We start from the raw sequence: 56169 nt of genomic DNA on the forward strand, positions 1-56169 counted from the left end.
CAGCAACTGCGAGCACCACCACCAAGCATCCCCATCAAGCACCACGGCGAGCACCATCGGCGAGCACCATCAGCGAGCACTGCCGGACAGGCCCTAGCCGATGAATTCCGGGCGACCTTTGCCCCACCGAAGACGAATATTCCGTACGATGATTAGGTATGTAAGCCCTGAAAGCGATAATGCCCAAGACCCATTATTATAAAATAGAAGCCTCCGGCCGCAAGGGTCGGAGGCTTTGGCGAGGCTGCAATCGCGCGTCGATTTAAAATTAGAATACGTTGGCGAGACGCGCTTGGTTTTTCGCCTCGTAAGCGGAGATCTCGTCCGCGTGCTTCAGCGTCAAGCCGATGTCGTCCAGTCCTTGCAGCAGGAATTGACGGCGATGCTCGTCGAGCTCGAAGGCGATCGACAGACCGTCCGAATCGGACAGCACCTTGTTCTCCAGATCGACGGTCAGCTGATAGCCTTCCTTTGCGTCCGTGCGTTGGAACAGGTCTTCGACTTGCTCCTCGCTCAGCTTGATCGGCAGAATGCCGTTCTTGAAGCAGTTGTTGTAGAAGATGTCCGCGAACGAAGGCGCGATGACGACGCGGAAGCCGTAGTCGAGAATCGCCCAAGGCGCGTGCTCGCGGGAGGAGCCGCAGCCGAAGTTGGCGCGCGAGATCAGGACCGAAGCGCCTTGATAGCGCGGCTTGTTCAGGTTGAATTCGGGAATGACGTTCCCTTGCTCGTCGAACCGCCATTCAAAGAACAAGAATTGGCCGAAGCCGCTCCGTTCGATGCGCTTGAGGAATTGCTTCGGAATAATCGCGTCGGTATCGACGTTGACGCGGTCGACCGGCGCCACGAGACCCGTCAGTTTGGTAAATGGTTGCATCGTATCCGTTCTCCCTTCTTATGCCGTCACTTCGGACTTGAATTCCCAGTTGCGGACGTCGGTGAACTTGCCCTTGATCGCCGCGGCCGCAGCCATCTCCGGCGATACCAGATGCGTTCGTCCGCCGCGGCCTTGACGGCCTTCGAAGTTCCGGTTGGACGTCGAGGCGCAGCGCTGTCCGGGTTGCAGGACGTCCGGGTTCATCGCGAGGCACATGGAGCAGCCCGCTTCGCGCCATTCGAATCCGGCAGCGGTGAAGATCTGGTCAAGTCCTTCCTTCTCCGCCTGGATCTTGACGCGTCCGGAGCCCGGCACGACGATAGCCGTGACGTTCGCGCTGACGGTATGGCCCTTGGCGACAGCCGCGGCTGCGCGCAGGTCTTCGATCCGGCCGTTCGTGCAGGAACCGATGAAGACATAATCGATCGGAATCTCGGACATCGGCGTGCCCGGCTTCAGATCCATGTATTCCAGCGCTTTCTCGGCCGCTTTGCGTTCGTTCTCGGTCGGCAGCTTCTCCGGGAAAGGTACGGCGGACGTGATGCCGGTGCCCATGCCCGGGCTTGTGCCCCAGGTGACTTGCGGAACGAGCGACTCGACGTCCAGCTCGACGACCGTATCGTAGACGGCGCCTTCATCGGACTGCAGCGCCTTCCACTGCGCCACGGCGCGGTCGAAGTCGTCGCCTTGCGGCGCGTATTCGCGGCCGCGCAGGTAGCTGAAGGTCGTCTCGTCCGGCGCGATCAGGCCGGCGCGCGCGCCGCCTTCGATGGACATGTTGCAGACGGTCATGCGCTCTTCCATGGACAGGTCGCGGATCGCTTGGCCCGTGTATTCGATGACGTAGCCCGTCGCGAAGTCGGTGCCGTACTTGGCGATCAGGCCGAGGATGAGATCCTTCGCCGTGATGCCTGCCGGACGCTTGCCGACGAAGCGGACTTCCATCGTCTTCGGCTTCGCTTGCTGCAAGCATTGGGTTGCCAGCACGTGTTCGACTTCGCTCGTGCCGATGCCGAAGGCCAGGGCGCCGAACGCGCCGTGCGTGGACGTGTGGCTGTCGCCGCAGACGATCGTCTTGCCCGGATGGGTCAGGCCGAGCTCGGGACCCATGACGTGGACGACGCCTTGGTCGATCGTGTTCAGGTCGTACAGCTTGACGCCGAACTCGGCGCAGTTGGCGGTCAGCGTATCGACTTGCTGCTTGGAGATCGGGTCCGCGATATTGAAGCGGTCCTTCGTCGGGACGTTGTGGTCCATCGTCGCGAACGTCAGGTCGGGACGGCGCACCTTGCGGCCGCTCAGGCGCAAGCCTTCGAACGCTTGCGGAGACGTCACTTCGTGCACCAGGTGCAAGTCGATGTACAGAATGCTCGGCTTGCCCGTTTCCGAATGAATGACGTGATTGTTCCAAATCTTCTCGAACATCGTCTGTTTACTCATGATTTTCACCCCGTAATGAACTCTCTACCGATTCTTGACCTAAGCATACCATCTCTTCTATCATTGTTCCAAGATATAATACCTATAAGGTTAATAGTTCCTGAATATAAGGAGGGCGTCCCATGGAGTTCAGACTGTTGCAATACGTCATTCAAATCGCCGCCGAACGCAACTTTTCCCGGGCAGCCGAGAAGCTGCATATCGCGCAGCCTTCCCTCAGCCAACAGCTGTCGAAGCTGGAGAAGGAGCTCGGCGTCCTCCTCTTCAAGCGGAGCACCAACTCGGTCGAGCTGACCCATGCCGGCAGCGTCTTCGTCGGCAAAGCCCAGCAGATCGTCGACATGACCGAGCAGCTTCGCCGCGAGATGGAAGATCTCGCGGATCTGCGCAAGGGGCGGATCGTCGTGGGCAGTCTCCCGATGACCGGTTCGCATGTGCTGCCGCACGTGCTCCCCGCCTTCCGCGGCGCGTACCCCGACATCGAGATCGCGCTCGTCGAGGACACGTCCGCGCAGCTCGAGCAGCTGACGGCCAGCGGCGGCACCGACGTCAGCCTGCTCTCCCTGCCGCTGGTCGAGCCGGCGCTGGCCTACGAGCCGATCATCGAGGAAGAGATCTGCCTCGCCGTCCCGCCGGATCATCCGCTGGCCTCCGCCGCTTCCGCGCGCGACATCGCCATGGCCGAGCTGAAGGACGAATCGTTCGTCATGCTCAAAAAGGGCCAGGGCTTCCGCGCCCTCGCCCACAATATGTGCCAGGAGGCCGGCTTCAGCCCCCGCGTCGCGGTGGAGAGCGCCAACATCGAGACGGTGCAGTCGCTCGTCGCGGCCGGCATGGGCATCGCGCTCGTGCCGGAAATGGTGACCCGCAGACCGCTCCAAGGACTGGCGCCCGTTCATCTGCATCTACAAGGCCGACCGCACCGCACGCTCGTCATCGCCTACCGGAAAGGCCGATACTTGTCCAATGCGGCGGAAGCGTTCATCGCGACGTTCCGGGAGACGATGAAGCGGCTGGCGAAATGAAAGAGCGACCAGCGCCCCGGCGGCATCCGCAGCCGGGCCTGTCGTCTACCGTATCCGGCCCTGCCGTCGTCCGCATCCGCAGCGGCCCTGCCGTCGTCCGCATCTGCAGCAGTGCTTGCCGCCGTTCGCAAACCGCAGGCTGAACGCGACCCGACGCCCGCTTAGTCCAGCCATCCGTTCCCCGTCGCGATCGCGACGGCGTCGATGCGGTTCTTGGCATCCAGCTTCTGCAGAATCTCCGAGATGTAGTTGCGAACCGTCCCGCCGGACAGGTAGAGCGTGCCGGCGATCTCGTTCACGGACTTGCCGTCGGCGAGGAGCGACAGCACGGAGCGTTCCCGCTCGGAGAGCGGGTTGGTCTTCTCCCATAGCGAGACGGACAGCTCGGGACTGATCGCCCGCTTGCCGGCCATCACGGTGCGCAGCGCGGCGGCAAGCTCCTCGATCGGCGCGTCCTTCAACAGATAGCCGCTTACGCCGGCCTGCATCGCCCGCTGAAAGTACCCCGTACGCGAGAAGGTCGTCAGGATGACGATCTTGCACGGATGGCCTTCCTTGCGCAGCGTCTCCGCCACCTCCAGGCCGGTCATCCTCGGCATCTCGATATCGAGGAGGCACAGATCCGGCGTCAGCGTGCGTACCATGCGCAGCGCTTGCTCACCGTCCTCGGCTTGGCCGACGACCTCCATGTCCTCCTCCATGCCGAGCAGCATGCCGAGCGCGCCGCGCAGCATGCCTTGGTCTTCCGCGATCACGATGTTCATTCCTTTCCCTCCCTGGCTATCGCCATTTCCATGATCCGCGCTCTCGCTTGCTCCTGCTCCCCGGCTTCGCCGCGGGAGGCGACCGGCAGCGTCATCGCGATGCGGCATCCGCCTTCGGGCGGCGAATCCGCCTGCCATTGCCCGCCCAGAAACGACAGCCGCTCCCGCACGTTGCGCAAACCGTTGCCCGCCTGCAGCTTCCCGTCGCCGGATTCGGGCAGCCCTTTGCCGTTGTCGCGGACCGTCAGCACGAGCTGCGTTGCATCTTGGGACAAGGCGATTGCGCATCGGGTGGCGCCGCTGTGCCGGACGACGTTCGTGATCGTCTCCCGCAGGCTGTATGCCAGGACATGCCCTTCGAGCGGATGGACGTGCTCGGCGGCGTCGAAGCCCTCCGCTTCACAGACGATATTGGCGCTCCGCAGCAGCTGCCGCGCCCGCTCCAGCTCGTCGGTCAACCGCAGCGCCCGCATGTCCGTCACCAGCTCCCGGATCTGCTTGAGCGCCGTTCTCGCCGTCCCGTGAATCTCTTGGATCTCCATGCGCGCCCGCTCCGGCTGCCGCGTCACGAGCTTGCCCGCGATCTCGCTCTTCAGCGAGATGAGCGTCAGCGTCTGACCCAACGTATCATGCAGATCGCGGGCGATCCGCTCGCGCTCCTCCTGCTGGATCAGATGCCGGATCCGCTCGTTTGCGGTATCCAACTGCCTGCGCAGCTCGCGAGACCGTCTCATCGATCGAAAGATGAACGGGAACGCGATCATGATGGCGATCGGCGGCAGCAAGTTCGCCCACTCGTTCGGAGAGATGAGGTCGAACTCCCCGATCAGCACGGCCGCGATGGCGACCGACAGCGCCCCCATGATCGCGAGCGTTTGCCAGTACCGCGCCTGGAAGACCGCCAGGGCCACGATGTAGAAGCCTAGCGTGATCATCCCCGGGTCGCTGAGGAAGGCGAGCGTGCAGGCGATCGCCGTCATCGCCAGCGCGGCCGCGAACGACCAGGCGCGCCGCTTGAAGCCAAGGATGTAGCAGACGCCGAATATCGCCACGAGGGACAAGCCGAACGCGGCGATGTCCCAAGGCAAGCTTACGAGATAGAAGATCGGAACGCCTAGGTAGACGAGAAAGAGGTAGGGGACCCAGGTAGTTGCGTAGTGCTTGCCGATCACGTCCCCCCCCTCCCGCCCCGGCCTCATGCCCTGGCACCCTTTCTCGACAGGCGCCAGACGGCGAGCAGGATGAAGACGGCCGCGTAGCCGAGCAGGATGGCCGGCGTCTCCCACGGGATCGCCCTTCCCGCCATGATGTTCCAAGCGCCTTCGGCAAATCGGTAGGAAGGCAGGGCGTGAGCGACGTTTACGAGCCACGCCGGCATCTGTTCGGTCGGCGTCCACAATCCGCCGAGCAGCGACAGCATCATCTGCAGCACGGTCGAGAGCACCGTCACGACCTCCGGCGCGTCGAACGTGCCGAGCAGCGTGCCGAGCGCGAGGAACGGGATCATCCCGAACAGCAACCACAGCGCGCTCTCCAGCCAGAAGTGGGCGGGCATATGGATGTGCTTCACGAGGATGCCGACCGCGAACATGAGGACGATAATCCCGACGTGAATCGCCGCTTGGGCGAGAATCTTCGAGAACAGGTAGGCCGAGTTGGGCAGCGGGGTCGTGCGCAGCCACTTCGCCCATCCCTGCGTCCGCTCCTGGGAGAGCCGCGGCCCCAGCGAATTGAGGCTCGAGCCGATGATGCCGAAGGCCGTCATCGAAATGAGATAGTACGCCTTCCAATCGATGCCGCCGATCTGGACGTTGTCGCCCACGGAGGCGACGAAGACGAAGTAGAGCATGACCGGCATGACGATCCCCAGCATGAAAAACCTGCGGTTGCGCATCGTGCGCAGCAATTCGGCGCCGCTCTGCGCCTTCCACATTCTGATGTATGCGTTCATTTAAGCCGTCTCCCCTTTTCGTTCGCGGCTCCAGATCGTCTGGAGCGCCTGTTCCAAGCCGCCTGCCGAAATCTCGATATCGGAAATGTCCGCGCCGTCGCGGATAAGCGTGCGCAGCAGCCGATCCGTATCGGCCGCCGTGAGGCGCACGCGCCTCCCGTCCCAAGCCGTCTCGGCGCCGCCGATCAGCGCGCGGAGCCGCTCCGGCGTCACGTCAGGCCCCGCCGTGAAAGTCATCGTGCGGACGCGGTTCAGGCGGCGGATCTCGTCCAGCGTGCCGTCCGCCTTCAGGATGCCTTCGTCGATGACGACGACCCGGTCGGCGATCCGTTCCGCCTCGTCCATATGATGCGTCGTCAGGATCAGCGTCTTGCCCCGCGCCTTGAGCTGTTCGATCGTCTCCCAGAAGCGCTGGCGGGACTCGATGTCCATGCCGACCGTCGGCTCGTCCAGGAAGAGCAGTTCCGGATCGCCCGCCAGCGCGAGCGCGAAGGACAGCCTACGCTTTTGACCGCCGGAGAGTCCCTGCGTCATCAGCTTCGCGTGCGGCGTCAGGCCCGACCAATCGAGCAGCGTCCGAAGCGGTAGCGGCTTGTCGTAATACTTGCGCACCAGCTCGATCGTCTCCTCGACGCGCAGCCGCTCGATCACGCTGACTTCCTGCATCATCGCGCCTAGGCGGTCGCGAACCTTCGCGTCCGTCGGCTTGCCGCCCAGCACGGACAGCCGCCCCTCCGTCGGCGACGAGACGCCCAGCAGCATCGACAGCGTCGTCGTCTTGCCCGCTCCGTTGCGCCCCAGCAGCGCCATCGAAGTTCCTCGCTCCACCCGCAGACTCAGCTCCTGGACGGCGACCTTCTTGCCGAACCGCTTCGTAACCTTGTTCAAATCAATAGCCGGCGACATCTTCGTCTCACGCTCCCCTTCGTTCTTCACATCCTTATCGTACAAGATGCGGCGGGTTTGCGTCAGACATAGATATCACCGGCCGGGGATGACATTTGTCATGTTTGCGGCATGTTATTCGTAGACGGACGGTCGGCGGTCGGCGAATACCGGGATGCGGCCGCGCACTTCGTCGGTCAGCGCCAAGTCGATATCGGCGTACAGCACGTCCTCCTCTTCGCCCGCTTCCGCGATCACTTCGCCCCACGGATCGATCACCATCGAATGCCCGAAGAAATGCGTGGCGCCGCTCACGCCGCTGCGATTGCAGGCTACGACGTACATCTGATTCTCGATGGCGCGGGCCTGAAGCAGCGTCCGCCAGTGATGCAGCCGGGGATGCGGCCACTCCGCCGGAACGAACAGCACCTTGGCGCCGTCCAGCGCCAGCTTCCGCGCCAGCTCCGGGAAGCGGATATCGTAGCAGATCATGACGCCGGCGGGGATGTCCCCGAGCGCGAAGTGGCCGGGCTTGTCGCCCGCTTCCAGATGCAGATGCTCGTCCATCAGCTGGAACAGATGGATCTTGGCGTACTCCGCGATCTCCCGGCCTTCGCGATCGAAGCCGTAGACCGTATTCGTGACGGCCCCGCCGCGGTCCGTCCGGCGCTCGGCGATCGAGCCGGCGATCACGTTCACGCCGTATTCGCGGGCGATGGCCGAGATCGCCGCCCTCGTGCGCTCGCCGTCGGGATCCGCCAGCGTCCGAATCTCGGTCAGAGCGTAGCCCGTGTTCCACATCTCCGGCAGGACGACGACGTCCGGCTTCGGAGACGCGGCCGCCGCTTCGCGGAGCTTCCGCTCCGCCCGGGCGAAGTTGGCTTCGACTCGGCCGACCTCGATATCCATTTGAATAAGCGCGATGCGCAGTGTTGTCGACATAGTCGGTCGCTCCCTTGATTTCGGTTCGGTTGTGCGTTATGGTTTCCATCCTACCCCATTCCCGGCGGACCGACAAGCAGGAGCCGGAGGTATTCCGTCTTTTCCGATTGTCGCACATGGGCGGATTATGCTACATTCATCGTATGTATTTTTGAATAGGTTGGAGAGTGACCGTACATCATGACTTTTAACGTTCAACCGGCCCTGCGCATGCAGACGCTGCCGGAGCAATTTTTCGCGACGCTGGTCGCCAAAGCCAACGCCCGCGTCGCCACGGGCAGCGACGTGATCAATTTGGGCCAGGGCAATCCCGATCTGCCCACGCCCCCGCACGTCGTCGACCGCCTGAAGCGGGCGGCCGAGAATCCGCTCTACCACAAGTATCCGCCGTTCCGCGGCTTCCCCTTCTTAAAGGAAGCGGTAGCGAAGCGATACAAAGAAGACTACGGCGTCGATCTTGACCCCGCGACGGAGGTCGCCATCCTGTTCGGAGGCAAGACCGGTCTCGTCGAGATCAGCCAATGCCTGCTCAATCCCGGCGACGTCTGCCTCGTGCCGGACCCGGGCTATCCCGACTATTGGTCGGGCGTCGCGCTAGCCGGCGCGGAGATGGCCTTCATGCCGCTGTTGGCGCAAAACGGCTTCCTGCCGGATTACGGGGCGCTGCCGGAGGACGCGGTGAAGCGCGCGAAGCTGATGTTCCTCAACTATCCGAACAATCCGACGTCGGCCGTCGCCACGCGGGAATTCTATGAAGAGACGGTCCGATTCGCGGAACGGAACGGCGTCGTCGTGGCGAGCGACTTCGCCTACGGCGCGATCGGCTTCGACGGGCAGCGGCCGGTCAGCTTCCTCGAGACGCCCGGCGCCAAGGAAATCGGCGTCGAATTCTACACCTTGTCCAAGTCGTACAACATGGCCGGCTGGCGGGTCGGCTTCGCGCTCGGGAAAAAGCAGGTCGTCGAGCTGCTGAACCTGATTCAGGACCATTACTACTGCAGCCTCTTCGGCGGCATCCAGGAAGCGGCGGCCGAAGCGCTGACGGGACCGCAGGACGCGGTCGCCTCACTGGTGCACACTTACGAGCGCCGGCGCAACGCGCTGTACGACGCCTTGGCCGGCATCGGCTGGCGGGCGCCGAAGCCCCCCGGCTCGTTCTTCTGCTGGCTGCCGGTTCCCGAAGGCTATACCTCCGTCTCCTTCGCCGATCTGCTGCTGGAGAAGGCCGACATCGTCGTCGCGCCGGGCATCGGCTTCGGCGAGAGCGGCGAAGGCTACGTGCGTCTCGGGCTGCTCGCGCCGGAAGAGCGGCTGCGCGAGGCGGCCGAGCGGATCGGGAGGCTGGGGCTGTTCGGCTGAGCGTACCTCCGCCTCCCGCGCCTCCGGTTTGGACGCTCGTGCCTTTACAAGGCTTAGGACGCATGGTATTCTAAGGATAATTCGCGTCGCCCGAAGCGGCGGCGCGTTCGTGCAAACGCAACGACGGGAAACGAAGCGGAACCGGGCTTGTCCAGAGAGTAAATTCCTAGGCTGAGAGAATTTACGCAAGCCCCCGCCTCCCCCATCCCCGAGCGGCCGGCGAGGAGTCGGACAGATCCTGCTGTTATCAGGAACCAAGCGGATGCCGCGCCGGTCTCGATCGGGCGGCCTCAACGAAGGTGGTACCGCGGAAGCCAGGGCTTCCGTCCTTTGACAAGGACGGGAGTCTTTTTATTTTTCAACGTATCAAACTTACATGCCGCAACGCCACTGATGGATGAAATAACGGTAGCGGCATCGTTTTTTCAGGGCATTAAGGTTAAATTCATGGTGTAGGAATGCCTTATTTCATGGGGGCGGCTTCACATCAGCCATACTAGCGTCGGGCAAGCAATAACTTGCAAAAGTACAACTTATTTTGCCCATTTTGGCGTTTTGAAGGCAAAAACTTGTAATCGTACAACTTATTTGGGCCAATATCACCAAACGAGCAACAAGAGACGGAATAAGTGGTACTTTTGCAACTAATTATGATTTTGAAGACGTTAGTGGCGAAAAAAGTGGTACTTTTACAACTAATTATGATTTTGAAGACGTTAGCGGCGAAAAAAGTGGTACTTTTACAACTAATTATGAAGACGTTAGCGGCGAAACAAGAGGGACTTTTACAACTTATTGTGATTTGGACGGCGCAGCGGTTAAAGAGGAGTATGTCTACAACCTTTCAGTCTGTTCTGGCTGCTGCCGGCCGTTTTTTGGGGGACATGCGGCTCTTAGACGATCAGACTTGCATGCCGCAGCACGGCACCGTGGCGGGAGCGTTATTTCGGGACAGAAAGCAGAAGTTCCGCCTCTTCATTGCAGATATGTCTCCGATCAAAACGCGTCGTCGCTTGGATAGACGACAAAGCCGTTATTACTTCTCGTAAAGAAGGTGAATCGCATGAATCGTCGTATCGTCGTCAAGATCGGCAGCAGCTCGATCACGTCCGAAGAAGGCGGTCTGAACCGCGCGCATATCCGCTTCTTCGCGGATGAGCTCGCGTCCCTGCAGGCGTCCGGCCATCAGGTGCTGCTCGTCAGCTCCGGCGCCATCGCCGCCGGCTTCCGCCGGGTCGGCTATGCGGCTCGTCCGAAGCTGGTGCACGAGAAGCAAGCGTCCGCCGCCGTCGGTCAAGCCCTGCTCATGGAAGCGTATCAGGAAGCGTTCGCCGCGCACGGCATCGCCGCCGCGCAAATATTGCTGACCCGTCCCGACTTCGGCAACCGCCAGCGGGCACTGAACGCGCAGCTTACCATCGAGGAGCTGCTGAAGCTGAGGGCCGTCCCCATCATTAACGAGAACGATACGGTCGCCGTCGACGAGATCAAGTTCGGGGAGAACGACTCGCTGTCCGCCCTCGTGGCGAATCTCGTGAAGGCGTCCGGCCTCTATATCCTGACCGATATCGAAGGCTTGTTCACCGCGGACCCCCGCAAGGATGCCAGCGCCAGGAAGATCGAACGCGTCGACGTCATCTCCGAAGCGCTGTACCGGATCGCCGGCGGCGCGGGATCGGCCGTCGGGACGGGCGGCATGCGCTCGAAGATCGAGGCCGCCCGGATCGCGATGGGCGGCGGCGTCGCCACCTTCGTCGGCCGGGTGACCGAGCCCGGCGACCTCGTTGCCGCCGTGGCGGGCTCCGGCAGGGGCACCTACTTCGCGTCCTCCCTCCACTCGCTGCCCGCCAAGAAGCAGTGGATCGGCTTCCTGTCGGTGCCGCAAGGACGCGTCGCCGTCGATGCCGGCGCCGAAGCCGCGCTGCTGAACGGCGGCCGCAGCCTGCTGCCGGCGGGCGTCCTGTCCGCGGAAGGCGACTTCCATCCCGGCGACGTGATCGAAGTCGTCAGCGCGGACGGCCGGATCCTCGGCCGGGGCGTCTCCAACTACAACGCCTGGCAGATCACGGCCGTCGCCGGCCTGTCCAGCGAGGATGCGTCGCGCCGCGTCGACGTGTCCCGCGTCGAAGTCATTCACCGCGACGAGTGGGTGACCACCTACGTACCTAAGGAGGCTGAATTGTCATGAGCGAAGTGAGAACCAAAGCCGCGCAGGCCCGCGAAGCATCCCCCGCGTTAAGCCGATTGACGACGGCACAGAAGAATGAGGCCCTGCTCCGCATGGCGGACGCGCTCGTTCGCGAGCAGGACGAGATTATCGCCGCCAACGGCCTTGATCTGGCGCGCGGCCGCGCGAACGGCACGTCCGAATCGCTGCTCGACCGGCTGAAGCTGACGCCTTCGCGCGTCGAAGCGATCGCGCAAGGGCTGCGCGAAGTCGTGGAACTGCCCGATCCGGTCGGCGAAGTGCTCGAATCGTACGATCGTCCGAACGGCCTGCATATCGAGAAGCGGCGCGTGCCGATCGGCGTCATCGGCATCATCTACGAGGCGCGCCCGAACGTGACGGTCGACGCCGCCGGCCTGTGCCTGAAGACCGGCAACGCGGTCGTGCTGCGCGGCGGCTCCGCCGCGCTCGACTCGAACCGCCGCATCGTCGAGACGCTTCGCGGCGCCCTGCGTCAGACCGCGATGCCTGCCGACGCCCTTCAACTCATCGAAGACGCGGACCGCGCCTCGGTCGACGAGATGCTCAAGCTGAACGGGCTGCTCGACGTCATCATTCCGCGCGGCGGCGCGTCGCTGATCCAGAACGTCGTGAAAAACGCGACCGTGCCGGTCATTGAGACGGGCGCCGGAATTTGTCATACTTATGTGGACGAGAGCGCGGACGCCGCCATGGCCGAAGCCATCGCCGTGAACGCGAAGGTGCAGCGGCCGTCCGTGTGCAATTCGATGGAGACGCTGCTCGTGCATGAGGCGTTCGCCTCGCGCCATTTAGCCGGGCTCGCGGAGAGCTTCCGGGACAAAGGCGTCGAGCTGCGCGGCTGCGGCCGCACCCGGGACCTCGTGGCCTGGGCAAAGCTGGCGTCCGACGATGACTTCGCGACCGAATACAACGACTATATCCTGAACGTCCGGATCGTAGACGGGCTGGACGAAGCGATGGCGCACATCCGCCGCTTCGGCACGATGCACTCGGAGTGCATCGTCACGGAGGATGCGGCGAACGCAGAACGCTTCCTCCAAGAGGTCGACGCCGCCGCCGTCTACCGCAACGCCTCCACCCGTTTCACGGACGGCTTCGAATTCGGCTTCGGCGCGGAGATCGGCATCAGCACCCAGAAGCTTCACGCGCGCGGACCGATGGGTCTGCCGTCGCTGACATCCACCAAGCACCGGGTGACCGGCAACGGCCAAATCCGGCAATAGGAGCGTGATTCGCATGTCATCTACTTCAAGAAACTCTTCTGCGCTTCAGAGCGTCAATATCGTCTTCTACGGCGCGGGTTCGATGGCGGAGGCCATCCTGCGCGGCCTCGTCGAGAACGAAGTCGCCTCTCCGTCGCGGATCACCGTGATGAACCGCAGCAACGCGGAGCGCCTGCGCGAGCTGCAGGACCGCTACGGCGTCGAAGCCGCCTCTGACGACGCGGCGCGTGAAGCCTCGCTCGCGAAAGCGGACGTAATCGTGCTCGCGATGAAGCCCAAGGACGCGGCCGTCGCGCTCGCCGCCTTGAAGGCGACGCTTCGGCCCGAACAGCTGCTCGTGTCGCTCATCGCCGGCCTCTCGATCGACACGATGCAGCGGTTGACGGACCGCGCCCAGCCGATCGTCCGCACGATGCCGAACACGTCGAGCACGATCGGCCTCGGCGCGACCGGCATCAGCTATTCGGCGAGCGTGTCTCCGGGCGGCCGCCAGCTCGCCCAAGGCATGTTCGACGCGATCGGCATGACGACCGTCGTCGAGGAACACCTGCTGGAGAGCGTCACCGCGGTCTCGGGCAGCGGCCCCGCCTACATCTACTATATGATGGAGGCGATGGTATCTGCCGGCGTCGCCCAGGGCTTGACGCCGGAAGCGGCGCTCGAGCTGACCGTGCAGACGGTGCGCGGCGCCGCCGAGATGGTGCGGCAGACGGGCGAGTCTCCCGCCGATCTGCGCCGCAAGGTGACGTCCCCGAACGGCTCGACCCAAGCGGCGATCGAGACGCTCGAACGCCACGACTTTGGCGGCGCCGTCCGCAAGGCGATGGACCGCTGCGCGGCTCGCGCCGCCGAGATGGGTCAAGCGATCGCGGACGAGGCGCTCTCCCGCTAAAGAAACGACGAGAAAGAAGGTCTTCGATTCATGAGTCATCCTATGAGCACCGCAACCTACCGGTTGTATGACGATAAGGCGGACTTCCGCAAAAAAGCGGAAGGCATCGCCGTCGGCCTGACGGTCGGAAGCTGGACGGAGCTGCCCGAGGTCGCCAAGCAGAAAATGGAGAAGCACCTCGGCCAGGTCGTCTCCGTCGAAGCGCACGAACCCGAGAACGCGGCGCCCGGCGAACGGTACGCGGACATTACGATCGCCTACCCCGACGCCAACTTCAGCCGCGACATCCCCGCCCTGCTCGTTACCGTCTTCGGCAAGCTGTCGATGGACGGCCAGATCAAGCTGCTCGATCTGCAGCCTTCCGCCGCGTTCCTGCAGGCGTTTCCCGGCCCGAAGTACGGGATCGCGGGCGTCCGCGAGCGGCTTGACGTGCCGGACAGGCCCCTCTTGATGAGCATTTTCAAATCGGTGATCGGCTACGATCTGGACGGCCTCCGCGAGCAGTTCCTCCAGCAGGCGCTGGGCGGCGTCGATCTGATCAAGGACGACGAGATTCTGTTCGAGAATCCGCTCACGCCGCTGGAGCGCCGGGTCGAGACTTGCATAGGCGCGGCCCGCGAAGCCGAGCGGACGACCGGCCAGAAGCTGATCTACTTCGCGAATCTGACCGGCCCGACCTCGCAGCTGCGCGCGAACGCCCGCCGGGCGATCGACGCCGGCGCGAACGGCCTTCTGTTCAACGTGCTGGCCTACGGCTACGACGCGTTGGCGGAGCTGGCCGCGGACGCCTCCATCGACGTGCCGATCGCCGCACACCCGGCGATGGCCGGCGCCTTCTATCCGTCCGCGTTTCACGGCATCGCCGCGCCGCTGCTGCTCGGCAAGCTGATGCGCGTCGCGGGCGCCGATCTGTCGCTGTTCCCTTCCCCCTACGGCTCCGTCGTGATGCCGAAGGCCGAGAACCTGGCCGTGCAGGACGCGCTCGTGAACGGCAAGCTGCCGCAGGCCGCCTCCTTCCCGGTCCCGTCGGCGGGCATCCACCCCGGCCTCGTGCCGCTCATCCTGCACGACTTCGGGCAGGACGTCGTCGTGAACGCCGGCGGCGGCGTGCACGGGCATCCGCTCGGCGCGGCGGCCGGCGGGCGCGCCTTCCGCCAAGCGATCGACGCCGTCATTTCCGGCACGGGCCTCGAACAAGCTGCCGCCCGCCACGAAGAACTTAGAATCGCCACCGAGCGCTGGGGGATCCGACAACCATGACCGCAACCTTTGAACGCCCTCCCGTCCTGTTCTGCGACTTCGACGGGACGATTACGCTCCGCGACAACATCGTCGCCCTGATGAAGCACTTCGATCCGCCGGGCTGGGAGCCGATCGTCTCCGATATCGTCGCGCTGAAGAAGTCGGTCCGCCAAGGGGTCGGCGAGATGTTCGCCCTCCTCCCCTCCTCCATGCGGCAGGAAGTGACGGACTATATCCTGCATAACGCCGGCATCCGCGACGGATTTCCCGAGCTGCTCGCCTGGTGCAAGGAGAACGGCGTCGAGTTCTTCGTGACGAGCGGCGGCATCGACTTCTTCGTCTATCCGCTGCTGGCGCCGTTCGGCATTCCGGCCGATCATATCTTCTGCAACGGCAGCGACTTCGAGGGCGAGCGGATTCGCATCACCTGGCCCCACGCCTGCGACGATCAATGCGACAACGACTGCGGGATGTGCAAGACGGCGGTCATCCGCCGCTTCCCGAAAGACGCGTACGCGCGCATCCTGATCGGCGACAGCATCACCGACTTCGCCGGCGCCAAACTCGTCGACCTGGTCTTCTCCCGCTCGCACCTGACCGAGCGCTGCCGGGAGCTGGGCCTGCCGCACATTCCGTTCGAGACGTTCCGCGACGTCGTCCGACATTTATCGCAAGGAGACTGGAAACGATGACTACGTTACTGCTGGAAGAAAAGCAGCGGGCCTACCGCGAGCTGAGTATCGTCAAAGCGGACTTCGCCGCGCGGGGATGGTTCCCCGGCACGAGCGGCAACCTGTCGATGCGCGTCGGCGACTATTCGCCGGAAGCGTTCGCCTTCGCCGTCACTGCGAGCGGCAAGGACAAGGCCGCATCGACGCCGGAGGATTTCCTCTTGGTCGATCAGACCGGGCAGCCGATCGAGGCGACGAAGCTGAAGCCGTCCGCCGAGACGCTGATTCATTGCGAGATCTACCGCCAGACCGGCTGCGGCGCCATTTTCCACATCCATTCCGTCTTCAACAGCATCGTCTCCGAGCTGTTCTGGGAGCGGCGCGCCGTCCCGGTCGAAGGCGTCGAGCTGATCAAGGCGTTCAACATTTGGGACGAGGAGGCCGTCATCGACGTGCCGATCGTCTCCAACTTCGCCGACATCCCGAGCATCGTGCCGGAGGTGACGGAGCGTCTGGACAAGCGGATCCCGGGCATCCTGCTGCGCAAGCACGGCATTTACGCCTGGGGCCGCGACGCTTTCGAAGCGCGGAAGCACCTCGAAGCGTTCGAGTTCCTGTTCGAATACGTCTACCGCATGCAGCTCTTGAAGCGCTAATGCGCGAACCTGCCCCGATGACGCATTCGACTTTTGGGGCGGAAATGAGCCGATCTAAGCGGTACGAGGATCTTTCATCAAAAAGGGTTGAGCGGGTACCTGCACCCGCTCAACCCTTTTTCGTTTTGGTCGACTTTCCGCAAAATGCTTAGAACGTTGCGACACGCCTCTTTAACGGCTTCGTCCGCTCATTCCGAGGGTTGATAGGATAAGATGGCCACACCCTTTGTCGTAGTCTTCGCGCCCACCAGCTTCAGCCCTCTCTGATCTTGTTCCAGAAAGAGTCGTTTGCCCTTGCCCAATACGACCGGATGGACCATAAAGTGATAATCGTCGATCAGATTGTGCCCCATCAACGTGCGAATCAATTGACCGCTGCCATAGATCAAATATCGTTGATCCGTTTCCCGCTTAAGCTTGGTCACTTCTTCTATGATGTTATTCTTGATGAAACTGGCGTTCCATTGGGGCTCTTCAAGCGTCGTGGTAGCCACATATTTAGGGAGGGCATTCATCCTGTCTGCCCCCTCGTCCTTCATCTTGGGCCACGCTGCGGCAAAACCTTCGTAAGTCACTCGCCCCAGAAGAAGCGCGTCGTTCGCGTAGGACACGTCGCGTTGGAAATTGGCCATCTCATCATCCCAATAGGGGAAGTGCCAAACCCCCGGCTCTTCCATGATTCCGTCCAGAGAAAGATACATCGATACGGTGATTTTTCCCATTTTTCATTCCCTCTTTCCTCCGATGGTTTTCTTACGGCTTAAATATACCACGTAAGGAATATTCCTGTAAGGAATATTTAATCGGCGATTTGTAAAGGAGCGAAACGAGTAAAAAAACAGGGGATGCCCCTCCAGCCCCTAATTCACGGCTTTTGGGACAGCCCTTTTTTGGAGATGTCATGACGCCGATCCGGCCATATCGGACGCGACTTCAGACGACGCGATCGTACGGCTACCCCCTGCTTACACGCCGCAAGCCGCTGTCCGGCTGCCGCTCAAAGCCTTTGTACCGCGTCCCCTGATAGCTGAGGTGCCCGCGGTCTCCTTCCGCCAGCTGCCCGTACTCTCTCCCGCTCACCTTGAATTCCAGCCGATTGCCGCCCTCGAATTCAAACGTGGCATAGTACGCCGTATCCGAATGATGATGCGACATGCTGTCGTCGTGGTGATGATGGAATTTGACCTGGGTTCGCTTGCTTACGATCCGCGACGGGACGGATCGCAGCGGCTCTCCGTTGTTGCGGCTCCATTCTCCGACGCCCTTGGCGGCGCCGAACAGAATGATGCCGAGCACCACGACGAACAGAATCGGCAAGAGCACCTGCATCTCCTCGAAAATGTCCATACCGCTCTCGACTCCCATCCGGCGTCCGGTTTCGTACTAGTCGCCTATTCCTATATGTACGCGCCTATCGCCAAAACTTCACTAAAAAAGCGAAAGCCGCTCATCGTAGATGAGCGGCTTGTCCGCGCGGAGTTAGGTCCTAGGCTTCACTTTGTCAATATGGCGGAACCGCAAGGCGGACCAGGTGTCGTCGACGGCCACGTTGCTGACGATCCGGTATTCCGTCTTGCCCTCCATGAGGCGCCATAGAATATCCCGATTGATGTCGGTCTTGATCTTGCCGGATTGCTTCGGATACGCGACCCAGAAGACGGCGTCCTCGTTCAGCGTCGGGATAACCTTGGCCGTCCACTTCAGCACCTGCTCCGCGGTAGCCGCGAAGACGAGGACGAAGTCGAACTTCCCTTCGGGGGCCGTCTCTACATCGACGCCGAGGTCGAACCCTTCGGGCGCGTTCAGTACGGCCGCGCGGCCCGACTTGTAATATAATTTCTGATATAACGGCTTGGACATTCTAATGAACTCCTTCGGCTTTCGGTTGCAGCGTCTTTGCCGCGATTATACGCTTCGCGCCGTTCGCTGTCAAACCGCGGACCGCGCGCCGATCCGCCTCGCGTCAACGGCCGACGCGGAACCGCTGCGCGTGCGCCCTCGCGTCTTCTACGCTCTGAACGCGGTTGCGGCTCCATTCCAGCAGAATGCGGTCGATGTAGCGGAAATGCAGCTTGCCGGCGAACACGGACTCCTTCAGCGCGAACAACACGAGCTCCTCCGGATAGCGGTCCTGATCCAGCCAGCCGTTGATCGTCTCGATCTCCATCGGCGTGAGCGGCCGGCCGAACTCCTGCTCGAACGTCCCGAACAGCGTGACGTGAGCGCGGACAACGACCGGGCGGGACGCGTCCTTCGGCGCCGACGCGTCCGCGGGGCCGGCGCGCAGCGGCAGCTCCCCGCCGGCCAGCAGCGTCCCGATCCGGTGGAACAATCCGCTCAGATTGTAGCGCTCGGCCCGTACGCCGGAGACCGGATCGGTCACCTCGTCGATGTTCACGAGCCCCATCCGCATCAGATTCTGCAGCGTCTGTCCGATCGTCGCCGCGCCTGCGCCCAGCCGTTCCTGCAGTTGCTCCATGGTCGGAAAGTCGTTCTGCTCCAACTGACGGAACGCCAGCAGCTGAAGTAGCAGCATGCAGTCGGTATCCGTCAGCTTGAGCGCCCGGTAGGAACGCAGCAGCGCGTAGGGGACGCTGACCGCTCCGTCCAAATACGCCTCGGCCAATCCTTTGGCAACGCCGCCGAGCTCACTCATGCCGCAGCTCTCCCCCCTGGCCCCGCGCCAGCCGGTACGTATCCCTGGCGATGAGCAGCTCCTCGTTGGTCGGCACGACCAGCGCGGCCACCTTGGAGGCGTCCGTCGTGATCCGGCGGACGTCCTTCGAACGGACCGCATTGCGCCCATGGTCCAGCTCGAGGCCGAAGAAGGTCAACCCCTCGCAGACCCGCTTGCGCAGGACGTCCGAATTCTCCCCGACGCCGGCCGTGAAGAGGACGGCATCCAGTCCGTCCATCGCGGCGGCGTAAGCGCCGATGTACTTGCGGATGCGATAAGCGTACATCTCGAAGGCGAGCTTCGCCTGCTCGTTGCCCGCTTCCATCGCCTGCACCACTTCGCGCATGTCGCTGCTGATCCCGGACACGGCCATCAGGCCGCTATGCTTGTTCAACATCGAATTGACTTCGTTCAGGGTCAGGTCTTCCTTGTTCATCGTATACGGGACGATCGCCGGATCGAGATCCCCGCTGCGCGTGCCCATCATCAGCCCTTCGAGCGGCGTCAAGCCCATACTCGTATCGTAGGACCGGCCGTGCAGAATCGCGGTGCAGCTCGCGCCGTTGCCGATATGGCAGCTGACGAGCTTCAGATCGCGCAGCGGACGGCCGAGGTATTCCGCGGCCCGCTGGCTGACGTAATCGTGCGAGGTGCCGTGGAAGCCGTACCGGCGCACCTGATGCTTGCGGTACAGCACGGTCGGGATCGCGTACAGATAGGAAGTCTTCGGCATCGTCTGATGGAAGGCGGTATCGAAGACGACCGCCTGCGGCACGTCGGGCAGGTTCATCTCGACGGCCGCGATGCCCATCATATGCGCGGGATTGTGCAGCGGCGCGAGATCGAACAGCTTGCGGATCTCGAGCTTCACGTTCGCGTCGACGAGCACCGATTCGCTGAACGTCTCGCCGCCGTGAACGACCCGGTGGCCGACCGCCTGCACTTCGGAGATCGCGTTCAGCACGCCGAACTGGCGGTGCGTCAACATATCCAGCACCTTGCGGATGGCCGTCGTATGTTCGAGGATCTCGCTGACCTCGCGCACCTCCGCGCGTCCCTCCACTTCGTGGGTCAAGATGGACGACTCCATGCCGATCCGCTCGACGCGGCCGGTCGCGAGTACTTGCTCGGTATTCATCTCATACAGTTGATACTTCAGCGAGGAGCTCCCCGCGTTGATCACGAGCACGTTCATGGAAGTCGATCACCGTCCTTGTCGTACGCAAAAAATCCGTTGCCCGTCTTCACGCCGAGCTGCCCGGCGCGCACCTTCTTCTTCAGCAGGATCGACGGCCGATACTTCAATTCGCCGTATTCGCGGAACATGCGCTCCAGCGCGGCCAGCACCGAATCCAAGCCGAAGCGGTCCGCCATCTCCAGCGGACCGTATTCGAACTGGTAGCCGATCCGCATCGCGCTGTCGATGTCGCCCGCCGAAGCCACGCCCTCCTGCAGCAGATGCAGCGCTTCGTTGATCAAGAGGCAGATCAGGCGCGTCGTGACGAATCCGGGCGATTCGTACACCATGACGCCCTTCTTCGCCAGCACTTGCTCGATGAAGTCCTTCGTCCGGCCGAACGTCTCGTCCGACGTCTGCAAGCCGCGGATAATCTCCACCACGTCGATGCGAATCGCCGGGTAGACGAAGTGCATGCCGATGACCCGTTCCGGATGCGCCGTCACGCTCGCCAACTCGGTGAGGCTGAGCGTCGACGTATTGCTCGCGAGCACCCGGTCCGCCGGGATGACGGCGTCGAGCTGCCGGAAGACTTCCTTCTTGCCGTCGAGATCCTCGCTGATCGTCTCGATGACGAGATCGCACTCGGCGAGGTGCGAGAGCGACGGTTCTGTATGAATGCGGTTCAAGATTAGCTTCTTCTCCGCGGTCGTAATGGCCCAACGCTCGATCTGCCGGTCCAGGCTCGTCTCGATCTGCAGCAGCGCCTGCTGCAGCCGTTCCGCCGTATTGTCGGCCAGATGAACGTCCAATCCTTTGGCAGCCAGCATCTCCGCGATGCTCTGCCCCATCGTGCCGGCGCCTACGACGCCGATCTTCCTCAACATCCGGTCAATCCCTCCAGCCTGCCGGTCGGACGGGTCCGACCTGACATTTCCATCTTAACATACCGGTTCGCCGACATAAACCGACGAACCGGTGAAGATTACGTTAAGATGATCGCGCGGATTCGACCTCATGCATCGCGCGCCGGAGGCAGTCCAGCGCGATCGCGTTCTCCTCCGCCGTCCCGACCGAGATGCGCAGATGGCCGGGGAGCCCCCAGCCCTTTCCGCTGCGGACGATGACGCCCTGGCGCAGCAGGCTCGCGTCGACTTCGGCGGCGGACGGACCGAATTCGGCCAGGACGAAGTTGGCCTGGCTCTCCGTCGTCGGCACCCCGAGCGCGGCCAAGCCTTCGCGCAATTGGCGCCGTCCTTCCGCGTTGCAGCGGCGGGAGGCGGCCAGATGCGCCTCGTCGTTCAGCGCCGCGAGCGCGGCGGCTTGCGCGAGCGCGTTGACGTTGAAGGGCTCCTTTACTTGGAGCAGCGCTCGGACGACGGCCTCGGGGGCCGCGCAGTATCCGACGCGGATGCCGGCCAAGCCGTAGATCTTGGAGAACGTCTGCAGGATGGCGACGTTGCGGCCCTCGCGCAGCATCTCGTACCCGTCGGTGTAGTCGTCGGCGTCGGCATAGTGCGCGTAGGCCGCGTCGAATACGACGAGCACGCGCGCCGGCAGCGCGTCCAGCAGCGCCCGCAGCTGCGTCCGGGGGAGGTAGGTGCCGGTGGGGTTGTTCGGCGAACACAGGTAGACGAGCTTCGTCCGCGGATTGACGGCGTCCAGCAGGTCCGATACCGCGTAGGCGTAACCGGCCCGCAACGGGACCTGGACCGCGACGGCGTTCATGAGCAGCGCGCCGAAGTCGTATTCGCTGAACGAAGGCGCGGGGACGACGATCTCGTCGCCCGGGTCCAGATAAGCTTCCGAGAGGAGCGTGATCAATTCGTCGGCGCCGTTCGCGACGACCAGCTGCGACGGCGTCACGCCGAGCCGCCCGGCGAGCGCCTCGGTCAACGCGGCCGCCCGATGATCGGGGTAGCGGTTCAGATCGGGCAGCATCTGCCGGATCGCGGCCAGCGCCGACGGAGAGGGTCCCAGCGGATTCTCGTTGGAAGCCAGCTTAATGACGCGATCCAAGCCGTATTCCCGCTGGACCTCCCAGATCGGCTTGCCCGGCGTATAAGGCGCCATTCGGTTCAGCGTTGCGCGGGTGGGGGTATCGCCGCGTGGATTCATAGTCATCTCTCCTAATTTCAAATGATTTGATCATTTCATTTCAATAATACGTTAATGCGTTACCTAAGTAAAGTAATTTTGTAAAATCAATGCCCGGGGGACGCTCGTCCCTCCGGGCATGGCTGCGTTCATTGGAGCGTTCGCGGTTACTGCAGCTGGGTCTCCGGCGTCGGATTCAAAATGGCCGCGACCTGCTTTTTCCAGTTGTCGACGTACTTGATATTCGAGGTCCACTGGGCCATCACGACGGTCTCTCCGTCCGCCAAGCGGATGGACAGCGGATGATCCCGGCCGTTCAACTGCTGGTACGGATAGACGAGAATCTGATCCCCCGTCACGACGGCCAGCATGTCTTCGTTCGGCGACGTGAACGCGTCCTCCGCCTGCGGCACGATCTTGCGGATCTGCGACCAGGAGATCGACAGCGTGTCGTAGTTTTTGTATTCGTCAGGCAGCGGCGCGGAGAGCTCTACCAGCGCTTCGTTGTCGAACGGCGCGAAGGCGTCCGTCGCGCCCTTCCCGTCCTTCGCTTCTTCGGCCGCCGCCGTCCAGTTGCCCGTCCGCCGGATGATCGACCATTGCTCCGTATGCGCTTGAACGGATGGCGTGGCGGTATCGCCGGCCTTCAGCACGTCTTCGAGCATCACGTGGGATTCCGCGGTCGGCTCGTAGGAGACGCGCGAAGCGTCCGCGGCGAGCTGCTCGATATGCTTCACCCAGCGGAACTGCGCGTTCGGGGCGCTCACCCGGTTCTGGACGACCGAGACGTAGCGGTTGCCGACGAACGTCAGCCGCTCGACCATCCCGACGTCGGAGACGGGGATGGCTTCCGCCTGCGCCGGCGTCACCGCGCCTTTGCCGTTCGCCTGGTACGCCTTGAGCGTCTGCGACAGCGTCCCTTTGTCACCCGAGGTAACTGCCTCAATTTTCCAAAAATTTTGTTTGTACGGCATGACAATGCCGTCGCCTGAAGCCGTCACCGCGAATTGTCCGTCTTGGGGCGCAATCATCAGCGTCCGGTACGAGCTGACGACGTTGCCCTGGTCTTCGCGGTCTTCGCGCAAGCCCAGCAGCAGGACGGAACGAATCTGCGCGTTCGCGTCGGAGAACAGCTTGGCGTCCTGGGTGGTGGCCGTCTGCATGGCCGGATCTTCGGCGAACCGTTCGGCGGACGGTCCGGGAACCGTCCATTGCCAGATGCCGAACGCCAGCAGCAGGCCGAGAATCGCGGCGACCCCGGCTCCGTTCCAGCCTACGCGCGCGAAGAACGAAGGACGCCGGGTCGGGCGGTCCAGCGCGTCCTCGATCCGCTTGCGCAGACGGTCGTCGAACCCGTTTCTGCTCAAGGGACCGCGCGAAAGTTGCTGTCTGAGTTCTTTATCATTCGGTTCCATAACCATTGCGCTCCTTCATTTTCGCGATTTTGCGACGGGCGTGGAACATCCGCGACTTCACGGTTCCTTCCGTCACGCCAAGCACTTCCGCGATCTCCTTCAGCGAGAGCTGATGATGCGCGTACAAGATGAGGACTTCCCGCGACTTGACGGGGAGCTTCATGACGAGCTTCCACAGATCGTTGACGGCGTAGCGTTCGATGACGTCCTCCTCGACCGATTGGCGCTCGCCCACGTCTCCGATCCAATCGGTAAGCGTAACCTTGCGCAGAAACGCGGAACGGTGGTGGTCGATCACGGTATTTCTCGTGATGGTCAAGAGCCACGTTCGGATCGAAGCGTCGCTGCGGAAGTTGTGTAGGTTTTTGAACACCTTGATGAATACTTCCTGCGAGATATCGTCCGCCAGATCCCACTTGCGCGTCAGGCTGAAGGCGTAGTTCCACACTTCCTTGCCGTACGCGTTCATGAGCTCCGTGAGCAGCGCTTTTTTGTCTTCGGGGTCGTTCATATATTTTAAGTAATCGAAATTCGCGTCGGCATTCAAAGCAACCACCTCTTTATTGGACGAAGAGAACTAGCGATCGGTTCAAACATTTATGTTACCATACTTTTTTTAATCATCATACAGCATGTATCAGTTTTACCCAGAGCCGGATATAGAAAAAGCGCCTCCCTCCCCTCAAAGGTTCGGGAAACGCTTCGTCGGTCTTTGGCGACTCAAGCCGCCGTATGCTTCAGCTGCGCGCGCAGCTCTTCGCCGGACAACGTCTCTTCGCGGATCAGGATCTCGAGCAGTCGACGGAACGTCTCGAGGCGGCCGTCCAGAATGCCTCTCGTCCGCTCGGTCAGCGCTTCGAGGATCGCCGCGTTCTCCTTGGACCACTGCTCGGCGGTCAGCGCCTGCGGGTGGACGATGCCGAGGTTCGACATCCCGGATTCGATCAACGTGCGCACGATCTGCGTCGCTTGATCGAAGTCGCCGCGCGACCCCGTGCTGCGTCCGCCGTAGTGGATCTCTTCGGCGACCGCGCCGCCCAAGGCGATCAGAATCTGGTCTTCCAGCACCGTCTTCGTGTACAGATAGCTATCCTTCACCGGATGGTGGCGCACGTAGCCGAGCGCCTGTCCGCGCGGCGTGAGCGATACTTGCGCCACGCTCCCCGGCCGGACGGTCTCGGCGACGATCGCATGGCCGAGCTCATGAAGCGCCACGCGCTCCCGCTCCTCCTTGGAGGTCTCGCGGTCCATGCGCTCGCCCATCATGACCTTGTCGATGGCCTGCGCCAGATAGGCCTGCGTCAGCTGCTCGCTCTCGTCGCGCAGCGCGTAGATGGCCGCTTCGTTCATGACGCTCTCCAGCTGGGCGCCGGAGAATCCGAACGTCTCCTCCGCGACCTTGGCGAGCGACACGCCGGACCCCATCGGCTTGTTGCGCGCATGCAGGCGCAGGATATGCTCGCGGCCCTGCTTGTCCGGCAAGTCCACTTGGATGTGCCGGTCGAACCGTCCCGGACGCGTCAGCGCCGCGTCCAGCAGCTCCTTGCGGTTGGTCGCCGCGATGATCAGGACGCGCGGCGACTCGTCGCCTTGGATGCCGTCCATCTCGGTCAACAGCTGATTCAGCGTCTGATCGTACTCCCGGTGCTGGCCGCCGTCCCGCTTGCCGCCGATGCCGTCGATCTCGTCGATGAAGATGATCGCGCTGTCGCGCTTCAGCTTGGCGGCCTGCGTGCGGGCTTCCTTGAACAGCTCGCGGATACGCCCGGCGCCGACGCCGACGTACATCTCGACGAACTCGCTCCCGGAGGCGGCGACGAAGGCCGAGTGCGTGTGCTTGGCGGCCGCTTTGGCGAGCAGCGTCTTCCCGGTTCCGGGAGGTCCCGTCAGCAGAATGCCCTTCAGGGGGCGGATGCCCAGCTTCTGAATGCGGTCCCGCTGTACGAGGAAATCCAGCGCTTCCGTCAATTCCCGCTTCGCCTGCTCCTGGCCTCCGATATCGTCGAAGGACAGATACGCCGGCTCGCGGGCCGGCGCTTTGCGGGCGGCCGCGCCGACGGCGAGGCCGCCGCGGGAACGCGCCAGGAACAACAGTCCGCCGATCATGGCCGCGCCCAGCAGGAGCGGAACGGCCGGCATGCCGGTGAAGATAAGAAATACGAGCAGGACGGGAATGAAGCCGATCGCGATCTCCTTGCCGTATTTTCTCCAATTACGCATTCGGCCACACCCCCAATTTGGCGGGGTCGCGCGGCAGAATGACGTATTTCGCGTGATCGCCGAGATGCAGGCTGATATAGACGTTCTGTTCGTCCATCTCGCTGGATGCGGTTAAGCCGGGCGTAGCCTGCTCGAGTTTGATCATGGCGTCGCGGATGCCCGTGTATTTCCGGTGATCCATCGCCTCCGCCACGTCGAACAGCGCGCTCCGCCATACTTTCTCGAGCGCCGGGTCGTCCGAATTCCGCGCGACGAGCTGCAGTTCCTTGGAGCCGATCGCTTGCGCGCCATCCGCTTTGACTTGCCGGTAGACTTCCGCCAGATCGGCGTCCTTGTTCAGCTTGACCGTCAAGACGACTTGATCGGACTTCATGCTGGCTTGCGCGGACTCGACGCCGGGCACCTTCTGCGCGACGCGGTCCAGCGGCTGCTCGACGCCGAAGTGGCGATAGGCGAACCAGCCTCCGAACAATACGGCCGCGGACAACGCGGCCGCCGCCGTGATCGGAACGATGCGTAGTTTCATGCGTATAGCCCTCCTTCAATCGAAATGCCGATTTATGAATAACGAGAATTCGCGATCCGTCCATGTCTCGGGTACAACAATGAGTATATCATTTTTTGATAGACTTTTGTGGTACAAATGCTTGCCAAAAGTGTATACGAATTGTGTATAAATTAGTTTCAACGGCGAGATCGGCGATTGCCGATTCGAGAAATCGGGAGCGGCGCGATTCGCGCGAACGCCAAAAAAGCCGCTCGTCCCCAAGGGGAACGGGCGGCTGCGCGGGCAGTCCTCGTTCATTTGCCGGGCAAATCGTAAGTACCGAGCAAGGCGCCGTCTTTGAAGGCGTAAAAATCGATCGCTTCGCGTTCCAATTCCGCATCGTCCACGTAACGGAGCTCCCAGGCGGGCTGATTCGCGAACCAGCCGGGCAAGAGGCGCACGATCGGCTTGCCGGGATGTCCGGTTTCGAAGCGGTTCTCGATCTCCTTCCGCCCTACCCCGGCGCTTGCTTGTTCCTTGACGACGCCGCCGGATTCGCGCTCCCAGACGAACCAGGAGACGCCAGCCTGGTCTTTGCCATGCACGACCCATACGATCTCTTCCCAGACGTGCTTGTCGACCTCGTCGATCGAGGTCAACCCCGCCTCGCGCTTCGCGGTCGCCATGGCCGCATGCGAGGCGTTCCGATAGGCGGAATCCGCGTTGCGGACGTAAATCGCCAGACATACCGCGACGAACAACAGAAAGCTGGCGACCAGCAACACCCAACGCACCGGCGAGAGGAAGGGCGTCCGCCGCTGCTTCGTCCGGCTCAAGCTCATCCCCGCAGCCTCTCAAAGCAGCGCTGGGCTTCGAAGCGTATGCGCTCCGCGTCCAGCGTGAGCAGCTCGCGGCCCCGCAGCAGCTGCTTGCCGTCGACCCAGACATGGGCGACGTCGGCGCCGTTCGCCGCATAGACGAGATGGGAGACGTAGTCGGTCCGGGGGACGAAGTGCGGCTTCGCGATCGAGACGGCGGTCAGGTCGGCCTTAAGGCCCGGCCGCAGCTCGCCCGTCACGCCTTCGAGTCCGATCGCCCGGGCGCCGTACAGCGTCCCCATGCGGAGCGCTTCCGCGGCCGGAACGGCGGTCGGATCGCCGGACACGCCTTTATGGAGAAGCGCGGCGAGACGGATCTCTTCGAACAAGTCGAGGTTGTTGTTGCTTGCCGCGCTGTCGGTGCCTAGCGAGACGGTGACGCCGGCGCGCAGCAGATCCGGCGCGCGCGCCACGCCGCTCGCGAGCTTTAGATTGCTGACCGGATTGTGCGAGACCGCTACGCCGCGTTCGGCGAGCAGCGCGATCTCTTCGTCGTTCAGATGCACGGCATGGGCCACGAGCGACGGCCGGGAGAAGAAGCCGAGCGAATCCAGATGCGCCACCGGGCGCGTACCGTAATCTCGAACGTTCTGCGCGACTTCCGCAGCCGATTCGGACATATGGGTATGGAGCGGCAGTCCGAGCTCGTGCGCGGCCGCTACGATGCGTTCGATATAGTCCGGCGGGCACGTATACGGCGCGTGCGGCGACATCATGGCCCGAATCCGGCCGTCCGCCTTGCCGTGCCAATCGCGGGCGAACTGAACGGCGTCGTTCAGCTTCGCGGTCTGCACCTCCGGCGGGCATAGCCCGATTACGCCGCGGGTCAGGCTGGCGCGAAGGCCCGCCTGTTCGACGACCTCGGCTACGCGTCCCATATGGTCGTACATGTCCACGAACGTCGTCGTGCCGCTCAGAATCATCTCCGCGGCGGCGAGCGAGGTGCCCCAGTAGACGTCGTCGCCGGCGAACTTGGCTTCGGTCGGCCACATGTGGTTCTCCAGCCAATCCTGAAGCGCCAGATCGTCGGCCAATCCTCGCAGGAGCGACATCGCGGCGTGCCCGTGGGTGTTGATCAGGCCGGGCAAGAACAGCAGCCCCTTGCCATCCACGATCTCTTCCGCGGCTTCCGCTTCGTGCGCGGGCGCGGCGCCTTCGCCCATTCCGGCGATTCGGTCGCCCTCGACCGACAGCCAGCCCTCATAAGTCGGACGCTCCGACGCCAACGTGACAAATAGGCCGTTCTGAATCAACCAACGTTTCATCGCTCACTCGTTCCTTTCGTCTAACGCTTCCTCATGATTCATGTAATAGGCCAGGCTGAGCAACTCCGACGTGAAGTCCGCGTGGTGAATCCGAACGCCCTCGGGCGTTCGGATCACGGTAGGAGCGAAGTTCAGGATCGCCCGCACGCCCGCTTCCACGAACCGGTCCGCCACGTTCTGCGCCTCGGCCGCCGGCACGGTGATGATGCCGATCGAGATCTCCTTTTCCTTGACGGTCTGCGGGAGCCGGCTCATCGGCTCGACCGTCAGGTTGTTGATGACGACGCCTTCCTTGGAAGGATCGGCGTCGAAGACCGAGGTAATCTTCATATTGTCCTTCAAGTACATATTGTAGTTGCAGAGCGCCCTCCCCAGATTCCCGGTGCCGACCAGCGCCACGTGCAGCGGGCGGTCCAGCTTCAGGATCTGGCGGATCTTCTCGATGAGATAACCGACGTTGTAGCCGACCCCTTTGCGCCCGAACTCGCCGAAGTAGGCGAGGTCCTTGCGGATCTGGGCCGGATTGAGATCCAGCTTCTCGCCGAGGTCCTGCGAGGAGACGGTCTGCACGTCGCTCAGGCTAAGCTCGTTCAGGTACCGCAGATAGATCGGCAGCCGCCGAACGACCGCCTCGGATATTTTGGTTGGCTTCACGTGCCGTCTCCCCCTCCTTTCCCGCCGGCCGAAGCCGCTGCGGTCTCGTCTGCGACCGCGCCGGCATCCGGCGCGAGCCATTCCCGCACGCGCGGCACGAGGCCGGCGAGCGGGAGATGCTCCATCTTCGGTCCGGGCAGCGAATAGAGAAAATACTTGCCATAATTCGTATCGATGACGCGCGTATCGTACAGCACGACGATCCCTTTGTCGGACGCGGTCCGCACTAACCGTCCGAAGCCTTGCTTGAAGCGGATGACGGCTTGCGGGAGCGACAGCTTCATGAACGGATTTTTCTTTTCCGCCTGCAGCCGCTCGGACTTGGCTTCCACCACGGGATGATTCGGAGGCTGGAAGGGCAGCCGCACGATCGCCAGGCAGGTGAGCGCGTCTCCGGGCAGGTCGACTCCTTCCCAGAAGCTGCTCGTGCCGAGCAGCACGGATCTCGGCTGTTCCATGAACTGGCGCGTGAGCCGGCTGCGGCTCCCGCCGTCCACCCCTTGGCCGAGCACTTGAATGTCCGAAGGCTCGAGCTTCTCCTTCAGCGGCCCGTAGACCGTCTTCAGCATGCGGTGCGACGTGAACAGCACTAGCATCCGGCCGCCGGTCTCCGAAGCGACCTCCGCAATGGACTGCGTCAGCGCCTGGACGAACGCCGCATCGCCGTCCTTGCCGCGGATATTCGGAAAGTCGCGCGGAATAAGCACCAGCGCCTGCTTGCGGTAGTTGAACGGCGAAGGCAGTTGCGCGGTACGCAAACGCCCTTCCTGTTCGGCCCCGTCCAGGCCAAGCTGCTCCTTCACGTACTGGAACGACTTGTCGACCGTGAGGGTGGCCGACGTCAAGACGACGCTCGCCTTCTTGTCGAACATGCCTTCCTTCAATAGATCGCTGACGTCCGCCGGCACGTTGTACATCCAGACCGAGCGGCTGCGGAACTGCGAGTGGCCCTCCAGCCAGTAGACGTGTCCTTCGTCGCCGAGCGTGACGAACGATTGCAGCTCGGCGCGCAGGCTGGCCAGATCCTTCAGCGCGCCGTTCAGATCGGTGAGCGCGCTCTGCACGCTCAGATCGTCGTTCCGCTCCCGGATCTCGGACAGGACCTTGTCCAGCGGCCGCAGCAGATCGGACAGCCGCTGAATGACGTTGTGGCCGTCCACTTGGACGGATTCCCAGTCGGACGGGAGCGCTTCGGTCCGCAGCCGGTACGTCAAGCTTCCGGTCTCGTCCGCCGCGGCGTTCGCGGCCAGCAGCGCGTACAGCCGGTCCGTCCACTGTTCCCACGCTTCGCGCAGCTCGTGGACGCGCGGCAGCGCCTCCTCCAGCTTCTCCGCCCAGACCGGCGCCTGATCGTCGCCCAGACCGCCGACCAGGCCGATCAGCGCGGACAGCTGGCCGCTGCGGGCGTCTTTCCACAGCCGCTGAAGCGGCGCATGCAGCGCGTGATAGCCCGTCTTCTGGCCGAGGTGGCTGCTCGCCACCTCTTCCAGGTGATGCGCCTCGTCGACGATCAGACGATCGTACGCCGGCAGGAGCCGATGCTCCGCGCGCATGTCCGTGAACACCATCGCATGGTTGGTGATGACCAGGTCCGCTTTGTTCGCATCCTGACGGGCCCGGTGATAGAAGCACTTGCGGAACCACGGGCACTGCCGGTTCAAGCAGGAATCCGCGTCGCTCGCGACCGTGCTCCACTCGTCCTTGGAGCGCCCGTTCAGGTTCAGCTCCTCCGCCTCGCCCCGTTCCGTCTCCGTCAGCCAGACGGCCATCTGCGCCCGCGTAACGGCCTCCTCGCGGGTCAGCGCGGCTTCGGGAAGCTGCTGCTGCTGTTCGAACTTGCGCAGGCACATGTAGTTGCCTCTGCCTTTGAAGACCGCCGCGCGGAACGGCACCGGCAGCACTTCCTGCAGCAGCGGCAGATCCCGCTGGCGCAGCTGTTCCTGCAATTGGATCGTGTGCGTCGTCACGACGATTTTTTTCGTTTCCTTTAATCCATAATAGAGGGAGGGCAGCAGATAACCCAAGGACTTCCCGGTTCCCGTCCCCGCTTCGACGAGCAGATGCGCGTCGTGCGCGAGCGCTTCGAGCACTTCGCCGTACATGATCCGCTGGCCTTCCCGGGTCTCGTAGGAGGGCAAGAGCGTCTGCAGGCGCTCGCGGACGCCGTCCTCGAATTCCTCGAACGACATGCCGGCCAGTTCGCGCGCGGCGTTCAGCGACGCCTCTTCGCGGCCTTCGTCGTCTTCGGTCCAATCGGTCACGTTCATCGCGAACTGGCGGAAGTAATGGTAGCCTTCCGGTTCGGCGAGCGGCTGCGTCTCGCGCCAGCCGAGCACGTGCGCGAACAGCCAGCCCAGATCGTTCTGCTCGGGATCGAACAGGTTCGCCAACCGCTGCAGCGTGAGCAACGGCAGCGCGCGCAGCCGGTCCAGGCACCGCGCGAAGACGTCGGCCGTGGCGAGCGCGTCGCTGTCGGCTTGATGGGGACGATCGTGAACGATGTTGAGGCTCTGAGTCAGCGCGCCGAGCCGATAGGAAGGCAAGGAAGGATAGACGATTCTCGCCAGATCCACCGTATCGATCACTCGGCCGCCGTACGGCAAATAGCCGCTCCTGTCGAGGGCGGCTTGCAGGAACTGCGCGTCGAAGGTGGCGTTGTGCGCGACGAGGACGGCATCCTGCAGCAGCGGGACCATCTCGGCCAGCACATCTTCGATGGCGGGCGCGTCGCGCACGTCGTCGTCGCCGATGCCGGTCAGCCGCGTGATGAATTCGGGAATGGACTTGGACGGCTTCACCATAGACGCATATACGGAATCAGCGGCACCCGTCTCATCGATCAAGGCGAGTCCCGCTTGTATAATCTCATCGTGTTCGGACGACGTTCCCGTCGTCTCGAAATCGAGTACGGCGAATTTCATGCCTGACTTCCTTTCCGTATGAACGGAGCGGTTCGAGGGCGAACCGGCCGATCCCGCTCAGGTCTGCACGAGCGCGTGCAGCTCCGCGCTTCCGAATTGAAGCTGAAGCTGTCCCGTGCCCTGCAGGCAAGATTCCAGATTCCTCCGCGGATCCGCGAAGGACGGATCGGTTTCCATCGCTTTGTGAAAATAACATTGCGCTTGCTTCAGATTCGCGAACACGGCCTGGACGCAGCCGAGGGCGTTGTACGCGATAGCCTGCAGCTTCGGCTCGTCCGAGGTCGCCGCGATCAAGCGGAAATGCCGCTGCGCTTCGTCGAATTCGCCGAGATGCATGCGGCACATCGCCAGGAACAGGCGGGCCACGATGAGCTCGGCATCCCGCTTCAGCATCTCGTCGAACAGCCGGGAGGCTTCGCCGAACATGTGCAGCTTGAAATAACCTTGTCCTTTGACGAACGGCGTCCAGATCTCCTCGGCTTCCTCCAGCGCTTGCGGCGCGTCGGCAGCGGGATGCTCCCGGATTTGCCGGTAAGCGGCCATCTTGTCCTCGAATTGAAGCCATAATTCAATGATATCATCACTCAGCGTTTTTAACACGTTCCATTGCTCTTCCAGCCGTATTTTTTCTTCCGACGAAGCATGAGGGTAACGCGCGATGAGGTCGTCAAGGGCATCGTTCATGGCGGAGAAAAATGGACGGATCATGGAAGTTATCCCCCTGTCGCAGCGAGTTGGTACTGCTCATTCTGCGTTTCGGGGAGGTCTTTCATACGTTTTGCACGACGGTCGAATGAGGCTCCTCCGCCAGCATTTTGACGACGCGATTGCCATCGTCCAGGATCGCCACCTTGGGCTGATGGACGCGGGATTCCTCGTCGGTCATGTAGCCGTAAGCGATAATGATGACCTTGTCGCCCGGCTGCACGAGCCGGGCGGCGGCGCCGTTCAGGCAGACGACGCCGGAGCCGCGCGGCCCCGAGATCGCGTACGTCTCGAAGCGCGCGCCGTTATTGTTGTTGACGATCTGCACCTTCTCGTCGGGCAGAATATCGACGAGATCCATCAGGTCGCGGTCGATCGTCACGCTGCCGACGTAGTTCAGATCGGCTTCGGTGACGGTGGCGCGGTGCAGCTTCGACTTCATCATTTGTCTGAACATTTTCAGATCACCTCGGTCGGATTCAAGAGCACATTGTCGATGAGACGCGTCTGGCCGAACTTGACCGCTACCGCGGCCAGCAGGTTCATCTTGAGGTCGCGCAGCGGCGCGGCATCGGACGGTGCCTGAAGTTCCGGATAGGTCAGCACCTCGACATAATCGATCTCGGCCAGCGGCATGCGGGCGATCGCGGCCGCCATGCGGGACTTCAACTCGCCGGGCGCCGCGCCTTCCCGGATCCAAGCAGGGACTTGGCGCAGCGTCTGCGACAGGACCAGCGCCTGCTCGCGCTCCTCGGGCTTCAAGTAAACGTTGCGGGAGCTGAGTGCCAGACCGTCGGATTCGCGAACGATCGGACAGGGCACGATCTCGACGGGCTGATTCAGGTCGGAGACGATCCGGGCGACCACCGCGACCTGCTGGGCGTCCTTCAAGCCGAAGTACGCGCGGTCCGGCTGGACGATGTTGAACAGTTTGGTCACGACCACGCCCACTCCGTCGAAGTGGCCCGGGCGGCTCGCGCCGCACAGCATCTCCGTAATTCCGCTCACCGTCATCTTCGTGCTCGGGGGCGTCGGATACATCTCCTTCACCTCCGGCAGGAAGACGAGCTGCGCGCCGGCCTCGGCCGCGACGGCCAGGTCCCGCGCCTCGTCGCGGGGATAACGCTCGAAGTCTTCGTTCGGACCGAACTGCAGCGGATTGACGAAGATGCTCAGCACCGTCAAGCCGTTGTCCGCGGCGGAGCGCCGCATCAAGCTCGCATGGCCTTCATGCAGAAAACCCATCGTCGGCACGAGGCCGACCTTGGCGCCAGGGCCGGCTTGAGTACGATATTCGGACACGCGTCTGCGCAGCTCCGCGATCGTACGCACGATCGCGGGAGCGGATGTTAACGTAGCCGTCATTGGGATCCGCCTCCATATAGCGTGGTGGACATGGCTTCCTCCGCCTTTTCGTCCAGCGGGAAGCCATGGCGGGCTTCCGGGAATTGTTTGTTCTTTACTTCGTCGACATATTGGGCGATCGCGCCGCGGATCGTCTCACCGACGTCCGCATACGCTTTGACCATCCGTTTGTCCCGGATGCCGGAACCGTACCGGATCATATCATGGTAGACGAGCACTTGTCCATCGCAGCCCCTGCCGGCGCCGATGCCGATCGTCGGCACTTGAAGCGACTTCGTGACGGCGGCGGCCACGGGCTCCGTCACGAGCTCCAGGACGACGCCGAACGCGCCGGCCTGCTCTAGCGCCTTGGCGTCGGCGAGCAGCTTCTCGGCTTCCGCCGCGTCTTTGCCTTGCACCTTGTAGCCGCCGATCTGATGCACCGACTGCGGCGTCAACCCCAGATGGGCGAGGACGGGGATGCCGGCGGAGACGAGCACCGCGACCTCTTCGGCCAGCTCCGCGCCTCCTTCGAGCTTCACGGCGTGCGCGCCGCCTTCCCGCATGATGCGGGCGGCGTTGCGCAGCGTCGCTTCCTTGCCAAGGCGGTAAGTCGCGAACGGCATGTCGGTCACGACCATCGTATGGGGAGCTCCTCTAACAACCGCTTTTGTATGATAAATCATATCTTCCAGGGTGACCGGAACGGTCGTATCGTAACCCAGGACGACATTGCCAAGCGAATCGCCAACCAGGATCACGTCGACGCCCGCTTCTTCCGTCAGTTGCGCGGAAGGGTAATCGTAAGCCGTCATCATGGCAATGGGGTTGCCTTGCCGCTTCATCGCCATCAGGCGGGGCAGCGTCACCGGTTGTTTCATGTCAAATAGCGCCTCCTAATGAATCTCATTGTAGGGAATGCGGACGCAAAAAAAACCTTCATTTGCCCATGAGCAAAGAAGGTATCATTCAGCAGGAGCGCTTCACGTCCTTCTGTCTCGGTCCCTTCGGCTCAGAGCAGAATCCGCCGCGAAATATCACGGTATGCAGTTGGTAGTTCCCATTGCATGGCGAGTAAGTAATCCGCTATCATGTGGTTCATCTATCGGTGCGGTTCGTTCGATACCGCCCGAGGACTTCATTATAGCAGATCGATACGCCATCGTCTACGCATCAGCAGCCCGGGCAGAGCTGACGCACGAAAAAGATTGTGGTTCTTGCGAATTGTAAATCTTCGTTCGTTCAGGGTGCCGTGACCGGCGGAGCTCCGAGCGACCCGCTCACGATCAGGATCTTGCGGCTTCCGAACATGCAAGAAGCCCCCTTCTGGAAGCGGGGAGCTTCATCCTTCGATCATCCGTTTTCACTTAGCCGCCAATGACGGGTTTCATAATCATGAAAGCGAACAAGAGCGTCCCTAACGTACTCGCCATCCAAAACAATTTGTTGGCTCTCATCCAGAAAGCTTGCTGTTCGGGAGGCAGAGCATCGGCCTTGCGGTTTGACGGATCGTTCAACCACGTCGACAATTGCTTGGCGGCAGGAGCGACAAATCCGATAACGATGATTTGAATGAGGATGTAGAGAACAAGAGAACCGAAAATCCACAGCTGCATGAACCGACCGTAGTCACCGATGAACACGAGCGCCAGACCGGTCAAGACGGCAAGCGAACCGCCGATTTTGGGGAACAGTTCCAAGGTCTTGAACAGTCTTATGGAATGTCTTAATTCATTCGCGCTCTGACGGGGTCCCAGCAGAACATGGCTGAAAAACACCGGACCGACCCCGAGAATCGCCGATAAAATATGAACGAGTACGAGCCACTTCATGGAATCTCTTCCTTTCCGCCCGAATTTACGCTTTCACATAATTGATCCATACCGTCGTTTTCTCCATGAACGTAAAGATCATGATTTGCGCTTGCCACGATTTCGTATCGATAGTGAAATGCTGCATGCCGTCCTCTTCCGATTCCGAAGCAATGTCCAGTCCCTTATCTTTCAGAACTTGGCGATAGCGTTCGACGGTTTTGGCTACCGAATCGCCCGTTTCAAATTTGACCTGGTAATAGGGGTCGCCCCGGTTGGCGCCGTCGCCGATTTTAATCGCCGCTTTGTTCTTGGCGTCGTCCAAAATCGGAATATCATCGGGAACGGAGTCGGGCGGTTTGACCCCGTTCTGCGTGTCCTCCTCCGCGATGACAACCTGATTGGGCAAATCCACGATGTTCATGGATGTTTCCTTCGAAGATTCCGCGCTATCGGCCGCTTTCTTCGAAGGTTCCGCGCTTTTCTCCCCGGTGTTCGTCGCGGGTTGTCGCGCCGCGCTCTCCGTTGGACCGGATGCCTGGCCGCTGCCGCTCCCGCCGCACCCGGCCGCGCTTGCCGACAATAGCCCTCCTAACAGGATCAAACAAACGATTTTAATCACTCGCATGACAGAATCCCCACTCCTTCTTTAGTCCTACCTTGGGCGTTTGAAAACCATTCTCCTCCTGCTATAAGAAATGCCCCTCCTTCGGATCATTCTAAAGGAGGGGCCGCTTCAAAAAAGTTTCAGATCAGCTTCGCTTTCGCCAGCATCCGCTGAACGATGGCCGCCGTTTCGGCCCGGGTAATGTCGCTCGCCGGATTCAGTCCGGAACCGGAGCCGCCGACCAGCCCGCTCTTCACGGCCGCGGCGACCGCCTGCCGGGCCCACCCGGCGACTGCCGCGCCGTCCGAGAACCCGGATAACGCCGCGTCTGCGTCCGCGGGTCCGATGTTCGTGTCCAGCCCGGCAAGCTTCATCGCCCGCGCGATCATCGCAATCGCTTCTTGGCGGGTAATCGTCTTCGCGGCGCCGAACGTTCCGTCCTTGTATCCTTCCACGATCCCGTACTCCTGCGCTTTCGCTACCGCGCCGATATACCAGTCGCCGGCCTTCACATCCGTAAACGAGGACGTTTTCCCGTTTTCGGCCAGCCCTAGCGCCCGCACGAGAATTGCCGCGAACTCCGCGCGGGTAATGGGCGCATTCGGACGGTAATGCGTCTCGTCGACGCCGCTCACGATTTTGCGGGATGCCAAGTCATTGACCGCGGGTTTCGCCCAGTGGCCTTCGACATCCGCAAACGAGACGGAGCGCCAGATGAGCGCGTACGCGCTGTTCGTCAAGCTGTGGAACACCGCGTACGCTTTCCCGTCACGCGATTCCGTGTAGGTCGGTACATGGCGCGTCGTTCCGTCTGCCTCAAGCGCTACGGCGGTCGTGATGTTGCCTGAGGCTGCTCCCCCCGGAAGCGGAATTACGCGCTTCACGTAGGAGCCGAACTTGCCCACGTTCGCCGTTTTGCCGCCGGACGAGGCGGTCACCGTGAACTCGACCGGCGGAACGACGACGTCGAACCGATCTCTTGCCGCCGTATTTTCCAGCAGCTTCACTTCAGCCGAATCGCCCTTCGCCACGCTCACGCGCACGAGAATATCCGCCAGTTTCGCAGGATCGCCAAGCTGTTTCGCCAAGGCGTCGATGCCGACTTCCGATGCGGGCAGCGTGTAGCTTCCGCGAGGCGTTTGCAGTTCCAGCACGGCCCGTTTCTGCTCCAGCGCCTTCACGGCGTCCCCGGCCAGCACCGCCGTCACCTTGCCCGATTGCTCCGTCACGGGAATAACGATCAGCGGACGGTCTCCCGCCGGGCCAAGCGCCTCCGTCAATCGGGACGTTTCCAACGTTACCGACATGACGTTTGATCCGCCCTCTTGCGAAGAGACAATTTGGGCGATTTGGTCATACGATTTGCCGTCTACGAAGATCCGGAGCGATTTCGTCGACGGCACGCCAGTCGTGCTGCCCGGGCTGCCGCCGGTCGGAGTTGAGCCTCCGGATGATGACCGCGCCCGGGTCACCGTCACGGTGTACGTCTTCGAGGCGCCGTCCTTCGCGGTGACGACGAGCTTGATCGCGTTGCTGCCTTCGCTCAGCGGAAGCGAAGAGGACGAGGCGCCGTTCGTCAAGATGTGCGGTCCGCCGCTCTGCACGCCGGCGCTATTGTATACGCTCGCCGTCACGCTGACATTGTCGGCATCGTATACCGATGCCGTCACGGTCACCGACGATACGCCGTTCGCCACGCTCGCCGTATAGGCCGTCGTACCGGGATCGAACCGCGGGCTCAGCGCGATGTCCGAAAGAACTAAGTCTTTCAAGTCGGCGTTCCCGCTAGGCTCAGGCGTTCCGGCAATCGTAAACGCGATTCGTTCGGCAAACTCATTACCCGCATGATCGACGACCGTGAAATCTACGGTATGCGAGCCATCGCCGGTTACCGAGATAGAGCCGCTATCGCCGTTTGCCCTTTGCGCCTCGCCTTGATCCAGCCGATACTCCACATAACGGACGCCGGATTGATCATCTAATGCCTGGAATTGAATCGTGACGGGCTGCGTGTAGGTCGCGCCATAGGTGACCCCGGTTACGGTGAGGATTGGGGGTACCCGGTCCGTAGGCGTTAAGCCGACGTGCAAATCCGTTTTTGGAGGCGGGATATCAACGGAATCGCTTGTCACCGTTGCGAATCCGGGTCGGTTGACCGTTACCCGGTATGTTCCGGCCGCCACGTCCCAAGCGTAACTTCCGTCTTCCCCGCTCGTCTGCGGATTCGTAATGGGAGACATCTTGTCGTGATCGTTCATATCGACCCATTCTTCCAGCGCGGTATCGTAATACTGCAGCACGAGCGTGGCGCCCGGCAGCGGCCAATCTATCCCCTTCTCCGCGTTATAAACGATCCCGCTCGGATCGATGAGATCTATGGGGAAATTCATCGGTCCGTCCAAGCATTCCGCTTCAATTTCGACGACTAAGTGTGAACCCGCCACTCCAGCAGCGGCAGGAACGAATGTGATTGCGGATTGGAAGCGGTTATCAAGCACAATCTCATGTCCGTAGTCATCCCTTAATATGAACTTGACATTCTTGCAAGGAAGACTAACGGCTAACGTGATAGGAGCCGATCTGGCAGCTACCGGAGTGCCATTACTCGTATTTCCGCTAAGTCCCGTTAAAGTAACAGTCGGCGGGACGACAGGCGCCAATGCTTCGATTTGATAGGAATCGGTGGCGAAGGGCGCGGTTTCTCCCTCTCGATAAGCGTTCACGGTCAAACGATGGATGCCTTCTTCTGTAGGCTTCACTCTCCACGTTGTCGTGGCATTCGTTCCCGCGGCGATCTTGTCGATCACATGAACGGCGTCGTTATCGACAAGACTTAATCCGGAACCCGGAATCAGTTTAAGCGTAATATTGGCAAGCTCGCTACCCGGATTATTCAAATAAGCGGTCAAATTCGCGGGTGCGGCGGACCATTCCGGATAGAACAAACGTTGTTTGCCCATTAGCGCCAAGGTTGGTTGGAATACGGCTTCGTTTACATTGAATCCGCCGACCGGATAGGGAGTGTTGGAAGGCGCGTTAGGTTCCTGCGGCGACGGTGTGACGTAGCCGAGTTGGCCATTGTAGTTGTTTCCCCAGGTCCATAAGGTACCGTCGTCTTGAATGGCCATCGAATGATACCATCCGGTTCCAAAAGCAACGAAATTACCGCGCAGGCCAAGCTTTGTTGCCGTTAAACGGTTTCGAAACTGGTCGTCTCCGTCTCCGAGTTGGCCATTATCGTTTCTTCCCCACGCCCATACCGTCCCATCGTCTAACTGAGCGATCGAATGTTCTCCCCCCGCTGCCGCGATAGCGACGACGCTTGCAAGTTCTTGGCCGGGGCTGAGACTGTCCAGCACTTTCACCGGAGAGATGCGGGTTGTCGTGGTTCCGTCTCCGAGCTGGCCATTGCTGTTGTTTCCCCACGCCCATATCGTTCCATCGCTTTTCAGGGCTATGGTATGAATGGCTCCTAAGGCAATAGCCTCCACATCGCTCACATTCGGCACCTGTTGGGGGGTATAGTTAGGCGTATACTTGTACGCGTTCGTGTCATATCCGAGTTGGGCATATCGATTGGACCCCCACGTCCATACCGTTCCATCGCTTTTCAGTGCAGCCGTATACCCGGAGGTGTCACCTACTCCGAATCCAGCTGCAATGGCTTTTACTTTAAATCCATCATCCGTCGGGATACCGACATTTTGAGGTTTGGGATTGTACGACACGGTACCCCCGCCGGTTAAGACAGATGAATATCCGAGTTCTCCGCTGTTGTTGTTCCCCCACGTCCAAACCGTCCCATCGCGCTTCAGGGCAACCGTATGAAATGATCCAGCGGCAATGGCGGCAACTTCGCTCATCTCGTTCACTTGCACAGGGACAGAACTTGCCGTATTGGCTCCGTTTCCGAGTTCTCCGTGCTGATTGCTTCCCCAAGCCCATACTGTTCCATCGCTTTTCAGGGCAACGGTATGACTCCACCCTGCCGCAATGGCGACGATACCGCACAAAGCTTGCACTTTTACGGGGAAGGCACGGTCAACCCTTGAACCTTCTCCGAGTTGGCCGGCATAGTTGCTCCCCAACGCCCACACGGTTCCGTCGCTTTTCAAAACAACGGTGTGGCTACCTCCGCCGGCGACCATCGGCTTGGTGGTAAAATGAGGAGCGCAGCCGGCATCCGGAACTTCGGCATGGGCAAAGTTCGGATACGATGGCAAGACCAATGAAAACAAGACAACGAGCAGTACCAATGCTTTGATCCGGTTCGGAACAAAACGATTCATCACTACCCCTCCAACGATTCTATTCGTATCTTACATATCGCGCGGAACACCCGCTGCGGCAATGCGGAGGTGCCTGACGAATATCTAATCTAATATGACTGACGGGATGATCTTCTCCGCTTCCTCGATCTCGCCGAGCGGGATCGTATAAACGAAGTAGCGATCCCACGGATAAACCGCCATCGGCTCATCGCAAGACCTCCTTCGGAAAGATTTTAGAGCTGGGAGCGCTTCAAAAGCGTTCCTCTGTCCGTTTTCCGTTTTGAAATGCTTTTGAAGCGCTCTTTCCCTTAAGCTCCTTATGACGCCGATATTCAAGCCGGAAAAACCGTTGCTTTACGTTTTGAAGTTCAGCTACGTCACGTGGCGACGATACCGGCTTCATCGGGCAAATCCGACGGGTTGCAACCTCCGCCATATTCCGATCCCCATTAAACGCCATAACGCCCTCGACCGTTCCGGCATCGGCCGGGGCGATCGAGGGCGTTATGGGTTCGTACAGACGCTCTTCGGACCGGCCGCTGGCGGCATCGACCGGCGGAATACGGAACCGGCCAGGCTCCGCCAGTTCAACCGTTCTCGATGGCGGATTGGATCCACGGTATCGGACGTAGCCCGCCATCTCCGCCTGTCTGCCATTCCCTCAGCGTCTCCGCGATAAACAACGGAACGCCTCCGGTTTCCAGGAATAGGTTGGACGAGTAACGGTTGGCCAGAACGTCGCCGATGGTTGCGGCCATCAGCCGTTTCGTTTCTTCTTCGCTGAACGGAGCAAGTTCGATTTCGGTGAGCTTCCGATCGGTCCGCAGTCCGGCGAAGAATTGCCGAACGGCTTTGCCCGGATACGCATCGGTTCTCATCGTCGCGATCACCAGCACTCTGGAGCCGGAATGGCTGCGCTGAAGGAAAGACAGCAGCTTCAGCGTCTCGCATCGCTCCACTGGATGTCGTCCAAGACAAGCAGCAGCGGCTCTTTGACGAGCAGCATCAATTCGATCGCTTCGTACCACCGATTCAGCTGCCATTTTTCCCGAACGGGGTTCGGCTTTGGCAGATCGGGATATAATTCCATAAATTCCGGCAGCAATCGGGACAGCTCCGACTTCGCTTCGATGCACAGCGGCGGTATGGGTACGCTTCTGAGCCAAGCGGTGACAGGCGTGTACGACAGCGATTTCACCGACGCGAGGCAAGCGGCATACGCAGTTTGAATCCCTTGATTTTCCACCCATTCCATGAAAGCCAAGGACAGTCTCGTTTTGCCGATTCCCGCCGTTCCCTTCAGGACCAGCAGGGAAGGTTGGCCGGCCGACGCTTGCTTCCAGGCCTCCAACATACATTCCCATTCGCCGATTCTTCCAATCAGAGGCGTCTTGTCAAGCGGGACTGCCGGCGGTTCGCCGCCGTTTCGGGTCAGTTTTTCCAGCAGCCGTTCGGTTTCCGCCGATGGACCGATTCCCAGTTCGTCATTCAATACGTCCTGAAGCTGCGCGTACGTCTGCATGACGCCAGCCCGATCATGGATCAAAGCATGCAGCCGCATCGCGGTTCGGTACGTTTCTTCTCGCAACGGATTTCGGATCAACAGCTTGTTCGCGAATGACAGAGCCGAAGCATATTCCCTTCTGCTTTCCAATAACGCGACGAGCTTTTCGAGCACGTTCACGATCGTTTGCGCCAGCAGCTCCCGCTTCGTTTCGAGCCATTCCTCGTAAAACCCGGGCAGAAGCTCGCCCCTGTACAGCTCTTCCGCATGGCGCAATTCGCTTATCGTATGTCCTTGCGCCGCCTTTTCGAACTCGGCCACGTCCGATTGGCAAGGCGCATCCTGATTCCACTGGAGATAAGACGGAGTAATGCTGACGTATCGGTCGATTTGCGGCAAGCTTTCCCGAATGCGGTGAAGAAGTTTCCGCAAATTCGACATGGCCTGCTTCTCGGTGGAATCCGGCCAGAAATCGAACGCCAGCTGTTTCCTGCTCCGCGGCATGTCATAAGCAAGCACCAAATAAGCCAGCAGCAGCCTGGCTTTGCCGCCGGGAACGGCCGAGGTCACGTCTTCGCCGCCGAGGGAAATTTTCAAACTGCCCAGCATTTGAAACCCGCAAACCGCCAAACCGATCCACTCCTTTCGAAAATCGGATTCTTTGCCAATTTAATTCTATTCTTGTATGCGAAATCCTTTCTCCGGGAACCGGACTTTGGCGAAAAAAACATGAAACGATTCGCTAAACCGAGTAAAAATGGCTTTTGCCGTCCTCATAAGAAGGCGACGCGTTTTTATGGGAGACGGTTCAGAGGAAGGCTAAGTGATATTTATCCTTGGTCCGTCAAAAAAAAAAAAAAAAAAACAGCGGTTCGACATCGCGTCGGGACCGCCGTTCTTCCTTCAGGGCAGGACGGATTTAAGCCAAGCCCCATCATTCTTCCGCGAATGGATCGGGCCCGACGCGCCTAGAGCGGCGCGGCGTCTCCGACCTCGGCGGAGTAGACGGTCCGCCAACCGCCGCCCGGCAGCTCGACGCGCAAGCCTCCCGAAGCGTCCAGCTCGCGGGGGATGCCGTCGAACGGTCCCTGCGCCGTATGAAGCGTTACGGTCTTGTTCAGCGTGACGGCGTTCGCTTCCCATAGCGTGCGGATCGGCTCGAAGCCTTGCTCCTTGTAGACGGCGTACAGCCGCTCGAACTCCAGCAGCACTTCGCCGATTAACGCTGCGCGGTCGAATGCGCGTCCCGCAGCCATCTTCAGGGAGACGGCGCGGGCGCGCAGCTCCTCCGAATAATCCGCCTCGTCGAGGTTCACGGCGATACCGAGCCCGACGACCACGTAGCGAATCCGCTCGTCCTCGGCCGCGGACTCCAGCAGGATGCCGCTGATCTTGCGCCCCTCGACCAATAGATCGTTCGGCCATTTGATGCCGATCGCAAGCCCCGTGACCCGGGTCAGCGCCCGGCACAGCGCAACGGCGGACATCAGCGTGAGCTGCGGCGCCAAGGGCAGCGGCACGTCCGGTCTCAGGAGCAGGCTCATATACACGCCCTTGCCGGGCGGCGAGAGCCAGCTGCGTCCCATTCGGCCGCGCCCCTTCTCCTGCTGCTCGGCGATGACGAGCGTCCCTTCCGGGGCGCCCTCCTCCGCCAACTGCCGAATTTCGTTCTGCGTCGACGCGACGACTGCCTTCAGAAGCAAGTGCCGCCCTAGCACGCGTGTCTGCAGCTTGGCCCGCAGCTCCGGCTCCGTCAGACGCGATGGGCGCTCCTTCAACCGGTATCCGAGCCGCGGCACCGCTTCGATCACATAGCCTTCCGCCTCCAGCTTGCGCACTTGCTTCCAGATGGCCGTCCGGCTGACGCCGAGCTGCCGGCTGATCTCTTCGCCGGATACGTACGCATCCGGCTGGGCTTCCAACAGCGTTAACAAGGTTGGTTGATTCATAGAGACCGTCACCGTTCCTTTCGAAGATGAGACGCAAAGGCCGCGAGCAGCACGGTCTTCTCGTTGGCCGCGCGGCCGAGGGCGACCTCCTCCAGCAGCAGCCGAAGATGGCGCGCCACCCAAGGGCCCGCGGGAAGCCCGGCATGGCGAACGAGCTCGTCGCCCCTCACCGCCAGCTCCGACGCGGCGGCGGCGGGCATCTCCCGCAGCCATCGCGAAGCTTCGCGGTAAGGGCCGTCCGGGCCGCCCAGCGCAATCGCGGACGGGGCCGCCTCCGCCAAGCGCAGCCAATCCCGGGCGGCCTCCCGCCCGAAGTCCAGCACCGCGCGGATCCAGCCTTCGCGCGCCTCGCCTGCGATGGCGCCGGCTCCCTCGGCTATCGCCTTGCGACGCCCGAATGGGCCGCCCGGAATCGCGCCCGACAAGCGCTCGTGCAGCCTCGCGACGGACGCGATCCGCTCCGCGCGGCGGCCGGCGTAGCGCAGGACGCGCAGCGTTGCGAGGACGTCCGCCGCCGTGGCGCCGCAGCCGACGAACAAGGCCGCCCAGCGCAGATCGCCGCCGATCGGCTCGCCCTGGGCGTTCATGGCAGCCGCCATTTCGCCGGCCGCCGCCCGCAACCCGGCGACCACCGCGGGCGGCAGCGGTTCGGCCGTCCGATCGGCGAGCCCGCTCTCGGACAAGAGCGTCAAGGCGCGGGCGGGATCCGCGCCTCCGATCATCTTGTCCAGCTCGGCGCCGACCCGCTCCATGGCGACGAGCCGAAGCTTGTCCCGCCTGGCGAGCAGGCCGTCCCAAGTCGACTCGTCGATGCGGTAGCCGAGCTCGGCCGCGAACCGGATTCCCCGCAGCATGCGCAGCGCGTCCTCCCCGAACCGCTCGGCCGCATGTCCGACGGCGCGCAGGACCCGGTCCCGCATATCCGCTTGACCGCCGAAGGGATCGACCAGCGCGCCGTCCGCGTCCATCGCCATCGCGTTAACCGTGAAGTCGCGCCGGGCCAGATCCTCCCGCACGTCCCGCACGAACGCGACGGCGTCCGGATGCCTCGCATCCGAATAGCCGGACTCCTGGCGGAAGGTCGTCACTTCGAAGCCGAAGCCCGCTTCCCGCACGGTGACGGTCCCGTGCTTCAGCCCGGTCGGCAGCACGTCCGCGAACAGCGACATGACCGCCGTCGGCTCGGCCGCCGTGGCAATGTCGATATCGCCGCCCCGCCGGCCCAACAACCTGTCCCGCACGCAGCCGCCGACCAGATAGGCCGGATGCCCGGCCTCCGTCAGCCGCCGCAGCACGTCCAGGCCGGCCGACCAAGCCGCTTCTTCCTTTTCCTCCATCGCGAGCCCCCTCCCTCCTTCGGCGGACGGGAGGCGCCTCCCGTCAATCGCAAGCCGGCACGGCGATCCTCGCCGGGATGCCGAGCACGTTGTAGTAGATCTGCTCGTACTTCGCCGTGATCAGATCGTTGCAGAACTCCGTGCGCGCCCGGTGCAGGCAGGCTTCGCGGAACCGGGTGTACATCGCCTCGTCGCTCAACAGGCGGATGGCATTCTCCGCCATCTCTTCCGTATCGCCGATCTTCGACAAAAACCCGGTCTCCCCGCTCTTCACGAGCTCCGGGATGCCGCCCGCGACCGACCCGATCGTCGGCACGCCGCAGGCCATCGCTTCCAGCGCGACGAGGCCGAAGCTCTCCTTCTCCGAAGGCAGCAGCATGAGATCCGCGAGCGACAGCACTTCCGCGACGTCGTCCTGCTTGCCCAGATAATGCACCCGGTGGCTCAGTCCCATGGCGTCGATCTTCGCCTGAATCTTCGGCAGATCGGGCCCTTCTCCGACAAGCAGCAGCCTCGTCGGGATTTGCGCCTGCACTTTCGCGAAAATATCGACCACATCGCACGTGCGCTTAACCGGACGGAAGTTCGAGATGTGCATCAGAATCTTCTCGTGTGGTTCCGCGTAATCCGACCGCAGGTCCGCCACTTCGCGCGGGTAATAGATGCGCTTGTCTACGAAGTTGTAGGTGAGCTCGATCGGCTCCTCGATCTCGAGAAGGTCGCGGGTCTCGCGGATGAGATCGCGGCTGACCGCGGTGACGGCATCGCTGCTCTGTATGCCGAGGCGAATGATATTTTTGAGCGTCTCGTCCTGCGCGAGCACCGTGATGTCGGTGCCGTGCAAGGTCGTCACGACTTTGAGCTTGTTGCCGGACATCTGCTTCGCGAGGAGCGCGCAGATCGCATGGGGCACCGCGTAATGCACGTGCAGCAGGTCGAGCTGCTGCAGCTTGGCGACCTGATGCATCTTGCTCGCCAAGGAGAGATCGTAAGGCGGATAGCGGAAGACGTAATAGTCCGACACTTCGACCTCGTGATAGAAGATGTTGCGGTGGAACTTGCCGAGACGGAAGGGCATGCTGTGCGTGATGAAGTGAATCTCGTGTCCCTTCTCCGCCAGCAGCTTGCCCAGCTCGGTCGCGACGACGCCGGAACCGCCGAGCGAAGGGTAGCAGGTGATGCCGATCTTAAGCGGTCGAGTCATGGCTTGCGCCTCCTTCCATTCACTATATTCCCCTGATGCTTGCTTTCTTTCCTTCTCATAGCGGAAACGCCGCAACGCCGCGATTCGACGCCTTGCCGGAGCGAACGCGCTGTCGCATTGCGGCATCCCGCGACAAAAAAGGACGGAAGGACTGGCCTTCCGCCCCTTCGGCATTCAGAACCGTTCCAGCTTCACCGGTCCTTTGGGGATGAAGCCTTCCGCGTAGGCTAGCCGCTGAGGCGCGCCGAAGAGCCGATCGCGGGCGGCCACGTTCTCCAGGTAGCCTTGCGTAAGCGGCGTGCTCACCCAATCCGCCTGGTTGCCGGCGGGTTCGAACTGGGAGCGGTAGGCGCGCAGCGCCTCCATCTTCCGCTCCTGAACGTCGCTGATATCGACGACGATCTGCGGCGTATGAACGTCGTTAATGAAGTAGAAGACCAGTTGATCGACGGTCCAGGCGGGCAGTTCCGGCATATAGCGGCGCAGCTTGGCGTTGAAGACCGCTTCTTCGGCCATGCGGCTGCAGAGGACGTGGTCCGGATGGCGGTCGATCCCGTACGGCGCGAATACGATGCGCGGCCGATGGCGGCGGATCGCCTCGACCAGCTTGTCCAGCTGCCCGGGAGCCGAACCGAGTCCGCGGTCGGGCAAGCCGAGGTTCTCGCGGGCTGCGAGCCCCAGCGTCTCCGTGGCCGCCGCGGCTTCCCGCCGTCTCGTCTCCACGTCGCCGTTCGATGACATCTCCGCGTAGGTCAGGTCGATCATGCCGACGCGCTGTCCTTGGCGTACCGCCTTCACGATCGTGCCGCCCATGCCGATCTCCGCATCGTCCGGATGGGCCGCGAAGATGAGCAGGTCCAATCCGGACGTTCGTTCCGCCGTCATTCCTCGAGACCCGGCTTGTACTTGTGCACAAGCTCGCGCCAGGCAAAGTCGCCGCGTTCGAGGCATTTGACCAGCAGTTCGGCCGTCGCGACGTTCGTCGCCACCGGGATGCCTTGGACGTCGCACAGGCGCAGCAGCGCGATGATGTCCGGCTCGTGCGGTTGCGCCATGAGCGGATCCCGCAGGAAGATGATGAAGTCCATCTCGTTCTGGGCGACCATCGCGCCGATCTGCTGGTCTCCGCCTAGCGGGCCGGACATGAAGCGATGGACGTTCAGCGAGGTATTCTCCATGATGCGGGTGCCGGTCGTGCCCGTGGCGTACAGTTGATGCGGCTTGAATACATGTTCGTAAGCGATGGTGAAGTTCACCATCTCGTCTTTTTTGCGGTCGTGGGCGATTAGCGCGATGTTCAACATCGGGAGCACGCGCCTCCTCTCGGGAGCGAATGAATTAGTCCAGGAAATGCTCGAAGCCGTGTACGAGGCCGGTCACGTTCATGATCTTCTTGACGGCCGTGTTGACGCCCGGCATATAACCGGCGCGTTCGTAGGAATCATGGCGGATCTTCAGCGTCTGTCCGTGGCCGCCGAAGATGACTTCCTGCTGGGCGAATACGCCCGGAAGCCGAACGCTATGTATGCGGAATCCGTTGTAATAACCGCCGCGCGCGCCTTCGATGACTTCCTCTTCGTTCGGATTGCCTTGGCGCAGTTCTTGACGGGATTCGGCGATCCATTCCGCGGTTTTGATCGAAGTGCCCGAAGGCGCATCGAGCTTCTGATCGCCGTGGTATTCGATGATTTCCACGTGCGGCAAATATTTCGCGGCCGTTGCGGCAAACTTCATCATAAGGATCGCGCCGATCGAGAAGTTCGGCGCGATCAGACAGCCGATGCCTTGCTCTTTGCACTGCTTGTCCAGCGCTTCCATCTGCTCCGGCGTGAAGCCGGTCGTCCCGACCACCGGGCGGACGCCCAGCGCGACGGCGGTCTCGGTATTCGGCATCGCCGATTTGGGATTCGTAAAATCGACGAGCACGTCCGGCCGCGTGCGCTCGAGCGCCTCCGCCAGATGCCCGGACAAGATGACGCCGGTATCGGGTTTGCCGACCAGGCTACCGGCGTCTACGGGGCCGGTGGACCTCCCGACTGCGGCGACCAGCTGCAGCTGCGGGTCCTCCAGCACCATTTTGACAACTTCCCGTCCCATGCGCCCGGCGGCGCCGGCTACGGCGACCTTGATCGATTCAGACATGCCATCACCTGTTCCTTCTGCGTGTAGTGGTAGAGTAAGATTGCTTCCATTGCCTGCGCCGTGCCGTGCGTACCTCCTGCAGAAGCCTGCCCGCTTCCTCCAGTTGAGGATTGAGCCGCTGCGCGTTCGTCAGCGCGGTCAGCGACAGCTCGTATTCCCCGCCGAACTGATACGCGATGCCTAGCAGCAGCTGCGCTTCGCCGGCCAGCGGGTCCAGCCGGATCGCCTCTTGGAGCGCTTCGATCGCTTGCGAGGTCTTCGGCGGCGATTGCGACAGCAGCGCTTCCGCGTCCCGCATGCGCACTTTGGCTCTCAGCGTGCGCATGTGGAACGAATAGACCGGGTCCCGGGGCGAGAGCTGCAGCGCTCGGTCCGCGTAGGCGACGGCTTGCGCCAATCGGCCGTTGCGCGCTAAACTAATGGAGCCCTTGTAATAGTAAGAGGCATTGTCCGGATCGGCTTCGATCGCCCGCTGGAACCAGCTTGCCGCGGATTCGAAATCCCCTTGCAAGATGGCTTCATAGGCGAGCTGGAGACACGATTCCCCATCCATGCGACCACCCTCCTTCGTTCAGGGGATGGTACAGCATATGAATTTACGCGTCGTCGGTGTGCTTCTTTGTCCAACGATCCGCGTCGCGAGTGTTGAATTTTTGCATCACCCGGTTGTGCGCTTCGGTCAGATCGATCCCTTGCGCGTTCGCGAAGCACAGGACGATGAACAGCACGTCCCCGAGCTCCATCTCGATCGAATTCTCGGCTTCGTCCTTCTTCTTCGGCTTCTCGCCGAAGCGGTGATTCACTTCGCGCGCCAGCTCGCCTACCTCTTCCGTCATTCGGGCGAGCATCGACAGCGGAGAGAAATACCCTTCCTTGAACTGTGAAATGTAAGCATCCACTTCGCGCTGGATGTCGGCTAACGTCTTCTCGGCGAGCTTGACGCCCGCGATTCCGGAGGTTCCCATGCCTGCTTCCTTTCCGATCGGTATTAACCTTATGTTAGCTTAGAACTGTGTTAAAGACAAATGCAAATTAAACGCCCGGGAGGGTCCTGGAATTGAATGCAAATCGTATCGGAGCGGCCGTGCGCGCATGGCTCGTGCTGCTGACCGGAACCGCCGTGTACGCGTTCGGCCTCGAATACTTCATCATCCCGAACCAGCTCATGGAGGGCGGCGTGACCGGCATCGGGATTCTGCTGTACTATGCGACCGGCCTGCCGACGGCCATCACGACGCTCCTCATCAACCTGCCGCTGTTCTGGGTGGGCTGGCGCAAACTTGGCTGGGGCTCCATGATTTACACGATCGGCGGCACGGTCTCCCTATCCGGCTTCCTCTGGTTCTGGCAGACCGCCGTGGATCACGACTGGATCGTCCCCTTCACCTCGCGCCAGGACTTCATCCTCGTGGTGCTGTATGCCGGCGTGACGCTCGGCGTCGGTCTCGGGCTCGTCTTCTATTCGGGCGGCACGACGGGCGGCGTCGACATCATCGCCCGCATCCTGAACCGCGGCAAGGGATTCAGCCTGGGCCAGATCATCCTGGCGATGGACGCGGTCATCCTCGTGACCTCGCTGATCTTCATCCCGAAGGAGAAAGTGCTGTATACCTTGGTGAGCGTCTTCATCGCGTCGAAGATGATCGACTTCGTCCAAGAAGGGGCGTACGCGGCCAAGGCGTTCACGATCGTCTGCCACTCGCCGGAACAGCTCGCCCAGACGATCACGCGGGAGATGGACCGCGGCGTCACGCTGATGAAAGCGGTCGGCGGCTACTCCGGCGAGCAGCGGATGGTCGTTTACTGCGTCGTCAGCCGGTTCGAGATCCGCAAATTAAAAAGCCTGGTCCGCCAACATGACAGACAGGCTTTTATCGTGATCAGCGACGTGCACGACGTGCTCGGCGAAGGCTTCCGCGAGGAATAAACGCGGGCGCCGACTCGCGGGTTACCGCTCCTGCAGCGCGTACCGTCGAACCCCACTGCGAGCGTACCGTCTAGCCTCTGCGCGAAGAACCGCGCCTGGAGGGAGAGACTACCGCCGCAGCCAGCGGTCCGCCGCGTCCTTGCGCCGGCCCTCCCCTTCCGGGCCGGAGCCTCCTTGGCGATCGAACCGGTACTTCCGCCAACCGGCATAGGTCAGCACCGTGACGATGAACGAACCGATCGTCGCGATGAAGCCCCAAGCCGGCGGGATCAGCGCGGGCCCTGCGGCCGGCTCTTCGCCGGTCGGCGGAAAGAGACCCGCTACCGCGTCCCGCAGCGGCTCGATCAGTCCCGTCAACAGCTTCCCCTCCGGACGGGCCGCCGCGATCACCCGCTCCCCGTACCGGAATACCGAATCGCCCCGCTCGAGGACGGAAGGTTCCCGCGAGATGGCGACCGCCGTGCGGATCAGCGCGTAATGGCCGCTCAACCGGTCGAACGCGGTCTTCGCTTCCTCCGTTACGCGCGGCGGCGTACCGCTGATCCCCGCCGCAAGCGTTGCGATCTCTTCCATCATGAGCTTCCGATATTGGAACCACAGCGAACGATCGGGACTGGCCAGCGCATCCGCCGCCAGCCGCAGGGCGCCTGCGGCCGTCTGAACCTTCGACTCGTCCGGCGTCGCGGCCGCCAGCGCCCGCTTCATCTCCGCGACGCTCCCCGACAGCGCATGAATCCCTTCCGCGGACGGGATCCGCTCCATCGGAAGCCCGCGAAACGCCGTCTCGGCATCTTGAAGCCGGCGGTGGACGGCGAGCGGTTCGCCCTGCTGGACGGCCAGGTAAAGCGCTTCGGCCGCATCCCGGAATGCCGCCGCAGGGTCGATCCCGCCGCTTTCCATGCCGGCTGCGGCAACGTCCCGTTCCCCGGACTGTCCGGCGGCGATCGCCGCGGCAGGCGCCGCGCCGGCCAGCCAGCCTGCGATCAGCAGCGCCGCGATCGCCGTCAAACGCTTGCCGCGATCCCAGAATCCCCTGCGCGCTCTCACGGACATCCCTCCCTCTACTCCAACGTATGAGGGGATGTCCACTCCTAGAACCGGGTTGTCCGCTTACGCTTAGGCCGCCATGCGCTCGGTTCGCGACAGCGCGCCGGGCAGGAACCGGGACAACCCGGCGATCAGCACGCTCAGCGCGGTCAGGAGGAAGGTGAAGATCGCGACCGGGACCAGCTTGTCCATCAGCTCGTTCGGAAGATACGGATACACGCCGAAGCCATAGTCGACCGTATCGTTCAGGAACGTCCAGGCCGCCGCCGCCGCAAGCGCCCACGCGCGGAAGTGGAAGAACCGGGCGTACAGGACGGCGCAGACCGCCATCGACAGATGGGAGGCGACCAGCATCCAATGCTCCCAGACCAACTGATCGCCGTACGCGGCGCCCGCGAAGATGATCGCGGAAGCCCAGACGCCATACTTCACCGAGGTGACGACCGCAAGCGCTTCGATGAGGCTGCGGATCGAGCCCCAGAGCGCGCTGCGGTTCGGCGCAGGCCGGATCCACAGCCAGAGCGCGGCGATCGTGAAGAACAACGAAGCGGTCGGACTGTCCGGCACGAACGGGATCTGCCAATGCGGGTTCCATTTCCACGTGTCCAGGAGCTGATCCTTGTACCAGTAGTATCCGTAGATCGTACCGGGAATGTAGAAGATCATGAGCAGCAGCATCGTCGTGCGATGCAGCAGGATATTCCGGGATAAATACGCGCGCAGGTTCATCCGTGTCCCCTCTTTCTTAAAAAAGACCTGACCGAATTCGGTCAGGTCTCTAGGTCCAAACGATGGGTCGTGCCGCTTACTCGGCGGCCTTCTGCTCGGAGAGCCAGGTGGCCACTTTCTCGATCTCCGCGTCGGACAGCGTTCCCTTGAAGGAAGGCATGCCTTCGCCCTTGCCGTTCGTAATCGTATTGACGATCTCATCCTTGCTGAGCTTGTCGCCGATGCCGGCCAGCATCGGACCGGCTTGACCTTCGAGGTCGGTGCCGTGGCAGGCGATACATTGCGCCTTCATCGTCACGGAGAAGGCTTCGTCTTCCGGCTTCACGAGCGCCGGCACGACGACCTTGCCCGGAATGAAGCGGCCTTTGCCTGCCTCGATGGACTCGCGGTTCTTCTCTTCTCGCTCGATGTGCTCCGGCACGACGCCGGACGCTTCCACCTCTTTGGTGTAGTGGTGCCAGGATACCCACGTGAGGTACACGCTGGCCACCAGCGTCACGAGCATGAGCGAGGAAGCGATCGGACGTCTGTAGAAGCGGCGTTCTTTGCCCGTATCCAGGAACGGAGCGAGGAACAGCGCGCCGAACAAGATGCCCGGAAGTCCGATCGTCCCGAGCACGATGTAGTTCTCGGACGTATACGGATACTTCAGGAGCTGGTAGATGAACAGGAAGTACCAGTCCGGCATCGGGATGAACGAGCCGTTAAGCGGGTCCGCCGGGTAGCCGAGCGGAGCCGGCTCCGCGATCGTCAGCACGAGGAAGCCGACCAGCACCACGACGCCCGCCATCCATTCCTTCAGCAGGAAGTTCGGGATGAAGGCTTCGGACTTGCCCGGATACGCGGTATAGTCCGGCGGCGCGGGCTTGTTCGGATCCGGCTTGCGGATACGCGAGTCGCCTACGAAGACGACTTTTTCTTTAGATTGATGTCCATGTGCCAAAGCTTGCCACTCCTCTCTCTTACAGCGGCCCGGAAATGCCCTGTTTTCGAATCATGAAGAAGTGTGCCGCAAGCAGCGTGAGCAATACGCCCGGCAAGAAGAACACGTGAATCGCGAAGAAGCGAGTCAGCGTCTGGGCGCCGACGATCGTGCCCCCTTGCAACAACTCCTTGATGTAACCGCCGATCCAAGGTACCGAACCGGCGATCTCCATGCCGACCTTGGTCGCGAAGTACGCTTTGTTGTCCCACGGGAGCAGGTAGCCCGTGAACCCGAGGCCCAACATCACGAAGAAGATCAACATCCCGACGACCCAGTTCATCTCGCGGGGCGCCTTGTAAGAGCCCGTGAAGAATACGCGAAGGGTATGTAGGAACATCATCACGATAACGAGGCTTGCGCCCCAGTGATGCATCCCGCGCACGATGACGCCGAAGGCGACTTGGTGCTGCAGGTAGTCAACGCTGTAGTAGGCGTTGATGATATCCGGTACGTAATACATCGTCAGAAACATCCCCGAGAGGATCTGAATGACGGTAATGAAGAACGTCAGGCCGCCGAAGCAATAAACAAAAGCGGAGAAGTGATGCGCCGGGTTGACGTGCTCGGGCACCTCATGGTCGGCGATATCTCTCCACATCGGCGTTACGTCAAGACGTTCGTCAATCCAGTTATACATGCCTTTGAACATGGGACGAGACGCCCTCCTTCTACTTCACGCGGGTGTTGGCTTCGAGCGGTCCGAGGTATACCCAGCCGTTCTCGACCTTCACTTCGTATTCGTCCAGCGGTTTCGGTGCCACTTTCAATTGCTTGCCGTCTTTGGTGTATCTTGCGCCGTGGCAAGGGCAGTGATACAGGTTCGGCGCTTCTTCGCCGCCCCAGCTGATCGTACAACCCAAGTGCTTGCACACCGGAGACAGCGCGAAGATCTTGCCGGCATCGTCCTTCGCGACGAATGCCTGCAGCTTCGGATCGCTCTCGTACCATCCGTCTACCTGATGGATCTTGAAGTCGATCTTTTGCGGCTCCGCGGTTACTTTCGTTTCCTCGACGACCTTCACGAAAGGCGTCGCTGCCTTCTTCTGCAAGAGCGGGTCAACCGCAAACCGAAGCATCGGTAAAATGGCCCCGCCCGCCATAAATGCGGTGGCGCCGCCTAGCGTATAGGACAGAAACTGACGGCGAGTCATTTCTTTGCGCTTGATCGGCTTGTGCGAGGTTTCGTGCTGCTGATTGTGGTCCATTTTTTCTACCCCCTTTGCCCACCAATGTCGCGTCCGTCACGGACTTCACCTTTTGTTCACAAGGACATAACTATAATAGCCCACGTGTCAAGGAGCGTCAAGAATTGCCACCTGGGATTCCCGCGCCGCCGGATTCAGCCAGCCTAAATTGTTCTCAAATTGTCACAATTCTCCGCCTAGGCCGCCTGCCATTGGTATGCCCCAATCCGTAGCCGCTCATGCGTGCGCGGCGTCCGTCGCATATAATGAAGGAAAAGCTTCGCTCCCCTCCGGCTCAAGCGCCGGAAGAGCGCTTCCAGAGCGCGGTCACCGCTTGCCGGATCCGCTCCGGATCGGGCGCTTCGTCCGCCGCTTGCGGCTGCAGGATCATGTCCGCGGACGGCAGCTGCGCCTCCGTCCATCCCCCGTTCCCCGCTACGACGATCAAGTGCCGGTAGCCTTGCCGCTTGATGCTCGCGCACAGCGCCTCCAGGCGGGCTGCGCCGCCGGCCGGGTCCCCGTCGTAATGGCTCGCCGGGAGCGTCACGGTCCGGCCGCGGAACGAGGCTTCGAGCGGGGACAGCCAGTCGCCCGTCCGCCCGATCTTCTCCGCCGCTTCCGCAGGCGTCTCTCCGCCCGACAGCCCGCTTACCGGGAGCAGCGCCGTATCCAGGAACGGCTGCAGCTCCGCCCAGGTGTCATCGTCTAATTCGCTGAATTTCATCTCGTTCTTCCTTTCTGCCTCCCCGCGGTTAGCGCATCGCTTGGAAAAAGGCCATGGACCGGTCGTCGAAACCCGGCAGCCCTTCGTGCCCGAAGTCGGGGTATACGACCATCCGCTTGTCGGCGACGATCTTGTTGTAGGCGGCGAATTGGGTCGAAGGCGGCGTGATGGTGTCCATCAGCCCGACCGCCATGAGCACTTCGCCCCGGATGCGCGGCGCCAGATACTGAACGTCGATATAGCCCAACCGCTCGAAAAACGCGTCTTCGCGTCGATGCGTCGGATCGAACCTCCGGAAATAATCGCGGATCTCCTCGTACGCGTTTTTCGCCAGATCCATCTCATACACGCGGCGATAGTCGCTCAAGAACGGATAGATCGGCGCAAGCCGCGCCACCCTCGGCTCCAGCGCCGCGCACGCCAGCGTCAGACCGCCCCCTTGCGAAGCGCCCGTTGCGGCGACGCGCGCCGGGTCCACTTCGGGTAGGTTCATCGCGATGCCCGCGAGCTGCGCCGCGTCGAGGAAGATGTGCCGGAACAACAGCTGATCCTCGTGATCGTCCGCTCCCCGGATGATATGTCCGTGCAGGGTGTTGCCCTTCACGCCGCCGGTATCCTCCGAGAGGCCTCCCTGGCCGCGGCAGTCCATCGCGAGGACGGTGAAGCCGAGCGCCGCGTAGGCCAGCTTGGACGTCCAATCGCCCGAATGACCGGAATAGCCGTGGAATTGCAGGAGCGCCGGATGCTTTCCCGCTCCCGCTGGAAGCTTGGG

At 61.9% G+C, this 56169-nt stretch carries 58 protein-coding genes and 1 pseudogene (1 of these 59 only partly in view); 12 read left to right on the plus strand and 47 right to left on the minus strand.

Translation table 11 applies throughout. The features are described 5' to 3' along the window. Positions 1-268: 268 nt before the first annotated feature. Complete coding sequence (gene leuD, locus H7C19_RS25615) at positions 269-877, minus strand: 3-isopropylmalate dehydratase small subunit (RefSeq protein ID WP_185671929.1); 609 nt, start codon at positions 875-877, stop codon at positions 269-271. Between the two features lie 18 nt (positions 878-895). Then, entirely contained in the window at positions 896-2317 is a 1422-nt protein-coding gene (gene leuC / locus H7C19_RS25620) for a 3-isopropylmalate dehydratase large subunit (RefSeq protein ID WP_185671930.1), read from the minus strand. Between the two features lie 122 nt (positions 2318-2439). On the opposite strand from leuC, the gene H7C19_RS25625 reads away from it, so the two are divergent. Further along, positions 2440-3342, plus strand: coding sequence for a LysR family transcriptional regulator (locus tag H7C19_RS25625; RefSeq protein ID WP_185671931.1), 903 nt, complete (start codon positions 2440-2442; stop codon positions 3340-3342). Next, positions 3339-3485 (plus strand): hypothetical protein, encoded by a 147-nt coding sequence (locus H7C19_RS25630; protein ID WP_185671932.1) that lies wholly within the window; start codon positions 3339-3341, stop codon positions 3483-3485. Before H7C19_RS25625 ends, H7C19_RS25630 begins: the two co-directional genes overlap by 4 nt. Positions 3486-3503: 18 nt before the next feature. On the opposite strand, the gene H7C19_RS25635 is transcribed toward H7C19_RS25630, so the two are convergent. The 5 genes from H7C19_RS25635 to H7C19_RS25655 all read right to left on the minus strand — a co-directional run bounded on the left by H7C19_RS25635 (position 3504) and on the right by H7C19_RS25655 (position 7884). Continuing rightward, positions 3504-4106, minus strand: coding sequence for a response regulator transcription factor (locus tag H7C19_RS25635; protein WP_185671933.1), 603 nt, complete (start codon positions 4104-4106; stop codon positions 3504-3506). Then, the gene (locus H7C19_RS35550; RefSeq protein WP_185671934.1) at positions 4103-5278 is read right to left on the minus strand and encodes a sensor histidine kinase; all 1176 of its coding nucleotides are present in this window, start codon (positions 5276-5278) and stop codon (positions 4103-4105) included. The genes H7C19_RS25635 and H7C19_RS35550 overlap by 4 nt, the downstream gene beginning before the upstream one ends. A 23-nt stretch (positions 5279-5301) precedes the next feature. Continuing rightward, positions 5302-6057 (minus strand): ABC transporter permease, encoded by a 756-nt coding sequence (locus H7C19_RS25645; protein ID WP_185671935.1) that lies wholly within the window; start codon positions 6055-6057, stop codon positions 5302-5304. After that, positions 6058-7008 (minus strand): ABC transporter ATP-binding protein, encoded by a 951-nt coding sequence (locus H7C19_RS25650; RefSeq protein ID WP_246469797.1) that lies wholly within the window; start codon positions 7006-7008, stop codon positions 6058-6060. A 69-nt stretch (positions 7009-7077) separates the two neighbouring features. Continuing rightward, entirely contained in the window at positions 7078-7884 is an 807-nt protein-coding gene (locus H7C19_RS25655) for a carbon-nitrogen family hydrolase (RefSeq protein WP_185671937.1), read from the minus strand. 180 nt (positions 7885-8064) lie between these two features. Between H7C19_RS25655 and H7C19_RS25660 the strand changes: the two genes are divergently transcribed. From H7C19_RS25660 to mtnB, 8 genes are all read left to right on the plus strand, one after another. Further along, a complete protein-coding gene (locus tag H7C19_RS25660) occupies positions 8065-9243 on the plus strand; it encodes a pyridoxal phosphate-dependent aminotransferase (protein WP_185671938.1) in 1179 nt (392 codons plus the stop codon). 650 nt (positions 9244-9893) lie between these two features. After that, a complete protein-coding gene (locus tag H7C19_RS25665; protein WP_221469477.1) occupies positions 9894-10292 on the plus strand; it encodes a hypothetical protein in 399 nt (132 codons plus the stop codon). A 14-nt stretch (positions 10293-10306) separates the two neighbouring features. Next, on the plus strand, positions 10307-11431 hold the full coding sequence (proB, locus tag H7C19_RS25670; protein ID WP_185671940.1) for a glutamate 5-kinase: 1125 nt from the start codon (positions 10307-10309) through the stop codon (positions 11429-11431). Beyond that, on the plus strand, positions 11428-12675 hold the full coding sequence (locus tag H7C19_RS25675; RefSeq protein WP_185671941.1) for a glutamate-5-semialdehyde dehydrogenase: 1248 nt from the start codon (positions 11428-11430) through the stop codon (positions 12673-12675). The genes proB and H7C19_RS25675 overlap by 4 nt, the downstream gene beginning before the upstream one ends. 13 nt (positions 12676-12688) lie before the next feature. Then, positions 12689-13567, plus strand: a complete 879-nt coding sequence (gene proC / locus H7C19_RS25680) for a pyrroline-5-carboxylate reductase (RefSeq protein WP_185671942.1) — start codon at positions 12689-12691, stop codon at positions 13565-13567. A 30-nt stretch (positions 13568-13597) separates the two neighbouring features. After that, positions 13598-14827 (plus strand): 2,3-diketo-5-methylthiopentyl-1-phosphate enolase, encoded by a 1230-nt coding sequence (locus H7C19_RS25685; RefSeq protein ID WP_246469799.1) that lies wholly within the window; start codon positions 13598-13600, stop codon positions 14825-14827. Further along, positions 14824-15501: a 2-hydroxy-3-keto-5-methylthiopentenyl-1-phosphate phosphatase gene (locus tag H7C19_RS25690; protein WP_185671943.1), complete on the plus strand. Its 678-nt coding sequence runs from the start codon at positions 14824-14826 to the stop codon at positions 15499-15501. Before H7C19_RS25685 ends, H7C19_RS25690 begins: the two co-directional genes overlap by 4 nt. Next, a complete protein-coding gene (gene mtnB, locus H7C19_RS25695; protein WP_185671944.1) occupies positions 15498-16136 on the plus strand; it encodes a methylthioribulose 1-phosphate dehydratase in 639 nt (212 codons plus the stop codon). Before H7C19_RS25690 ends, mtnB begins: the two co-directional genes overlap by 4 nt. A 188-nt stretch (positions 16137-16324) precedes the next feature. Here mtnB and H7C19_RS25700 read toward each other — a convergent pair whose 3' ends face one another. The 21 genes from H7C19_RS25700 to H7C19_RS25800 form a co-directional block, all read right to left on the minus strand. Beyond that, entirely contained in the window at positions 16325-16858 is a 534-nt protein-coding gene (locus H7C19_RS25700) for a dihydrofolate reductase family protein (RefSeq protein WP_185671945.1), read from the minus strand. A gap of 232 nt (positions 16859-17090) precedes the next feature. Then, on the minus strand, positions 17091-17483 hold the full coding sequence (locus H7C19_RS25705) for a DUF2500 domain-containing protein (RefSeq protein WP_246469801.1): 393 nt from the start codon (positions 17481-17483) through the stop codon (positions 17091-17093). 132 nt (positions 17484-17615) lie between these two features. Then, a complete protein-coding gene (locus H7C19_RS25710) occupies positions 17616-17996 on the minus strand; it encodes a hypothetical protein (RefSeq protein WP_185671947.1) in 381 nt (126 codons plus the stop codon). A gap of 103 nt (positions 17997-18099) precedes the next feature. Beyond that, entirely contained in the window at positions 18100-18792 is a 693-nt protein-coding gene (locus H7C19_RS25715) for a DnaD domain-containing protein (protein ID WP_185671948.1), read from the minus strand. Continuing rightward, the gene (locus tag H7C19_RS25720; RefSeq protein ID WP_185671949.1) at positions 18785-20008 is read right to left on the minus strand and encodes an acetate kinase; all 1224 of its coding nucleotides are present in this window, start codon (positions 20006-20008) and stop codon (positions 18785-18787) included. The genes H7C19_RS25715 and H7C19_RS25720 overlap by 8 nt, the downstream gene beginning before the upstream one ends. Continuing rightward, positions 20005-20877 (minus strand): 3-hydroxyacyl-CoA dehydrogenase family protein, encoded by an 873-nt coding sequence (locus H7C19_RS25725; RefSeq protein WP_185671950.1) that lies wholly within the window; start codon positions 20875-20877, stop codon positions 20005-20007. The genes H7C19_RS25720 and H7C19_RS25725 overlap by 4 nt, the downstream gene beginning before the upstream one ends. A gap of 103 nt (positions 20878-20980) precedes the next feature. After that, a complete protein-coding gene (gene hisC, locus H7C19_RS25730) occupies positions 20981-22108 on the minus strand; it encodes a histidinol-phosphate transaminase (protein WP_185671951.1) in 1128 nt (375 codons plus the stop codon). 146 nt (positions 22109-22254) lie between these two features. Next, complete coding sequence (locus tag H7C19_RS25735; protein WP_221469478.1) at positions 22255-23454, minus strand: hypothetical protein; 1200 nt, start codon at positions 23452-23454, stop codon at positions 22255-22257. A 34-nt stretch (positions 23455-23488) separates the two neighbouring features. Next, the gene (locus H7C19_RS25740) at positions 23489-24058 is read right to left on the minus strand and encodes an RNA polymerase sigma factor (RefSeq protein ID WP_313732004.1); all 570 of its coding nucleotides are present in this window, start codon (positions 24056-24058) and stop codon (positions 23489-23491) included. A gap of 164 nt (positions 24059-24222) precedes the next feature. Beyond that, positions 24223-25722, minus strand: coding sequence for an AAA family ATPase (locus tag H7C19_RS25745; protein ID WP_185671953.1), 1500 nt, complete (start codon positions 25720-25722; stop codon positions 24223-24225). Next, entirely contained in the window at positions 25715-26248 is a 534-nt protein-coding gene (locus H7C19_RS25750) for a hypothetical protein (RefSeq protein WP_185671954.1), read from the minus strand. The genes H7C19_RS25745 and H7C19_RS25750 overlap by 8 nt, the downstream gene beginning before the upstream one ends. Positions 26249-26523: 275 nt before the next feature. Beyond that, complete coding sequence (locus H7C19_RS25755; RefSeq protein WP_185671955.1) at positions 26524-27051, minus strand: cell wall elongation regulator TseB-like domain-containing protein; 528 nt, start codon at positions 27049-27051, stop codon at positions 26524-26526. Continuing rightward, complete coding sequence (locus tag H7C19_RS25760; protein ID WP_185671956.1) at positions 27048-28352, minus strand: amidohydrolase; 1305 nt, start codon at positions 28350-28352, stop codon at positions 27048-27050. The genes H7C19_RS25755 and H7C19_RS25760 overlap by 4 nt, the downstream gene beginning before the upstream one ends. Before the next feature lie 3 nt (positions 28353-28355). Continuing rightward, positions 28356-29006 carry a redox-sensing transcriptional repressor Rex gene (locus H7C19_RS25765; RefSeq protein ID WP_185671957.1) on the minus strand — a complete coding sequence of 217 codons (651 nt, stop codon included), beginning with the start codon at positions 29004-29006 and terminating at the stop codon, positions 28356-28358. Continuing rightward, on the minus strand, positions 29003-31927 hold the full coding sequence (locus H7C19_RS25770; protein ID WP_185671958.1) for an ATP-dependent DNA helicase DinG, 3'-5' exoribonuclease type: 2925 nt from the start codon (positions 31925-31927) through the stop codon (positions 29003-29005). Before H7C19_RS25770 ends, H7C19_RS25765 begins: the two co-directional genes overlap by 4 nt. Before the next feature lie 57 nt (positions 31928-31984). Beyond that, positions 31985-32635 (minus strand): tetratricopeptide repeat protein, encoded by a 651-nt coding sequence (locus H7C19_RS25775; RefSeq protein ID WP_185671959.1) that lies wholly within the window; start codon positions 32633-32635, stop codon positions 31985-31987. Positions 32636-32696: 61 nt separating this feature from the next. Then, a complete protein-coding gene (panD, locus tag H7C19_RS25780; protein ID WP_185671960.1) occupies positions 32697-33089 on the minus strand; it encodes an aspartate 1-decarboxylase in 393 nt (130 codons plus the stop codon). A 2-nt stretch (positions 33090-33091) separates the two neighbouring features. Further along, positions 33092-33997, minus strand: coding sequence for a pantoate--beta-alanine ligase (panC, locus tag H7C19_RS25785; RefSeq protein ID WP_185671961.1), 906 nt, complete (start codon positions 33995-33997; stop codon positions 33092-33094). Then, the gene (gene panB / locus H7C19_RS25790) at positions 33994-34857 is read right to left on the minus strand and encodes a 3-methyl-2-oxobutanoate hydroxymethyltransferase (RefSeq protein WP_185671962.1); all 864 of its coding nucleotides are present in this window, start codon (positions 34855-34857) and stop codon (positions 33994-33996) included. The genes panC and panB overlap by 4 nt, the downstream gene beginning before the upstream one ends. A gap of 486 nt (positions 34858-35343) precedes the next feature. Next, positions 35344-35808, minus strand: coding sequence for a DUF2269 family protein (locus H7C19_RS25795; protein ID WP_185671963.1), 465 nt, complete (start codon positions 35806-35808; stop codon positions 35344-35346). A gap of 25 nt (positions 35809-35833) precedes the next feature. Beyond that, positions 35834-36211: a hypothetical protein gene (locus H7C19_RS25800; RefSeq protein WP_185671964.1), complete on the minus strand. Its 378-nt coding sequence runs from the start codon at positions 36209-36211 to the stop codon at positions 35834-35836. On the opposite strand from H7C19_RS25800, the gene H7C19_RS34465 reads away from it, so the two are divergent. Continuing rightward, entirely contained in the window at positions 36204-36440 is a 237-nt protein-coding gene (locus H7C19_RS34465; protein WP_221469480.1) for a hypothetical protein, read from the plus strand. The genes H7C19_RS25800 and H7C19_RS34465 overlap by 8 nt on opposite strands. A gap of 94 nt (positions 36441-36534) precedes the next feature. Here the strand turns inward: H7C19_RS34465 and H7C19_RS35015 are convergent, their stop codons facing one another. The 12 genes and pseudogenes from H7C19_RS35015 to H7C19_RS25855 all read right to left on the minus strand — a co-directional run bounded on the left by H7C19_RS35015 (position 36535) and on the right by H7C19_RS25855 (position 49766). Further along, complete coding sequence (locus tag H7C19_RS35015; RefSeq protein WP_246469803.1) at positions 36535-38784, minus strand: S-layer homology domain-containing protein; 2250 nt, start codon at positions 38782-38784, stop codon at positions 36535-36537. 621 nt (positions 38785-39405) lie between these two features. Beyond that, positions 39406-40683: pseudogene (locus H7C19_RS35790) on the minus strand (RCC1 domain-containing protein); the annotation flags it as partial. Between the two features lie 569 nt (positions 40684-41252). Continuing rightward, complete coding sequence (locus H7C19_RS25810; RefSeq protein ID WP_185671966.1) at positions 41253-41624, minus strand: hypothetical protein; 372 nt, start codon at positions 41622-41624, stop codon at positions 41253-41255. After that, positions 41603-42778, minus strand: coding sequence for an AfsR/SARP family transcriptional regulator (locus tag H7C19_RS25815; protein ID WP_221469482.1), 1176 nt, complete (start codon positions 42776-42778; stop codon positions 41603-41605). The genes H7C19_RS25810 and H7C19_RS25815 overlap by 22 nt, the downstream gene beginning before the upstream one ends. A gap of 359 nt (positions 42779-43137) precedes the next feature. Then, entirely contained in the window at positions 43138-44118 is a 981-nt protein-coding gene (locus H7C19_RS25820; protein ID WP_185671968.1) for a biotin--[acetyl-CoA-carboxylase] ligase, read from the minus strand. A gap of 8 nt (positions 44119-44126) precedes the next feature. Further along, positions 44127-45455 carry a tRNA nucleotidyltransferase/poly(A) polymerase-related protein gene (locus H7C19_RS25825; protein WP_185671969.1) on the minus strand — a complete coding sequence of 443 codons (1329 nt, stop codon included), beginning with the start codon at positions 45453-45455 and terminating at the stop codon, positions 44127-44129. A gap of 43 nt (positions 45456-45498) precedes the next feature. Beyond that, positions 45499-46659, minus strand: coding sequence for an N-acetyl-alpha-D-glucosaminyl L-malate synthase BshA (gene bshA, locus H7C19_RS25830; protein ID WP_185671970.1), 1161 nt, complete (start codon positions 46657-46659; stop codon positions 45499-45501). Positions 46660-46833: 174 nt separating this feature from the next. Continuing rightward, positions 46834-47544 (minus strand): bacillithiol biosynthesis deacetylase BshB1, encoded by a 711-nt coding sequence (bshB1, locus tag H7C19_RS25835; protein WP_185671971.1) that lies wholly within the window; start codon positions 47542-47544, stop codon positions 46834-46836. Next, positions 47541-47963 (minus strand): methylglyoxal synthase, encoded by a 423-nt coding sequence (locus H7C19_RS25840; RefSeq protein ID WP_185671972.1) that lies wholly within the window; start codon positions 47961-47963, stop codon positions 47541-47543. The genes bshB1 and H7C19_RS25840 overlap by 4 nt, the downstream gene beginning before the upstream one ends. Before the next feature lie 34 nt (positions 47964-47997). Then, positions 47998-48801: a 4-hydroxy-tetrahydrodipicolinate reductase gene (gene dapB / locus H7C19_RS25845; protein WP_185671973.1), complete on the minus strand. Its 804-nt coding sequence runs from the start codon at positions 48799-48801 to the stop codon at positions 47998-48000. A gap of 4 nt (positions 48802-48805) precedes the next feature. Then, positions 48806-49354, minus strand: coding sequence for a tetratricopeptide repeat protein (locus tag H7C19_RS25850; protein WP_185671974.1), 549 nt, complete (start codon positions 49352-49354; stop codon positions 48806-48808). Between the two features lie 43 nt (positions 49355-49397). After that, positions 49398-49766, minus strand: coding sequence for a nucleotide pyrophosphohydrolase (locus H7C19_RS25855; protein ID WP_185671975.1), 369 nt, complete (start codon positions 49764-49766; stop codon positions 49398-49400). 92 nt (positions 49767-49858) lie between these two features. On the opposite strand from H7C19_RS25855, the gene H7C19_RS25860 reads away from it, so the two are divergent. Beyond that, entirely contained in the window at positions 49859-50728 is an 870-nt protein-coding gene (locus H7C19_RS25860) for a YitT family protein (RefSeq protein WP_185671976.1), read from the plus strand. A gap of 108 nt (positions 50729-50836) precedes the next feature. Here the strand turns inward: H7C19_RS25860 and H7C19_RS25865 are convergent, their stop codons facing one another. From H7C19_RS25865 to H7C19_RS25895, 7 genes are all read right to left on the minus strand, one after another. Then, a complete protein-coding gene (locus H7C19_RS25865) occupies positions 50837-51775 on the minus strand; it encodes a sporulation protein YpjB (protein WP_185671977.1) in 939 nt (312 codons plus the stop codon). A gap of 69 nt (positions 51776-51844) precedes the next feature. Then, a complete protein-coding gene (locus tag H7C19_RS25870; RefSeq protein WP_185671978.1) occupies positions 51845-52504 on the minus strand; it encodes a DUF1405 domain-containing protein in 660 nt (219 codons plus the stop codon). Between the two features lie 76 nt (positions 52505-52580). Further along, on the minus strand, positions 52581-53447 hold the full coding sequence (locus H7C19_RS25875; protein ID WP_185671979.1) for a menaquinol-cytochrome c reductase cytochrome b/c subunit: 867 nt from the start codon (positions 53445-53447) through the stop codon (positions 52581-52583). A gap of 19 nt (positions 53448-53466) precedes the next feature. Next, on the minus strand, positions 53467-54138 hold the full coding sequence (qcrB, locus tag H7C19_RS25880) for a menaquinol-cytochrome c reductase cytochrome b subunit (RefSeq protein WP_185671980.1): 672 nt from the start codon (positions 54136-54138) through the stop codon (positions 53467-53469). Between the two features lie 19 nt (positions 54139-54157). Further along, positions 54158-54694, minus strand: a complete 537-nt coding sequence (locus H7C19_RS25885; protein ID WP_185671981.1) for a Rieske (2Fe-2S) protein — start codon at positions 54692-54694, stop codon at positions 54158-54160. A gap of 274 nt (positions 54695-54968) precedes the next feature. Then, positions 54969-55397: a DUF2487 family protein gene (locus tag H7C19_RS25890; RefSeq protein WP_185671982.1), complete on the minus strand. Its 429-nt coding sequence runs from the start codon at positions 55395-55397 to the stop codon at positions 54969-54971. A gap of 28 nt (positions 55398-55425) precedes the next feature. Further along, positions 55426-56169 carry the 3' portion of an alpha/beta fold hydrolase gene (locus tag H7C19_RS25895; protein ID WP_185671983.1) on the minus strand. It continues 225 nt past the right edge of the window, so 744 of the gene's 969 nt are visible here — the last part of the coding sequence; its start codon lies beyond the right edge, outside the window; it ends in the stop codon at positions 55426-55428.

It is taken from the genome of Cohnella nanjingensis, from assembly GCF_014212125.1.
GTDB classification, from domain to species: Bacteria; Bacillota; Bacilli; order Paenibacillales; family Paenibacillaceae; genus Cohnella; species Cohnella nanjingensis.

Coding starts and splice junctions, on each gene's coding strand:
- H7C19_RS25635 (WP_185671933.1), bottom strand. CDS start 4,106: ATGAACATCGTGATCGCGGAAGACCAAGGCATGCTGCGCGGCGCGCTC.
- H7C19_RS25660 (WP_185671938.1), top strand. CDS start 8,065: ATGACTTTTAACGTTCAACCGGCCCTGCGCATGCAGACGCTGCCGGAG.
- H7C19_RS25625 (WP_185671931.1), top strand. CDS start 2,440: ATGGAGTTCAGACTGTTGCAATACGTCATTCAAATCGCCGCCGAACGC.
- H7C19_RS25630 (WP_185671932.1), top strand. CDS start 3,339: ATGAAAGAGCGACCAGCGCCCCGGCGGCATCCGCAGCCGGGCCTGTCG.
- H7C19_RS25795 (WP_185671963.1), bottom strand. CDS start 35,808: ATGAAGTGGCTCGTACTCGTTCATATTTTATCGGCGATTCTCGGGGTC.
- panB (WP_185671962.1), bottom strand. CDS start 34,857: ATGAAACAACCGGTGACGCTGCCCCGCCTGATGGCGATGAAGCGGCAA.
- H7C19_RS25850 (WP_185671974.1), bottom strand. CDS start 49,354: ATGGATGGGGAATCGTGTCTCCAGCTCGCCTATGAAGCCATCTTGCAA.
- H7C19_RS25775 (WP_185671959.1), bottom strand. CDS start 32,635: ATGATCCGTCCATTTTTCTCCGCCATGAACGATGCCCTTGACGACCTC.
- H7C19_RS25855 (WP_185671975.1), bottom strand. CDS start 49,766: ATGGGAACCTCCGGAATCGCGGGCGTCAAGCTCGCCGAGAAGACGTTA.
- leuD (WP_185671929.1), bottom strand. CDS start 877: ATGCAACCATTTACCAAACTGACGGGTCTCGTGGCGCCGGTCGACCGC.
- H7C19_RS25885 (WP_185671981.1), bottom strand. CDS start 54,694: ATGGACCACAATCAGCAGCACGAAACCTCGCACAAGCCGATCAAGCGC.
- H7C19_RS25675 (WP_185671941.1), top strand. CDS start 11,428: ATGAGCGAAGTGAGAACCAAAGCCGCGCAGGCCCGCGAAGCATCCCCC.
- H7C19_RS25725 (WP_185671950.1), bottom strand. CDS start 20,877: ATGTTGAGGAAGATCGGCGTCGTAGGCGCCGGCACGATGGGGCAGAGC.
- qcrB (WP_185671980.1), bottom strand. CDS start 54,138: ATGTTCAAAGGCATGTATAACTGGATTGACGAACGTCTTGACGTAACG.
- panD (WP_185671960.1), bottom strand. CDS start 33,089: ATGTTCAGACAAATGATGAAGTCGAAGCTGCACCGCGCCACCGTCACC.
- H7C19_RS25750 (WP_185671954.1), bottom strand. CDS start 26,248: ATGAAACTACGCATCGTTCCGATCACGGCGGCGGCCGCGTTGTCCGCG.
- leuC (WP_185671930.1), bottom strand. CDS start 2,317: ATGAGTAAACAGACGATGTTCGAGAAGATTTGGAACAATCACGTCATT.
- H7C19_RS34465 (WP_221469480.1), top strand. CDS start 36,204: ATGTTCATGGATGTTTCCTTCGAAGATTCCGCGCTATCGGCCGCTTTC.
- H7C19_RS25645 (WP_185671935.1), bottom strand. CDS start 6,057: ATGAACGCATACATCAGAATGTGGAAGGCGCAGAGCGGCGCCGAATTG.
- mtnB (WP_185671944.1), top strand. CDS start 15,498: ATGACTACGTTACTGCTGGAAGAAAAGCAGCGGGCCTACCGCGAGCTG.
- H7C19_RS25720 (WP_185671949.1), bottom strand. CDS start 20,008: ATGAACGTGCTCGTGATCAACGCGGGGAGCTCCTCGCTGAAGTATCAA.
- bshA (WP_185671970.1), bottom strand. CDS start 46,659: ATGACTCGACCGCTTAAGATCGGCATCACCTGCTACCCTTCGCTCGGC.
- H7C19_RS25890 (WP_185671982.1), bottom strand. CDS start 55,397: ATGAAATTCAGCGAATTAGACGATGACACCTGGGCGGAGCTGCAGCCG.
- H7C19_RS25700 (WP_185671945.1), bottom strand. CDS start 16,858: ATGGGAAAAATCACCGTATCGATGTATCTTTCTCTGGACGGAATCATG.
- H7C19_RS25705 (WP_246469801.1), bottom strand. CDS start 17,483: ATGGACATTTTCGAGGAGATGCAGGTGCTCTTGCCGATTCTGTTCGTC.
- H7C19_RS25665 (WP_221469477.1), top strand. CDS start 9,894: ATGATTTTGAAGACGTTAGTGGCGAAAAAAGTGGTACTTTTACAACTA.
- H7C19_RS25820 (WP_185671968.1), bottom strand. CDS start 44,118: ATGAATCAACCAACCTTGTTAACGCTGTTGGAAGCCCAGCCGGATGCG.
- H7C19_RS25800 (WP_185671964.1), bottom strand. CDS start 36,211: ATGAACATCGTGGATTTGCCCAATCAGGTTGTCATCGCGGAGGAGGAC.
- H7C19_RS25710 (WP_185671947.1), bottom strand. CDS start 17,996: ATGTCCAAGCCGTTATATCAGAAATTATATTACAAGTCGGGCCGCGCG.
- H7C19_RS25655 (WP_185671937.1), bottom strand. CDS start 7,884: ATGTCGACAACACTGCGCATCGCGCTTATTCAAATGGATATCGAGGTC.
- dapB (WP_185671973.1), bottom strand. CDS start 48,801: ATGTCTGAATCGATCAAGGTCGCCGTAGCCGGCGCCGCCGGGCGCATG.
- H7C19_RS35015 (WP_246469803.1), bottom strand. CDS start 38,784: ATGAATTTCCCCATAGATCTCATCGATCCGAGCGGGATCGTTTATAAC.
- H7C19_RS25745 (WP_185671953.1), bottom strand. CDS start 25,722: ATGCGTAATTGGAGAAAATACGGCAAGGAGATCGCGATCGGCTTCATT.
- hisC (WP_185671951.1), bottom strand. CDS start 22,108: ATGAATCCACGCGGCGATACCCCCACCCGCGCAACGCTGAACCGAATG.
- H7C19_RS25685 (WP_246469799.1), top strand. CDS start 13,598: ATGAGTCATCCTATGAGCACCGCAACCTACCGGTTGTATGACGATAAG.
- panC (WP_185671961.1), bottom strand. CDS start 33,997: ATGACGGCTACGTTAACATCCGCTCCCGCGATCGTGCGTACGATCGCG.
- H7C19_RS25825 (WP_185671969.1), bottom strand. CDS start 45,455: ATGGAGGAAAAGGAAGAAGCGGCTTGGTCGGCCGGCCTGGACGTGCTG.
- H7C19_RS25815 (WP_221469482.1), bottom strand. CDS start 42,778: ATGCTGGGCAGTTTGAAAATTTCCCTCGGCGGCGAAGACGTGACCTCG.
- H7C19_RS25760 (WP_185671956.1), bottom strand. CDS start 28,352: ATGAAACGTTGGTTGATTCAGAACGGCCTATTTGTCACGTTGGCGTCG.
- H7C19_RS25840 (WP_185671972.1), bottom strand. CDS start 47,963: ATGTTGAACATCGCGCTAATCGCCCACGACCGCAAAAAAGACGAGATG.
- H7C19_RS25755 (WP_185671955.1), bottom strand. CDS start 27,051: ATGAGCTTGAGCCGGACGAAGCAGCGGCGGACGCCCTTCCTCTCGCCG.
- proC (WP_185671942.1), top strand. CDS start 12,689: ATGTCATCTACTTCAAGAAACTCTTCTGCGCTTCAGAGCGTCAATATC.
- H7C19_RS25715 (WP_185671948.1), bottom strand. CDS start 18,792: ATGAGTGAGCTCGGCGGCGTTGCCAAAGGATTGGCCGAGGCGTATTTG.
- H7C19_RS25690 (WP_185671943.1), top strand. CDS start 14,824: ATGACCGCAACCTTTGAACGCCCTCCCGTCCTGTTCTGCGACTTCGAC.
- H7C19_RS25770 (WP_185671958.1), bottom strand. CDS start 31,927: ATGAAATTCGCCGTACTCGATTTCGAGACGACGGGAACGTCGTCCGAA.
- proB (WP_185671940.1), top strand. CDS start 10,307: ATGAATCGTCGTATCGTCGTCAAGATCGGCAGCAGCTCGATCACGTCC.
- H7C19_RS25870 (WP_185671978.1), bottom strand. CDS start 52,504: ATGAACCTGCGCGCGTATTTATCCCGGAATATCCTGCTGCATCGCACG.
- bshB1 (WP_185671971.1), bottom strand. CDS start 47,544: ATGACGGCGGAACGAACGTCCGGATTGGACCTGCTCATCTTCGCGGCC.